Below are 56,303 nucleotides of genomic sequence, written 5' to 3'. Positions count from 1 at the left end.
CCCGGCTACGGATTCCTCTCGGAGGATCCGGATTTCGCCGAGGTGTGCCAGGCGGAGGGCTTCGTGTTCGTCGGCGCACCGTCGGCGGTCATGGCCCGGCTCGGTGACAAGTCGACCGCCCGTGCGCTGATGGCCGACGCGGGCCTGCCCCTGCTGCCGGGCAGCCGCGACGCCGTCGACGACCCCGACGCGGCACGGGCCCTGGCCGACGAGATCGGCTACCCGGTGATCATCAAAGCCGTCGCCGGCGGTGGTGGCCGCGGGATGCGGGTGGTGCGCGACGGCGACGAGTTCGCCACGGCCTGGCAGCACACCAGGGCCGCGGCCGCCGCCGTTTTCGGTGACGGCAGGCTCTATGTCGAGCGCTACCTGGAATCGGCCAGGCACGTGGAAGTGCAGATCCTCGCCGACACCCATGGCACCGTCCGGCACCTGGGTCTGCGTGACTGTTCGCTGCAGCGCAGGCATCAGAAGCTGGTCGAGGAATCGCCTGCCCCCGGACTGGCGCCGGACCTCGCCGACCGCATCGGCGCCGCGGCCGTCCGCGGCTGTGCGGCAGCGGGTTACGTCGGGGCGGGCACCGTGGAGTTCCTGCTGGCCCCGGACGGCCGGTTCTACTTCATGGAGGTCAACTGCCGCCTGCAGGTCGAGCATCCGGTAACTGAGATGGTCACCGGGGTCGACCTGGTCGCCGAACAACTGCGCATCGCCGCGGGCGAACCACTGACCCTCGGCGCCGATCGCAGGCCCGAGGGTGTCGCCATCGAATGCCGCCTCAATGCGGAAGACCCCGAACGCGGGTTCGCCCCCGCCCCGGGCTCCCTCACCCGGTGTGAGCTCCCTGCCGGTCCATTCGTTCGTGTGGACACCCATATCGCCCCAGGCTATGCGGTTCCGCCACACTACGATTCGCTGCTGGCCAAGGTCATCGTGTGGGGGCCGGATCGGCCGACAGCGATTGCCCGGATGCGTCGCGCCCTCGCCGAAACCACCATCGCCGGACCGGGCGTGGCTACCACCACCGATTTCCTGCACGACATCCTCGATCACCCGCGCTTCCGGGCCGCCACCCATGACACCGCCCTCATCGGCGACCTGAACACCCCGGCCGCAGTGACGTCGTAGACGGCGAGGAACATCCGGGTGCTCACTTGAGACCCGAGCGGACGAAGGCGTTCACGATGTGGCGCTGTAACACCAGGTAGAGCAACAGGACCGGTAGGCAGGCGAGACTGGCCAGGGCCATCATGGGGCCCCACTGGTCGCCTTCGGTGCCCATGAAGCTGCGCAGGCCCAGCTGGAGGACGTCGTTGGACTGTCGCAGCACCACGGCGGGCCAGAAGTATTCGTTCCAGGCGTTGATGAACAGCAGGATGCCGAGGGCGGCCAGCGCGGGGCGCAGGTTGGGGACGACCACGGTCCACAGGATGGCCCAGGAGGAGCGGCCGTCCATTTTCGCGGCCGCGATGAGCTCCTTCGGGAATGCCGACATGTGCTGGCGCAACAGCAGCACGCCCAGCGCCGAGCACAGGGTCGGCAGCACGCAGCCGATGAGCGTGTTGATCAGGCCCAGCTCGTTGAGCAGGATGTAGTTGGGCAGCATGGTCACCTGGAACGGCACCAGCCAGACGCCGACGAACGCCAGGTACATCAGCCGCTGGAGCGGAAAGGTGTACATGGCGAACGCGTACGAGGCGAGCAGCGCGATGAGCAGCTGCCCGGCCGCGGACAGGATCGCCACGAAGAACGTGTTGGCGATCAGGCCCGCGACATCCACCTTCTGCGCCGCGTCGAGGTAGTTGTCGATCGACAGCGGCCACGGCAACGGCGCGAGCGAGGTGACGTCCTCGGGCCGGCGCAGTGCTGTGGCGAACAGCCAGTAGATGGGGAATACACACAGCAGCGCCGTGCCGGCGAGCAGCAGGTGGCTGCCCGCCGCGCGCAGACGGTCAATCATCATGGACGGCAACCTTTTCCGATATCCAGACCAGCACCGCGGCCAGCGCGCCGAAGCCGACGAACAACAGCACACCCGCCGCGGCGCTGAGCCCGGCGTCGAAGCTGTGGAACGCGTAGTCCCAGAGCAGGTAGTAGATGTTGGTCGTGGCCTGCGACGGACCGCCCTGGGTCATCGAGTCGATCAGGGGGAAGGACAGGGTGGGACTGAGCAGCACGGTGGTGAGTACCAGGAAAAACAGGGTGGGGGAGAGGAGGGGCAGCGTGATCCAGCGCCGGATCTGCCCCGGTGTCGCCCCGTCGACCCGCGCGGCTTCGCTGTAGTCGCCGCTGATCCCGGCCAGTCCGGCCCAGACCACCAGCGTCGCGAAACCGAGCAGCTGCCAACCGGTGATCGCGATGATCACCGCCTGTGCGGTCGAGGCGTCGTAGACCCAGTTGTGGCCGGTGCCGAGCAGTTGGTCGACGAATCCGGTGCCCGGATGCAGCAGCCACCGCCACACCGCCGCGGCGGCGACCGGCGCGACGAGGAACGGCGCGAACACCAGCGCCTGATAGACGGTCCGGGCCCGGCCGTGCACGCGCCGGCTCGCCAGGGCGATGAGCACCGGCAGCAGCACCGTGAACGGCAGCAACCCGAGGATCAGGGTCGCGGTGCGGCCGAGGGATCCCCAGAATGCCGGAAGGTCCAGCAGCCGTTCGTAATTGGCGGTGCCGACCGGTTTCATCGGGGCCGTAGGCAGCAGGTTCCACGAATACGTGGACAGCTCGACCGCCTGGGCCAGCGGCTGATAGGTCCACACGACCAACAGGACGAGCGCGGGCGCAAGATAGAGGTAGGGCGCGACGAGACGGGTCAGGGCGCGGCGGGTGAACCGGCGCGGACCCGCTGCGGCGGTGCTCGGCACCGCCTGGGCCGGGTCCTGCCGATCGTCGATGACGAACATCACCGCGTCCGCGCGGCGATCGCCGCGAGTTGCTCGAGCACCTCGGCCTCGGGCCGGTCGTAGACCGAGACCGCCGGAGTCGCCTCGACAGCCGTCGCGAGCATCGTCTCGCCGATGAGGTCGATGCGGCTGTAGCCGAATCCGGCCAGCCCACGGTGCCTGCCCACTGGAGCCATCGGATCGATCCGATACGACAGCGCCGGACCGATCCACACCGGGATCCCCGCCACCGCCGCCGCGGCGGTCAGATGATTGTGCCCGCACAGGATCATCCGCACATCGGAGCCCGCGAGCACGTCGGCCAGCCGTTCGGCGTCCTCGAGCTTGAGGAAGTCGGCGGTGGCGACCGGCGAGGGAATCGGCGGATGGTGCAGCACGAGCAGGGTGCCGCGCGGCGCGGGCACGCGCAGCCGCTCGGTCAGCCAGGCCAGCTGCTCGAGTTCGAGCCTGCCCTCGTGCCGCAGTGGTGTCGTGCTGTCGAGCACGATGACTCGCAGGCCCGCGATCTCGACGCACGAATCGTGCGGCAGGGCCGCATCAACCGAACCGGGGGCGAGATCGAGCAGCTCCTCGCCGAAGGCCACCCGCTCGTCGTGATTGCCCATCACGTAGACGATCTCGGCGCCGAGCTCGTCCGCGACCGGCTCCACGGCCGCCCGAAGCCGCCGGTACGCCTCGGGTGACCCGTTGTCGGACAGGTCACCCGAGAGCACCAGGGCATCCACGTGCTGCCCGGCCGCGCGCAGCTGGGTGAGCACCCGCGCGAGGTTGGCGTCGGTGTCGACGACACCGTGGACGAGCTCACCGGCCGGACGCAGGTGGGTGTCGGTGAGCTGGACGATGGTCAGATCACTCATCATGCCGCCGGGATGAGCTTGGCGCCCTCGGCCTGCGCCGCGGTCAGGGTCGCTTGCGGATCCTTGCCCTGGAAGACGATCGCCTCGACCGCGTCCATCATGCCGTCACGCATCTGCAGATAGTTGTTGCCTGGCATGGAAACCCACGGCTCCATGGTGGCGAGCTGGGCGACGTTCGGCTTCAGCAGCGGGTTCTTCGCGGCCCAATCCTGCAGGCCGTCGGGCTGGTCGAGCAGGCCGGTGCGCAGCGGCAGGTAGCCGATGTTCTGCGCGATCTTGATGTAGGACTCCTCGCTGGTGAGGAACTTGATCAGCTCCCACGAGGCCCGCTGCTCGGCCGGATCGTTGGACAGGATGTGCAGGCCCGCACCGGAATTGGTCGGCACGGTCGGCTTGTCACCGAACGCGGGCATCGCCGCCGAACGCAGATCCCACTTGTCCTTGGCACCGGTGACGAAGGTGCCCTGGATCGCGCTGGTCTCGAGGATCATGCCGATCTCACCGCGCGCGAACGCCTCGTAGCCCTGCTTCTGGTTGAGCTTGGGCATGCTGCCCGAGTTCACCAGGTTCTGCGCCATCTGCGTCACCTCGACGACGGGCGCGTCGGCATAGGTGAGGGTGCGCCGGTCCTCGGAGATGACCCGGCCGCCGTTGGAACGCACCAGCGACTGGAAGCACCAGTCCTTGGCGGTCTTGGTCAGGCAGTCGATGTACACACCGCCCTTACCGGTGCGGTCGGCGATCTGCTGTGCGGTGGTGGCGACCTCGGCCCAGGTGGCCGGGGGCTCGGCCGGATCGAGCCCGGCCTCGGTGAACAGCGAGGCGTTGAAGTACAGCACCGGGGTGGAGAACACGAACGGCACGCCGAAGGTGTGGCCGTTCCAGTCGTCGAGGACGCGGGCGCGCGGTGCGTAGGCGTGGCGACCGTCGAAATTGCGGGCCACCTCCTGCGTGCCGACGAGCGTGTCGATCGGCTTGGCCTGCAGCTGGTTGATGGTGAAGTCCAGATCGGAGAAACCGAGCTGCGCGACATCGGGCGGGGTGCCCGCGACCATCTGGTTCTGGATGCTGGAGATGGTGTCGGTGGCCGGGTTCGGGCTGTTGCCCTGCGGCTTCTGCGCCGTCACCTTGATATTGGGGTACTTCTTGCCGAAGTCGGCGATCAGCGCGTTGAACGTATCGGTCCAGGCACCGGCGAGACCGTAATTGTAGGACTCGAAGGTGATCGAGACCTGCTGGTCGGGCTTCAGCTCCGGGATCTGCGCGGTGGAAGTGGTGTCCGAGGACACGGTGCCGCCCAGACCGCAGCCGCTCAGGGCGACGGCGGTGGTGAACACCACGCCCAGGACGGGCAAGGTGCGTTTCATGGTGGTTCTCCTCATCGAGTGGTGCGGGAAATCAGGGGACGGGCACGGCCGCCGCGTCCACGGCCTTCGGCGAATCCGGTTGCGGCGCACGCCAGGCCAGCCGCAAGCCCGTGTCGGGGTCGAACAGGTGGATATCGGCGGGATCCACGCGCAGGGTGATGTCCTCACCCGCGGCGACCCCGGCCGGGCGCGCGGCACGCACGCACAAGCTGGTCGCGCCCGCGTCGAGATGCACCAGTTCCTCGCTGCCCAGGTTCTCGACCATGCGCACCGTGCCGCGGACATCGTTGGCCGCGGGGTCGATGCGCAGGCGTTCGGGGCGGATGCCCGCGATCACCGGAGTAGCGGCGTCGAGCTCGTCGGTGATGGCGAGGGCGGCGTCGACCCCGTCGGCGGTCACCCGCAGCCTGCCGTCGGCCGCGGTGACGACGGCGGGGAACAGATTCATCGGTGGCGCGCCGAGGAATCCGGCGACGAAGGTCGAGCGGGGCTGGTCGTAGAGCTCGGCGGGTGTGCCGCACTGTTCGACCCGGCCCTCGTTGAGCAGCGCGATGCGCGAGGCCATCGTCATCGCTTCGACCTGGTCGTGGGTGACGTAGAGGAACGTCGCCCCCAACCGCTGGTGCAGCGCGATCAGTTCCGCGCGCGTCGCACTGCGCAGTTTGGCGTCGAGGTTGGACAGCGGCTCGTCCATCAGGAACGCGCCCGGATCGCGAACCATGGCCCGCGCCAACGCGACTCGCTGCCGTTGTCCACCCGAGAGTGCCACCGGGCGCCGGTCCAGCAGCGCCGACAACTCCAAGGTCGCCGACACCTCCGCCACCCGCTCGGCGATCTCGGCGCGCGGCCTGCGCCGGGCCCGCAGCGGGAAGCCGATGTTCTTGGCCACCGACAGGTGCGGGTAGAGCGCATAGCTCTGGAACACCATCGCCAGGTCGCGTCGTTGCGGCGCGGCGTCGGTGACGTCGGTGCCGCCCACCAGGATCCGGCCCTCGCTCGGTTCCTCCAGGCCGGCGATCATCCGCAGCAGGGTCGATTTGCCGCAGCCGCTGGGGCCGAGCAGCACCATGAATTCGCCGTCGGCGATGTCGAGGCTCACCTCGCGCACCGCGTAGTCGGTGTCGAACTTCTTCGACACCGCCTGGATCTGCAGTCGTGCCACGTCTCTCCTCAGGCCGGCGCGGAGCCGGTGGTGATCCAGCGCGACACCTGGGTCGCGATCGCGGGCGAATCCTTCAACCAGGCGAAGTGATCGCGGTGCTCGACGGCGGAGTCCGCGTCGATGTGCCACTGGGTGACCTGTGCGGCGGGCATGCGCGACACCAGGAAGTCGACATTGGACTTCGGGCCGAGCACGTCATCGGACAGCGAGATCGCGAGCACCGGCAGCGTCATCTCCGCCAGCAGCGAGTTGTAGCGACGGGTGGTGCCGCGCGGGCGGTAGTAGCTGGTCAGCGAGTGGATCGACCAGTCGACCATCACCCCGCCCGGCATCGGCGCCGGGATCAGCACCCCACCCGGCCAGTGCCCCTTGACGCGGGCGACCAGACCGATCCACTGGATCTGGCTCAGCGCCTCGAACCAGCGGCGCGGACCGAACGCCCACCAGAACACGGTGCCGGTGCCGATCACGGTCACCCCGGCGACCCGCTCGGGTTCGGCGGCAGCGAACAGCAGGGCAAGCTGGCCACCCAGGCTGTGCCCGAACAGGTGCAGCGGTGCCTGCGGGAAGCGCTCCTCGATCGCGGAAACGATGGCGGGCAGGTCGATTTCGAGCATCTCGCGGTACCCGAAGTCGGTGTGCTCGCCCAGCGCGGGCTCCGCCTCGCCGTGCGCGCGCAGATCGACGGTGGCCACCGACAGCCCGGTGGCGTGCAGCGCCTTGGCCAGCGACTGGTAGTTGCGGGCCTTCATCGCCATCGCGGGCAGGATCAGCACCACCGGGGTGCCGGGGTCGGCGGCGGCCAGCCAGCGCACGGTGAACCGCACACCGTCGACGGTCTCGACCGTGCTGGTGTCAGGGGTCGTGGCGGTCATGCGGTGTCCGTTCCGGCGATGCGCACATCGCACACGTAGTCGAAGGTGAATTCGGCGGTGAGCACGTCGTTGTCGTCGAGCAGTTCGGCGCGGCCGGAAAGGCCGTACCGGGCGTTCGCGGTGGCGGCCAGGATCATGGCCAGCTCCGCGGCTTCGACGCCGGCGACCGCACGGATGCGGCCACGCGCCGGCTTCCGGTAGGCGGCGGTGCCGCCGCGCAGGATCAGCCGGTCGATGGTGTGCAGGCGGTGCGCGGCCGCGCCGACGAACGCCGCGGCGCCCGCGATGTCGGCGGCGGTGAACAGCGCGCCCGCGTGGACGGTGCCCATGTGGTTGCACATCACCGGTTCGGCGGGGATCTCGACCACCGAACGCGTGGCCGAGATCTCGGTGATCAGAGTGCCGACGTGCGCGCCGAACGGTACAAGCGCCTGCGAGGCGTCGCGCAGATAGCCGAAGTCGACGGCGTCGGGGTCGAGGGCGGGGTAAGCGGCGCCGAATCCGGCGATGCTGCGGGTCATCTCGTCGTCCTCTCAGCGCGGCCCGCGCAGGACGCGCCGCGCGATCGACCAGCGCAACACCTCCGACGGACCCTCGTAGATGCGGAAAGCCCTGGCCTCCACCAGGAATCGGGCCACCAGGTAGTCCTCGCAGACGCCGAGCCCGCCGTGCAGTTGCACCGCGCGGTCGAGCACCCGCCACACCGCCTCGGAGACGAAGGTCTTGGTGATCGATGCCTCGTGCCTGGCCTGCCCGGAGGTGGCGCCGTGCTCGTCGATCGTGGCGGCGGTGGCCCGGACCAGGCTGCGCGCGGCGGCGATGTCGATCTCGTTGTCGGCGATCAAGCCCTGTGCCATACCGTGGTCGGCGATCGGGACCCCGAACGACTGCCTGCCGGTGATGTGCTCGGCGGCCAGCTGCTGGGCGCGCACCGCCAGTCCGAGCCAGTTCATGCAGAACACCAGCCGCGACGGTGCCAGCCGCGCCTGCGCCAGGTCGAGGCCGCCGCCGACGGTGCCGAGGATCGCGGACTCGTCGACTTCGCAGTCCACGAACTCGACCTCGCAGTGCCCGCCTGGGGCACTGGTGTGATCCAGCGTCGGCATCCGACGCCCCACCCGCAGGCCGGGATTGTCCTGGTCCACCAGGAACATCGTCGGACCGTCCGTGGTCGCGGCGACACAGATGGTGAACGCGGCGCCCTGCGCGCCGGTGGTGAAGTGTTTGCGGCCGTTGATGACCCAGCCGGTGTCGGTCTCCTCGGCCACGGTCGCCAGCATCCGCGGATCCGAGCCCGTACCCGGGGCAGGCTCGGTCATGGCGATGGCCGAGCGCACCTTGCCGGAGGCCAGCGGGGCCAGATACCGCTGCTGCTGTTCGGGGTTCGCCACCGCGGCCAGCAGGTGGATGTTGCCGTCGTCGGGAGCCCAGGCGTTGACCGCCAGTGGGCCGAGCAGGCTGGCGCCCGCCGCCTCGAGCACCTCGGCCTGCGCCCTGGTATCGAGGCCGAGGCCGCCGTAGGCGGGATCGGACAGGGGGCCGAAGACACCGGCTTCCTTGGCCTTCTTCTGCAAATCGAGGCGCAGGGCGTCGTCGGTGACCCGGCCACCGACCACGACCTCGCGTTCCACCGGAATGACGTGATCTCGAACGAACTGCCTGGTCCTGTCGACCAGTTCCGACACGGGAGTCATGCCGCCAGTTTCGGGCGGCGGGCAGGTCGGCGGCCGGGGCGATAGTGAACGTCGATCGGTCCAATCGTCTCGCCATGCCACGGCGGCGAACCGGGCGCCGCTGCACCACGGTGATCTCGACAACGATTCCGCCGAGGGGATGGGCATGACCGAAGTGAGGGTGCGGGTGATCGACCGCACCGAGGAAGCCGACGCGGTGTTCGCCCTGGTGCTCGCCGCGGTCGACGGCGGGCAACTGCCCGCCTGGACGCCGGGCGCGCACATCGACGTGGCGGTGGGTGCCGCCGGGGTGCGCCAGTACTCGCTGTGCGGTGACCCCACCGACCGGGACCACTGGCGGATCGCGGTGCTGCACGAACCCCGTGGCAGGGGCGGTTCGGCCGCACTGTTCCGGACAGCGTTGCCCGGCACCGCACTGTCGGTCTCGGTGCCCCGCAACAACTTCGAGCTGATACCTGCCGCGCGGTACACCTTCGTGGCGGGCGGGATCGGGATCACCCCGATCCTGCCGATGATCGCCGCCGCCGACCGGGCGGGTGCGGACTGGACGCTGCACTACGGCGCCCGGAGCCGCGCGCACATGGTCTTCGCCGACGTCCTCGCCGCGGACGCCCGGGTGCGGCTGGTGCCGCAGGACGAGGCCGGGCTGCTGCCGATCGCGCAGATCCTGGCCGACCGGCCGGACGCGACCGTGTACTGCTGCGGTCCCGAACCGCTGCTGGCGGCGGTCGAGGCAGCGGGCGCGCTGGGCGGTGTCACCGTGCGCACCGAACGCTTCGTGCCACAGTCGGTCGTGCCCGCCGGAGCCGACACGGCCTTCGAGATCCGCTTGGCGCAGACCGGCCGCACGCTGCGGGTGGCGGCCGACCGGTCCATCGTCGACGTCCTCGAATCGGCGGGCATCGCGGTGCTCACCTCGTGCCGCGAAGGCACCTGCGGCAGTTGCGAGACCCCGGTGCTCGACGGCGAGGTGGATCACCGCGACTCGCTGCTCACCGCGGAGGAACGCGACAGCGGCGCCACGATGATGCTCTGCGTCTCGCGGGCCCACTCCGGCGTCCTGGTGCTCGACCTGTGAGCACGCGCGGAATCGGTTGTCCCCCAGAACGTGCGCGTAACGGACGCGCCCGATTCCCGTCCGGGAATGTGAGAGGAAGAAATATACGATGAGGAAATCTGCTGCGGCCGCGGCGCTGCTCGCCGCCGCGATCGGCGTCACGGCCGGTATCACCGGCTCGGCGTCGGCCCAGGCCCCCGCCCCGATCGAGTTCACTGCGCAGGAAGTGGCCGGTAAGTCCGTCATCACCACAGGTGCCGGCTCCATGGTCGTCGAGGACGGCGCGTTCAAGGTGAAGGCGCCCGACGGCACCACCGTCGCCGCCACCCCGCTGACCTTCCGGCTGGACGAGTTCGAGTTGCCCATCGTGGCCGAGATCGCGGGCAACACGGCGACCCTGAGCCCGCAGCTGGATGCCTCGCAGGCCGTCTACAAGCCGGTCGCCCTGCCCTTCGAGGACAAGGCACCGTGGAAGAGCGAATACGAGCGTGAGGTTGCGGCCTGGACCAGGCTGACCACCACCATCTCCACCGGCGCCGCCATCGGCACCCTGGTCGGTGGGATCGGCGGCGCCGCGGTGGGTTGCGTGCTCGGCGGCATCGTCGGCGCCACCGTCGCCGCGGCCACCATCGTCGGCCTGTTCGGCCCGTTCCTGCCCGCCGCCGCGGTCGGCTGCATCGGCGGCATCCTCGCCGTCGGCGCGCTCGGCACCCTGGCCGGGCAGATCTTCATCACCGCGCCCGTGGCCATCGGCGCGGCGATCCAGTACTTCACCACCATCAACCAGCCGTTCAACGCACCGGCGAAGTAACGGTGGTCGAAGACCCGGTATAGAGCGACCGGGGGACACCCGACCCCGCCCGATCCTGCGATCGGGCGGGGTCTTTCGCCGTCCGGCTTCGATGCGATCAGCGCGTCAGCACGGGCAATGCGAGCAGACCGCGGATGAGCGTGCTGGTCTGCCAGCGTGGCGTCAGGGCTGCCGGGGCCAACCGCAGGTCGGGGTAACGGCGCTGGAGGGCGGTGACGGCGATCGTGGCCTCGAGCCGGGCCAGCGGAGCGCCGACACAGAAATGGATGCCGTGGCCGAACGCCAGGTGCCCGGTGGTATGCCCATCGGTGGCGAGAGTGTCCGGATCGGTGAACCGTGCGGGATCGCGATTGGCGGCCGCCACCGACACGTAGACGAGTTCACCCGGCGGGATCTCGGTGCCGCCGAGGGTGACCGGCTCGGCGGTGTAGCGCACCGTGGCCATGTCGACCGGCCCGTCGAACCGCAGGAACTCCTCGATCGCGCGGGGCACCGCCGCCGGGTCGGCGCACAGCGCCTGCCACTGTGCCCGGTCGCGCAGCAGCGCGTTCATACCGTTGCCGATCAGATTGACGGTGGTCTCGTGTCCGGCGACCAGCAGCAGGAACGCCATCGACACCAGCTCTTTGTCCGTGAGCCGGTCGCCGTCGTCGTCGGCCAGCACCAGTTCCGAGAGCAGATCGTCGGCCGGATCGGCCTGCTTGGCCCGCACCAGATCGGCCAGATAGCCGACCATGGCGGCGCCTGCGGCCGGGCGCTCTTCGTCCTCGCCCTCGCCGACGACGGTGACCAGTGCGCGGGTCCAAGCCTGGAAATCGTCACGGTCGGCGAACGGCACCCCGAGCAGCTCACAGATCACGGTCACCGGTAGGGGATTGGCGAACTCTTCCATCAGATCGAACTCGTCGCGGTCGGCGGTCGCGTCCAGCAGGTCCTCGGTGATCTGCTCGATGCGGGGACGCAGCCCGGCGACCTGCTTGGCGGTGAACGCCTTGTTCACCAGCTTGCGCAGGCGCGTGTGCGCCGGCGGGTCGGTGCCGAGCATGTGGCTCAGCAGCGCGCTCACATTCGGGTCCGACCGCGTAACGCGGCGCTTCTCGTGCAGGATCGCCTCGACCTGTCCGACATCCTTGGCCAGGCGCGGATCGGCCAGCGCCGCACGGGCTTCGGCGTAGCCGATGATCACCCAGCGGACCACGTCGTCGGGAAAGCGGACCCGATGGACCGGGCCCGCGGCGCGCCAGCGCCGGTAGTGGGCGTGCGGATCGTCGAAGAAGTCGGCGCCGATGGACTCGACGCGGGGAGCAGCGGTGGTGTCGGCCATCTGACCGACGGTACCGGCGTCCGGCGAACGATTCGCCGGGTGCGCGCGATCCCGATCAGGCAATCGGAGTTCGGCATGGAATGGGCTGCGGCAAACCGCAATTCACCCAAGGCTGCTCGAATGGGAGGCAAATCGTCCGCAGGGAGGAAAATCATGACAAGTACCGACATGGACGTCGACGTGATCGCGCAGCGGCGGGTCGACGAATTGACCGCGGTATTCGAACGCGGACTGCGAGAAAAACTGGGCGTCGGTGATTCACTCGGAATTCGCTTGGAAAGCGCGTCGAAAGGGCGCGCACGCTACTATCTCGACCCGAATCCGGCGACCATCAACGCGATGTTCACGGTGCACGGCGGTGTCCTGGCGACCCTCCTGGACACCGCCATGGGCAGCGCGGTGTTCACCGAGCTCGGCGACGGCATCGCCTACACCACGCTGGAACTGAAGGTGAACTTCATCCGGGCCGTGACACTGGACGGCAGCAGGCTCACCTGCGACGCCACCGCCGTGCACGTCGGGCGGCGCACCGCTACCGCGGAGGGGCGCATCACCGACGCTGCGGGCAAGCTCATCGCCCACGGCACCACGACGATTCTCGTACTGGCACAGGGCAACTGACCGCACGGCACCGGCCCCGCGCCCGAACCGATCAGGGGCGGGGCCGGTGCCGTCGGGTCAGGCCAGCGAACGGCAGCTCTCGACGAACGCGACGAGCTCGTCGATCGGCTCGGTTCGCGTGTCGACCGCGCGGTCGATCACCTTCACGAGGTGTTCGTAAGCGGCGGTGTGGTCGTAGTCGGCGACCTCGGCGATGCGCAGCGCCCACCGCCAGTAGCCGCGCAGTGTGTCCGACAGCGGCATCCGGAAATGGGCGATCACGTCGCGGATCGGCGCAACCACCGCGTCACCGTCGTGGCGCAGGTACCGGGTCACCACCTCGGCCATGAAGCTGAAATGTCTTGCCTCGTCACGGGACAGCCGGGTGAGGACCGCGGCGAGCACCGGATCGGCGACGACGTCGCGCAGCTGCTGGTAGTACATCTGCGTCGCCTTCTCCTGCACCAGCGCGTAGGCGAAGAACTGCACGGGATGGTCGTAGGGCAGGTCGAACGGTTTGTGGCCTTCGATCGCCAATTCCGTACGCAGCGTCGACCGTTCGGCCATGCCCGCTGCCTCCTGGTAGCGGGCCAGTGCCCTGGCGTGGGTGTCCTCCTCGAGCGCCCACCGCACGGTGAAGTGGTAGAGCTCCCGATTGTGTTCGAAGGTCGGCAGATCCACGCTGTCGTCGACCGGGAAATGCCGGTGGTAGACATCGAAATAGCCGGGCAGGTGGTCTTCGATGAGGGTGACGAACTGGACCGCGGATCGTTGTCCCTCGGTGAGCCTGCCCGCGTCGGCGGCCGTCCAGTCGAAGGCGGTCTCCACGTCCCAGGCGCGGGCCGCGGGGGAGGCGGCGAGGAAGCCGTCGACCGCGGCGGTCAGCTCGGTCACGGGCAGCAGCCCCGGTGTGCTGATCATGTCCTACCTGGCATTCCGGCAGACCAGCGCGTAGTGCTTGGTGGTGTAACCCCAGCCCGCGTTGGCGATCTCGAGATAGTGGCGCAGCTTGGCCGCCAGGCCGGCGCCGTGCGCGTCGATGCGGTCGGCGGCGGCGTCGACATTGGCGATCCAGTCCTCGATCGTGCGCCGGTAGTTCGCGGTGAGGTCGTCCACCGAGATCACCGAGAAGCCTGCGTTCTCGGCGGCCGCGACCAGTTCCGAGAGTGGGCGCAGTTCACCGAAACCGAAGATGTCCTCGCGGACGAACCCGGTGCCGACGCGATCGTCGAACGCGGTGCGGGTGGCCGCGTTGCGGAAGCAGCTCTCCGACACGTAGAGGGTGCCGCCGCGGCGCAGCACCGCCTTGGCACGGCGGAACACCTCGTCGGGCTCGGGCATGTGCACGATCGAGCCGAGCAGGGTGACGGAGTCGAAGCCGCGCGCGGGCAGGTCGAGGTGCTCGAAATGCCCGACGCGGGTGCGCACCAGATCGCTCACCCCGCGTGCGGCGGCCTGCGCGGCGATGTAGTCGTGCTGCCGGGGAGCCGGGCTGATTCCCAGTGTGCGGCAACCCAATTCGCTCGCCATGTAGAGGATCAGCGAACCCCAGCCGCAGCCCACGTCGAGCAGCTGTTCCCCGCCGCGCAGCCCGAGCCGCTCGGCGACGAAACGCAGCTTGTTGCGCTGTGCCGTCTCCAGGGTGTCGTCGGCGGATTCGTACAGTGCCGCACTGTATTTGCGCAGCGGATCGAGGAACTCGCCGAAGACGTCGGGATCGAGATCGTAGTGCTGATTGGTATCGGCGACGACCGTCATGCCGACCGCCCCTCGCGGACAGAGCGCTCCACCACGGCGGTGACCTCGGCCAGGGTGGACATGCCGAAGACGTCGGAGTCCTCGAGCTCGATGTCGAAGGTGCGCTCGATGCGGGCGATCATCCGCAGCACCCGCACTGAATCGACGCCGGCCATGGCGCGCAGGTCGGCGTCGGGGGTCAGCTCGGCGGCGGGTAGGCCGGTTTCGGAGATCGCGATCTCGGTGACCGTGCGCAGGATGGTGTCGGCGGAAGTGGTTGTCATGGCCGGGCTCCGTTCGGGGAGAAGGTTTTCGCCGTGGACAGGGCGTGGTCGAGCAGGGCGACTTCGTCGTCGTCGAGGGTGAGCTGGTCGCGGACCGTGTGCAGATCGAAGGGCTGGTAGGTGGCCGTCGACGACGCGCACACCGCGCCGTCGGCGTCGAGGATCTCCGCGTGCGCGGCGATCGGGCCCGGCCCGCGCTCGGGCGGAAGCATTGCCACGCAGCGGTATTCGCGATCGATCAACAGGGGTGTGAGGAAACGGGTGCGCTGGGAGACGGTGAAGGCGGGTACGTTGCGCGCGAGCACGATGAGGTTGCCCATCACCTCGTCGCACACCACGCCGATCAGACCACCGTGTACGACACCGGGATAGGACTCGAAGGCCCGCCCGAGCCGGAACGTGGCCTCCAGCGCGCCGTCGGGGCGCGGGGTGAAACTCAGGCGCAGCCCGGCGGCATTGTGTGGGGAGCAGCCGAAGCAGTGGTAGTCGGGGATCACCGACCACGGCACCACGACGGCGTCGGCGGCAGTCATCAGGCGATGGCGTCGGCCAGCGCGCGACGCACCTTCGCGTTGCTGGACAGGTCGAGCCCGGTGATGGAGGCGAAGGTGCGGCGCACCTTGTCGTGCAGCACCTCCAGCTCGCCTTCGGCGGCGACCTGCTCGAGGAACAACTCGAAGCCGGTGTCGATGGTCTCGTGGTCGCCGAGTTCGGCGATGCCTGCCTTGAAGGTGCTCACCGGGTGCTTGATCTTGGCCTCGGAGCTGTAGACGTACAAGGTTTCGAGCACCGAGGGCAGTTCCTCGGGGCGCTTCTTCAATCGCTCGTTGGTGTAGTGGATGAATTCGCGCGCATGCCCGGCTTCGTCGCGACTGGCGTTGAGCAGCAACTGCTTCAGCACCGGTTCGGCCACCCAGCTCGACACCGCGCGGTACACGTGGTTGACGGTGAGCTCGGAGATGATATTGGTGGCCAGGGTCGCCGACGGCGTGCTGCCCGGTGCGTAGGGCTCGCGCATGGCGTCGACGGCGCGGTCCTCGACGTCCTCGCCGATCGCGCCGAGCCAGGAGCGGAACGCGTAGTGGTGCTGCACTTCCTGATAGCCCCACACCACCGCGAAGGTGGAGAAGTCGTAGTCGTCGACGAATTCGTTGAGGAAGCCGTGCACCGCGGCGATCACGTTCGATTCACCCATGGCCGCGCTCTTGGCGAGGGTGATGTACTCCGGGCGGACCAGCGCCGGGTCGACGGCGGGCAGGTCGAGATCGCTCAGTTTCCAGTGCAGGCGTTCGTAATGGCGGAACACGTCAAAGCTGTGCACGAGGCACTCCGTTCGATCGAGGGGGAGCCGGGCGCGGCGTCATCGCCGGCCGATCAGATCGCGGGCGGCGAGGCGCTGGAGCTTGCCGCTGCTGGTGCGGGGGATGCTGCGCGGTGCGACCAGGTGCACCTGGACCGCGCCGAGCCCGAGCTGGGCGGTGACGGCGGCGCGGATGGCGTCGGCGAGCGCGTCGGCCGCGGCGCCGGTGCGCTCGGTTTCGGCGATGAGAGCGATCACGTCGTCACCGGCGGGATCGACGGCGGCGGTGCAGCGGCCCTTGTGGACGCCGTCGAGGTCACGGACGGCGGCCTCGACGTCCTGGGCGTAGTAGTTCACGCCGCGCACGGTGATCATGTCCTTGCAGCGGCCGGTGACGAACAGTTCGCCGCCGCGCCGGTAGCCGAGGTCGCCGGTGCGCAGCCAGCCGTCGACGAACCGGTCGGCCACGGCCTCCGGGTCGGCGGTGAGATACCCGTCGGTGACCGGGGCGCCCTGGATCAGGATCTCGCCGACCCGGCCGTCGGGTAGGTCGGCGCCGGTGTCGGGGTGCACGATCCGCACGGCGATCCCGTCGACGGGCGCGCCGACCGAGGCGACCGCCCGCGCCCCGTCGGCGTCCCGCGCGACCACGTCGGCGACCGCGGCGTCCGCGAGCAGGGCGCGGTCGACCCATTCGAACACCGGCTCGCGCAGCAGCGGTGGGAACGCGACGGCGAGGGTGGCCTCGGCCATGCCGTACACGCCGAACATCGTCGACGGCGCGAAACCGGCGGGCGCGAACCGCTCGCGGAACGCGCTGACCACCGATTCGGCGATCGGTTCGGCACCGTTGAACGCGATCCGCCAGTGCCCCAGGTCGTAGTCGGTGACCCGCTCCGGCGGGATCGCCGCCAGCAGCGCCTCGTAGCCGAAGTTCGGCATCGCGGTGATCGTGGTCTCGGTCGCGGCGAACTCGGCGAGCCAGCGCGCCGGATCCTTCACGAACGCGAGCGGCGACCACACGTGCGCCGGGATGCCGCGCAGCACCGCCGACAGGGTGCCGAAGAGGCCCATGTCGTGGAACAGCGGTAACCAGAACCCGCCCTGATCGTCGAGTCCGAGGTCGATACCGGTGCGGATGGCGGCCAGTCCGCTCACCACATTCGCGTGGGTGAGCCGCACACCCTTGGGCAGCGCGGTGCTGCCTGAGGTGAATTGCACGATGGCCAGATCGTCGGGGGCCGGCGTCGGCAGGATGTCTTCGTCGGCGGTGACATCCTCGACGAGCGCGCCGGTGTCGACGAATTCGACGCCGATGTCCCCGATCAGCGGAATCATCGAGGCGAATCGGGGTGAGACCAGAACCGTACGCATGCCCGCGGCGGCGGTGATCGCCGCCAGCTTCGTCGGATAGGCGGCCGTCGCCCTCGCGCCTGCGGGCAGCGGCAGGGGAGTGGCGGCAGCGCCCGCGGCGGCGATGCCGAACAAGGAGGTCAGGAACTCCGGCGCGTTGGGGCTGAGCACGCCGACGGGTTCACCACGGCCGATCCCGCGTCGCACCAAGGCGGTCGCCGTCGTCCGGGCGCGTGCCTGTATCTCGGCGTTGTCCAGCTGCTCCGACACCGACCAGAACGTCGCCGTGACGCGCGGTCGTTCGGCGGCGACCCCGGCCAGCAGGGTGGTGAGCGTGTCGCTCGAACGCGAGGAATTCATGCCGGAAACGACAACAGTGCCATATGACATCGCGTTGAACGAATAACGAAATACGCGCGCCGATAATCACCGTCGATCGTCCAATTGCTCTGCCTGATAAAGATATTCGACTATCGCCCGATCGGAGCAGACAATACTGCACGAATTCACGGCCACCGCGCGGCGACGATGAGCGGCGAAATCCCCGCACCGAAATCGCCTCTAGGAGCTGCTGGTGACTTCCGATCATGTCGCGGTCGAGGACCCGACCCCGGTGCAGATCGCGGTGCTGGAGAGCGTCGCGCCGCACTGCCGCCACGACCCCTATCCCAGCTACGAAACCCTGCGCGCCGCAGGGCCGTTCGTGCCGGGCCCGCGCGAGACCCACCTGGTGCCGCGGCACGCGCAGGCCCAGGCGATCCTGAGCGATCCGCGCTGGAGTCACGCCGAGGAGCCGGACCTGCTGCACGGCGACAGTGACGTGGAGTTGCCCGGCTCCTTCCTGTGGATGGAACCGCCGGACCACACCCGCCTGCGCGGCCTGGTCGGCAAGGCGTTCACCGCCCGGACCGTCGCAGGGCTGCACGAGCGCGCCGACCGGCTCGTCGACGGGCTGCTCACAGCGATGCTGGCCGATGCCGAGACCGATGTGCTCGAGGCGCTGGCCTACCCCGTGCCGCTGACCCTGATCTGCGAACTGCTCGGTGTTCCCGCCGAAGCCCACGCCCACGTGCGGGAGATCTCCGCCCACATCGCTCGTGGCCTCGACCCCGACACCCTGCTGAGCCCCGCCGAGCTGGCCGCGCGCACCGAGGCGGTGCACGCGTTCGACGCGTTCTTCGGCGACCTGATCGCCCGGCGCCGCGCCGACCCGCGCGACGATCTGATCACCGCGCTGGTGCACGCCGAAGAGGCCGGGGTCCGGTTGACCAGGACCGAACTGATCGGCACCCTGCTCATCCTGGTGGTGGCCGGGCACGAGACCACGGTCAACCTCATCGGCAACGGCCTGCTCGCCCTGATCCGCCATCCCGACCAGTTCCAGCGACTGCGCGAGGACCCCGCGCTGTGCGCGCCCGCCGTCGACGAAGTGCTGCGCTACGACCCACCCGTGCATCTGACCACCCGCACGGCGCGGCACGAGATCGAGCTCGCCGGAAAGACTTTCGTTCCCGGCGACGCGGTGATCGTGCTGATCGGCTCGGCCGCCCGCGACCCCGAAGCCTTTCCCGAGGCCGACCGCTTCGACATCGGCCGCTACCTGCCGGGCAAACGACCCGAACGGCACCTGTCGTTCGGTCTCGGCCTGCACTACTGCCTGGGCGCACCACTGGCCCGCCTCGAGATGCAGGCCGTGCTGCGCGCCGTCGCCACCCGGGTCGAGCGGATGCATCTGCTCGCCGAACCGCCGTATCGCCCGAATGTGGTCGTGCGCGGCATGTCCGAACTGCGAATCAGCCTGGAGGGCCGATGAGTACCGCTGTCCCCGCCGACCTCACCTTCGACGCCTTCGCCCCCGACCATCGCGCCGACCCGTACCCCGCCTACGCGCGGGTCCGCACCGCCACCCCGCTGTTCCCGTACGAGCTCGGCGAGGTGCCGGTGCGTCTGGTGACCCGCTACGAGGAGTGCGCGGCGGTGCTCACCGGCGCCGACTGGGGTCACGGTTACGCGGCGGGCATCAGTCCCTTCCGCGACACCAGCGCCGCCATCCCCGGCTCGTTCGTCCGCATGGACCCGCCCGAGCACGGCCGCTACCGCAAGCTGGTGGCCAAGGCGTTCACCCCGAAGATGATCGGCGAGATGGTGCCGGTGGCCGGCACAGTGGTCGACGGGTTGGTCGACGCGGCAATCGAGCGCGGCGAACTCGACGTACTCGAGGATCTGGCGGTTCCGCTGGCCGTCGCCATGGTCGCGGTCCGGCTGCTCGGCGCAGACGCCGCCGACGGCCTCAGCTTCCGCGCCTGGCAGTTGGCCATCGCGCGCGGCAGCGACCCCGACTCGCTGCTCGGTCCCGACGACATCAGCGCCCGCACCGACGCGGCCATCGCCTGCATGGGCCACTTCGCCCGGCTGATCGCCGAGAAGAAGCAGCGGCCGGGCACCGACCTGCTCAGCGAACTGGTCGCGGCCAGCGTGGACGGCGACTTCCTCACCGAGCCCGAGGTGATCGGGATGTCGCTGCTGCTGCTCGTGGCGGGCATGGAGACCTCGATCAACCTGATCGGCAACGGGATGCTCGCCTTGCTGCGGCATCCCGATCAGCTCGCGCTGTTGCGCGCGCATCCCGAGCTGATCGGCTCCGCCATCGACGAGATGCTGCGCTACGACGCACCCACCCAGTTCACGATCCGGGTCGCGCTGGCCGACACCCGGGTCGGCGAGCACAGCTTCCGCCGCGGCGACGGCGTCGTCGTGCTCACCGGCTCGGCCAATCGCGACGAACGGGTCTACCACGACCCCGACACCTTCGACATCACCCGCTTCACCGGAAACCGCCCGCCGCGTAAGCATCTCGGCTTCAGCCTCGGCATCCACTACTGCGTCGGCGCGCCGCTGGCCCGCATCGAAGCAGAGGCCGCGATCCGCACCCTGCTCGACCGGGCGCCCGAGCTGGCCCTGGCCGAGCGGTCGATCGAATACCGGCCCAGCCTGATCCACCGCGGCGTCCGCCACCTCCCGGTGACCCTGTGACCGCGCCGCGGCAGCACGCGCTCGTCATCGGCGCCGGGGTCGCCGGGCTGTTGGCGGCGCGGGTGCTCGCCGAGCGTTTCGACCGGGTCACCGTGGTGGAACGCGACGAGCCGGACGCGAAAGCGGCTGTGCGCCGCGGTGTTCCGCAGGCCTGGCATCTGCACGGCCTGCTCGACCGGGGCCGCCGGATCATGGAGGAGCTGTATCCGGGCTTCACCGAGGAGGCCGTCTCCGACGGTGCGACCGTGGCCGAGGTGCTCGTCGGCACCCGCTGGTATGTCGGGGGTTCCCGGCTGGCGGCGGGCGCGACCGGACTCACCTCGCTGATCGCGACCCGGTCCCTGCTCGAAACCGTCCTGCGCAGGCGCACCCTGCGGATGCCGGGTATCGAACTGCTGACCAGGACGACCGTGCAAGGCCTGATCGGCGACGCCCAGCGGGTGCGCGCCGTCCGGGTGACCGGTCCGGCGGGGGAGCAGACCCTGGCGGCCGATCTGATCGTCGACGCCAGTGGCCGCGGCTCACGAATCACCCTGTGGCTCACAGCGATCGGTGCGAACGTGCCCGACGAGGAACGCCTGGAGGTCGACCTCGGCTACGCGTCGCGGTTCTTCCGGCACCGGCCGGGCCAGCTCGACGGCCAGGCCTCGGTGATCGTGTCGACCGGCGCCGACGGGCGCGGTGGCGGCGCGGTGCGGGTGGAGGGTGACCGCTGGCACGTCACCCTCGCCGGGATGCTCGGCGATCATCCACCGACCGACGATCAGGGGTTCCGCGCGTACGCCGCGTCGCTGTCGGCGCCCGATATCCACACCATCGTGGTCGGCTCCGACGCGCTCGGCGAGCCGGTCCCGTACCGCTTCCGCACGGCGGTGCGCAGGCGCTTCGATCGCCAGAGCGCCCGGCCCGCGGGACTCGTTGTGCTCGGCGACGCCCAGTGTGCGTTCAACCCGCTCTACGCCCAGGGCATGACCGTGGCCGCACTGCAAGCGGCGGCTCTGCGCGAGTGCCTCGACGCCGACGACCTGCCCGCCCGCTTCTACGCGTCCGCCGCTGACGCCGTCGCGGTGGCCTGGCAGCTGGCCGCCGGCTCGGATCTGCGCAATCCGGGCGTCGAGGGCAGGCGCACCCTGCGCACCCGGCTCACCGACGTCTTCGTGACCAGAGTGCAGCGCGTGGCCCACCACGATCCGCGCGTGGCCAGGACCTTCTTGCGAGTCGCCCACCTGGTCGACCCACCCGCCGCGCTCACCGCGCCGGGCACGCTGCGCCGCATCCTCCTGCCCTGACCACCCCCACGAGGAGACCCACCCATGACCTCCACGATCGACACCGACGCCGTCCAGACCGCCCTGATCCAGCTGTTCGGCCCCGACGGCCGCGCCGACCCCTACCGCCCAGCCCGCGTACTGCGCGAAGCGGGCCCGATCCACCAGACTCCACTCGGCCATCACGTGCTCACCCGCTACGAGGACTGCGCGGCGGTGCTGTCGACCACCGCGTGGAGCCACGCCGAGGAGGCGGCGATGATGCACCCGACGGTGTTACCGGAGAACGCCCCCGAGGAACTGCCCACGTCGTTCCTGTGGATGGAGCCGCCGGACCACACCCGCCTGCGCAACCTCGTGACCAAGGGATTCACCCCGCGCATGGTGACCCGATTGCGGCCGCGGATCGAGCAGTTGTGCGAACAGCTCGTCGACGACGCCGTGGCCGCGGGCGAATTCGACCTCGTCGAACTGATCGCCTACCCGCTGCCGTTGATCATCGCCTGCGAGCTGATCGGTGTGCCGCAGGAGGCCTACGACCAGGTGCACCGCTGGTCGCAGGACCTGGCCCGCGGCTTCGATCACGACTACACGCTGCCCGAGGAATGCCTGCGGGCGCGCAGCGCGGCCTCCCGCGGATTCATGGGCTACTTCCGTGAGCTGCTCAACGAACGCCGCGTCAGCCCGCGCGACGACCTGCTCAGCGCGCTGTCCCAGGTCGAGGATCGCGGTGACGTGCTCTCCGAACAGGAACTGCTCGCCACCTGCATCACCACCTTCGTCGCGGGGCACGAGACCACCGCCAATCTCATCGGCACCGGCATGCTGCGCCTGCTGCGCAACCCCGACCAGATCCAGGTGCTGCGTGAACGTCCCGAGATGCTCGCCCACGCACCCGACGAACTGCTGCGCCTCGACCCGTCGGTGCAGATCACCACGCGCGCCGCGACCCGGCCGATCACCGTCGCCGGGCACCGGTTCGAGCAAGGCGAAGGTGTTGTGGTGCTGATCAATTCGAGCAACCACGACCCCGCCGCCTTCCCCGACCCGGAGCGGCTGGACGTGACCCGATACTCCGACCCGAAGAACCCGGCCAAGAAGCACCTGGGCTTCAGCCTCGGCATCCACTATTGCCTCGGCGCCCCGCTGGCCCTGCTCGAGATGGAGATCCTGCTCGACGTACTGTTGCGCAAGGTCGGCTCGCTGGAACTGCGCAGCGAGAATCCGCCGTTCAAGCCGAATGTCGTCATCCGGGGCCTGGAATCGCTACCGGTGGCCGTCACCCCGGCCTGAGCGACGAGTTGGTCGGCGGCTACCGGGAGCCGCCACCGTTGCCCAGTGCGCGGCCGAGGAGGGGGAGCAGCCGGTCCCAATGACGTCGCAGCGCGGCGGGATCGAAGTCGTCGGTGTCGGACATGGTGAAGCCGTGCACGGTGCCGGGGTAGATCTCGGAGGTGTATTCGACGCCTGCGGCAGCCAATGCCTGGTTGAGCCGACGGAGATCCTCGGGCGTCAGATCGGTTTCGGCGTGGCCGAAATGGACTTCGGCGGCGAGTTCGGAGAGATTGTCGAGTCCGTCGGCGCCTACGGGGGCGTGGAATGCGGCGAGTGCGGCCACCCGGCCGGGGTGGGCTACAGCGGTGCGCACTGCCAGGAGCCCGCCTATGCAATAACCCGTCACTGCAACGGGTCCGGCGCTGACCTCGGGTCGGTCGGTGAGGAACTCGAGGTAGGTGTCGGCGTCGCGCAGGACGAGTTCGGCGGTGTGTGCCTCGATCAAGGGCATCAGCTGGGCGAACAAAGCAGGGCGGGCGTCTGCTCCGATGTGTTCGGGCAGTTCGATCACCGGTGCCGGGCCGTGCCGGTAGAAGAAGTTGGGGACGAGCACGTAGTACCCGTGCCCGGCCAGTTCCTCGGCCATCTCCCGCAGCACGGGCCGCACACCGAAACCGTCCGGGTACATCAGTACCCCCGGGTACTGCTCGCCGGAGTCGGGGAAGGCGGCGAACGCGTCCGCGTGGCCGTCGAGGGTGGGGATCTGCAGCGTCTCGGTATGCATGGATTCTCCTGTCGTGGTTGATGTTTGGAGCTTGTGATCAACACGAAAGGAGGCGGAGCCCGCGCAGCGGCGCTGGATCTTCGATCGGACGTCGGGCCCTCGGCCCGTACGGTGCTCAGAAGAGCACCGGGTCACCGATCCGTGTGTGGCGCAAGGCCGTCCCGGTAGTCATCGACACCCACCATAGCCCCCACGGGAAACAGTCGCCGCCGCTCACCGACAGGAGCCGCTCGATCAGCGGCGTAGGAGGTCGACGACGCCGGTGGTCGACTCGTTCCCGCCGCCCTCGGCGACCCGACGTTCCATCAGTGTCATGAAGGGCTCGAGAAGTTCCGGGCTGACGCCCTGTTCCCGGGCGGTACGTCGCAGCGTGTCGTTCGTCGCGGCCATCATCGCCAGGTTCGACTCCACGTCCTGCGTGTAGTCCCCGCTCGCCAGCTGCGCGGCGGTGCCGTAGGCGTACCCGGCCATTGCCTGCTGGTAGGCCACCATGAGCGGCGCGAATTCGACCGGTGAGATGTCCTCGCCACCGATGAGTGCGAACGCGTGTGCGGCGCCCGCGAACATGCCCCACATCGCACTGAGCAGCGCGATGTCGTACAGCGCTGCGAAACCGGCGTCGGTGCCGACGTAGGTGACACCTGCAGGCACCGTCAAGGCCTCGGCGTGAGTCTCGTGCAGCCGCGCCGAACCGCTGTAGAAGACGTACGCACCCGAGTCGGCTGCGCCGATCATGGAGGGGACGGCCATGATCCCGCCGTCCAGGAAATTCCCGCCGCGCGCGGTGATCCACTCGGCGAGCGCACGGGCCTCGGCGGGTGTGCTCGTGGTCAGGTTGACGATGTCGCGGCCGGTCAGATCGACGCCGTCGAGGGTCGCGCGCACCGACGCGTCGTCGAGGAGACACACCACCACGAGCGTGTTCGCGCTGACGGCTTCGGCAACGGTGGCGGCGACCGCCGCCCCGACCGGGGCCCGCCGGGGACTGCGGTTCCACACGGTGACGGTGTATCCCGCCGCGAGCCACGAACGGGTGAGGGCCGAGCCCATGTCGCCGAGCCCGAGGACGGTGAGCGCTTTATTTTTGTTGTCGGACATGCGGTTTAGTGTTGGCGTGGCATCCGGGCCGAACAAGTACGCACACTGAAGTGGGTACGCACTTCCGGGATAGCGAACAGGTAGAGGGAAGGAACCATCGTGCCGATCACACGCAGGCCGGGCGCGTACCGATGCGGACTCGACGCCACCATGTCGGTACTCAACGGCAAGTGGAAGATGATGATCCTCTGGCCGCTGAGCGAACGCCCCCACCGCTTCGGTGAGTTGCGCCGTGAGGTGAACGGCGTCACCGAGAAGGTCCTCACCACGCAACTGCGCGAGCTGGAGGCCGACGGGATCGTCCATCGCACGGTGTACAACGAGGTACCACCCCGCGTCGAGTACTCCCTGACCCCACTCGGCGAACTCCTCAACAACGCACTGCTCCCCTTGGAGGCGTGGGGTCGCGAACACCTCATGGGTGAAGAGGTCGTCCGGTCGGGTTCCTGAGGCCGAGGAGCGTTTCGCCGACGTACGACGGTCGTCGGGAGACGATCGCTGCCGCGCTCGGCGAACCTGCCTACCCCGGTGTCCGGGTGTGACTCCACTGCGCCGCTACTGAAAGGGCGGATCACTCGTCGTCGGCGATGCTCTTCATCGCTTTCCATCCGTGGGTGATGCCGCCACCGGCGCGCAGGGCGGCCGCGACCATGACCGCTTCGGCGACATCGGCCTTGGAAGCCCCGGCCTTGACGGCGCGCTTGGCGTGGTCCTCGATGCAGAACGGGCACTGTGTGGTCACAGCGACGCCGACCGCGATCAGCTCCCGGGTGGCCAGGTCGAGGTTGCCGGTGTTCTTGTCGAACACGGCTTTGTCGAATCCGAAGAACGCCGAGACCATTTCCGGTGCGGCTTCCTTGATGTCGGCCATGAACTTCGCTTCGTCGTTGTGTGAGTGCATCGTTGATCCTTTGCTTGTTTCGGTGGTGTGCTCGGGTGGGGGAGACTCAGGATGAGACGGTCCCGGCAGACCGACCCGTGGACATCGGCTCTCGGGTGTTGTCGCGGAGGAACAACACAGCGACCACGGTGGCGGTCAGCAGCATCGCGAACGCCACCAGCAGGGCGCCGCTGTAACCGTTGGTGAGGGCGGTGGGTTCGGCCTCGGTCGAATGGCTGGTGATGGTGGCGGCGACACCGGCCAGGACCGCGATACCGAGCGCGACACCGATCTGCTGGGCGGAGTTGAGCAGCGCGGAGGCGATACCGGCTTTGTCGCTGTCGACGTCGTAGACCGCTGCCTGGGTCAGTGCCATCACGCCGAGTCCGAACCCGAGTGCTGACACCAGCATCGGCGGTGCCAGATGCGACCAGTAGCCGCTGGTCGTGGTGATCGTGGAGAACCACAGCGCCGCAAGGGCACTGAGCAGGGCGCCCCCGCCGGCGACCAGGCGTGGGGCGACGGTCGACAGCAGTTTCGGTGCCAGGCCCGCACCGAGGATGATGCCGACAGCGAACGGCAGCCATGCCAGGCCGGTCATGATCGGCGAATAGTCGCGCACTCGTTGCAGGTAGAGGGTCAGCACGTACAGCGACCCCATGGGTCCGACCGCCAGCAGCAGCATGGTCAGGTAGGCGCCGGTGCGGTTTCGGTCCCGGAACAGGCTCAGCGGGACGAGGGGGTGGCGGCTGCGTGCCTGGGTGAGGACGAAACCCGCCAGGACAGCGACGCTGATACCTGCGGCGGTCAGCGCGACCGGATCGGTGAAGCCGTCTTCACCGAAGCGGGTGATCGCGAAGACGAGGGCGAACGTGCCCGCTGTGCCCAGCACCGCCCCGATGGTGCCGAGCTGTCCGCGGTGCGGCTGCGGCGCGCTCAGGGTGCGGGTGCCCAGCAGGACGAGCAGCCCGATCGGGACATTGATGAAGAAGACCCAGCGCCATCCGAGCGTGCCGGTCAGCACACCGCCGGCCAGCAGACCGATCACGATACCCAGACCCGACATCGCACCGTAGAGCGACAACGCGGTGTCGCGCAGCTTCCGCTCGGCGAAGGTCGTGGTGATCAGGGCGAGCACGTTCGGTGCGATGAGCGCCGCGCCCAGTCCTTGCAGCCCGCGCGCCCCGATCAGCATGCCCGCCGTCTGCCCCAGACCACCGGCCAGCGAGGCGACCACGAAGATCACCAAACCGACCTGCACGGTGCGGCGCCGACCCCACAGGTCCCCGATGCGGCCACCGAGCATCAGCAGCGCACCGAAGGCCAGGATGTAGGCGTTGACCACCCATGACAGATACACCGGGCTCACGTGGAGTTCCCGCTGGATGCTGGGCAACGCGACGTTCACCACCGAGTCGTCGAGCACCAGCATCAACTGGGCTGTCGCGATGGTGAACAACGAAGCCACCACCGCGGGCGAAGTCTTCGCGACCTTATCTGCCGCGCCGCCGACCACCTCGGGCATGGATAACCTCCTCAGCTATTCGGTACCCCCGTAAGGTATCGAGGCCGTGCTAATGTGTCAACACGGTATGTAGCATTAGGATCGTGATCAGTCGTTTTCCCTTGCTCGGCGAGCCGTTGCCGCTGGATCTGATCAACACCGCGCCGTCCCTCGGTGATCTGCTGAGAACTCCCGACGATCTGCGTGCATGGTGCACGGCCCAGGCTCACCGGCTCCCCGAGCTCGGTGCTGATATCGGCGTGGCCGATGTCAGCGCTGTTCGCGCGATCCGCAACCACATCGCGTCTGCCCTCGAACGCGCCCGCCGCGGGCAATGCCCGCACCAGCTCGACCTACACGCGCTCGAACACGCCCAACGTGCCGCCCCCGCGATTACGCACCTGAGGTGGGAAGACGCCGGCTTGACCGCCGCCCGCCTGCGTGAGGGCACGCCCGGACAGCGTCTGGCCGCCGAGCTCGCCGAGGCCACCGCCCACCTGCTTGCCGATCCTGCGGTCACCACGATCCGGCAATGCGACGCTCACGACTGCGTGATCTGGTTCCTGCCCACCAACCCGCGCCGACGCTGGTGCTCGGCCGCGCTGTGCGGCAACCGTATGCGCGTGGCCCGGCACTACCGACGCCACAAAGCCGAGCAATAGCCACCATCCGCCACCTTGACGGCAGTTCACGTCCTCTCGAAGCAGCGCCAGGGCCCGGTACAGGGTTCTCGGGTGCGCCCGGGCGGCCGTGCCTCACCGACGAGCTCACCGGCCAGGGTCGCAAATCGGCCCAGCAGCTCGATTGCCCGGGACGGCCTCTGATCAATCCACCGATGCGCCCGACCACTCGGCTGTCATCAGGCCGCGGCGACGACAACTCTCGTGTCGTCATCGTCGATGATGTGGGGGCCTTTCGCGGTTCGAACGGGCGTGTCCACCTTCACCTCTGCGGATGCAGAACCAGCACGGTGATCTCGCTGGGCGCGAACACTCGCATCGGCGGCCCCCAGTACCCGGTACCGCGGCTGGTGTAGAGCTGGGTGCCGTTCGCGTGGCTGCTCAATCCGGCGACGACCGGCTGGTCGAGTCGGACCAGGTAGTGGAACGGCCAGATCTGACCGCCGTGGGTGTGTCCGGAGATCTGCAGTTCCACTCCCGCCGCCGAACTGTCGGTGACCTGGCTGGGCTGATGTGCGAACAGAACCACCGGCAACCGCGGGTCGGTGCCCGCGAGCGCGCCCGCGAGGTCAGGGCCGTGGCCTGGCACATCGGCGCCCGTGGGGTCGTCGATCCCGGCTACGGTCAACCTGTCCCCGTCGCGTTCGACGGTGCGGTGCGCGTTGTGCAGCGGCTGCCATCCGATCGAGGCCATGTAGTCCAGCCACGACTGGGCATCGTCGAGGTACTCGTGATTGCCGGTGATGTAGAACCGACCCAGCGGCGCCCGCACCCCGGCGAGCGGAGCAACCTGATGACGCCGTTCGTCCACCGAGCCGTCGACGAGGTCACCCGCCAGTCCCACGATGTCGGGTCGCTGCGCGTTGACTTCCTCGACCACGCGTTGCGACCAGCCCTCCCGATCCAGCGCCGCGAAGTGGGTGTCGGTGAGCACCACCACGCGCAATCCGTCGAGGCCCGGCGCCAGCCCCGGTATCGCGACGTCGACGGTGCGCACCTGCGGCACCCGCCGCGCCTCGTAGACGCCGTACCCGGTGAGCACGACCGACATCACCACCACGGCGAGCGCGACAACTCGACTCGTACGAACTCCCCGTGCGCCGACCATCCTCAGCCCACCACGGACGACCAGCCCGATCACCGACCAGCTGAACAGCACCCACACCACCCCGAGCAGGACGTCCCCGACGATCGCTGCCGAGTCGATCCGCGGCGGCCCGTGCCCGAGGATCAGCGCGACCGGCAGGCAGATGTACCCGGCGACGAACGCCGCGGTGCCGACCCGGTAGAGCGGACCACTGCGTTCGGTGGGGGCGGCGATCAGCGCCCACCACGGCACAGCGAGCATCACCGCCGGAATCAACACGATCAGTACCAGCAAGACAGCGGAGCTCACGAAATCCCGTTCTTCACAAGGCGCCCCGGGGGCGGGACGCGGTTTCGTCGTGACGCGGCCATTGTGCGTCAGCGCGAGATGTCGGTGACGACCGGTAGCACACGTCGGTGGCGGGCACCTGCTCTCAGGTTTCGGAGATACCGCCGCTTTCGAACCCGCGAACGAGTCGGTCACGAAGACGCGGGCGGTCACACCGCGCAGTGCGTGCGGCGGGATCGTTGTCGCGGCGCGCGGTTGGTCAGACGGTCAACAGGACTATGGTGGCGCGGCGTTCGTCCATGGCCTTGTAGCCCTCGGCGTCGTCCTCGAGGGGCAGGGTGAGGCTGAAGACCCTGCCGGGGGTGACCTTTCGGTCCCAGATGAGTTGGATTAGGCCGGGTAGGAATCGGCGGACGGGGGCGGGGCCGCCGTGGAGGTGGATCTCGTCGACGAACAGTTCGTCGCCGGGGATTGCACGTCGTGGGCGATGCCGACGAAGCCGACGTGCCCGCCGGGGCGAACGGATTTGCTGGCTTGGGTGAAGGATTCCGGGGTGCCGACGGCTTCGATGACGCTGTGCGCCGTAGCCGTTGGAGTTCCTTGACCTCGGCGACGAACTCCTCGCCGAGTTCGGAAAGGATATCGGTCGCGCCGAACTCGCGGGCGAGACCTGCCGGTCGGCGTGGCGGCTCGAGATGATGATCCGCTCCGCGCCGAGCTGTTTGGCGGCGAGGACCCCATCAGTCCGACGGCCCCGTCGCCGACGATCGCGATGGTCTTGCCGGGCACTACTTCGGCCGCGACGGCGGCGAACCAGCCGGTGCCCAGCACATCGGAAGCGGCCAGCAGCGAAGGCGCGATCTCCGGATCGGGCATGCCGCGGGTCTTACCAGGGTGCCGTCGGCGTGCGGGATGCGGCCATACTCGGCTTGGGCGCCGACGGTGAATGCGACGAACTCGGCGTGCACGCACTTGGACTGTAGCCGGCCTGGCAGATCTCGCAGGTGTTGTTGGAGATCACGAACGACCCGACCGCGTAGTCGCTGACCGCCAGTGTGGTGATGGCGTCGCCGATCTCGGTGACGACGCCGACGTACTCATGGCCCATCACTTCTCGGTCTTCTCTAGTTTGTGCCATACGGCGGACGTGGTATAAGCACGATCACCACACCCTTCGCTGATCGCGTCATCTGGATCCCCTCTGTCGCTTGACGCGGCGCTCGCTGCTCGTCAAGTATGTTGTTGCGCTTGGTAGTTCGATTATGAAAGCCGACGATCGCCGCTACGTTTATATCAGCAGAGGGGGAGATCTGAACGTTGAGGAAGCGTGGAAACGCTGCCGGAATGACCTTCTAGAAGTCGGCATTCAACGTCATTGGGCAGCCGGGTCCGTGTTGATGCACGAAGGCGAGCGGTCAGAGCACGTCGTAATCATCGAGGCGGGCCGGGTCAAGGTGACCTCTGCGGCGGCGGCCAGCGGCAAACAGGCTCTGTTGGCGATTCGCGGGCCAGGTGACTTGATCGGTGAGTTCTCCGCTATCGATGGCCGGGCGCGCTCGGCGACAGTGACCGCCTTGGCGTCGGTCACCGCGACATCGGTGTCGGCCTCAGCATTTCGCGACTTGCTCGTCAGCGATGGCAAGATCGCGTTCACACTCCTGCAGGTAGTGGTCGAAAGGCTCCGCGAAGCAGATGTGCAGCGCCTCGAGTTCGGTGCATACAGCGTCACCGAGAGGGTCGCGCGTTTGCTGGTCGACTACGCCCGGCGCTACGGGGAACGCGGTGATGACCGAGTGATCATCGCGCTGGCGTTGTCGCAAGAGGAACTGGCCCATGCTGCGGGGGCTTCCAGGGAAGCGGTCTCCAAGGCGCTGAAGCGGCTGCGGGACCTGGGCGCGGTGCGGACCGGGAGACGGCGAGTGGAGTTGCTGCGACCAGACCTCCTCGCCGACATCGTAAAAGGACTGCCGAGTGTGCATTTGGACGCAGACGCGGCGGGACACCTCCGCTAGACAGGAGGCAACCCACACCGTATGGAGGTAGACCATGAACAGGCCGGTGCACCGCGCATTTGTCGTCGTTGATGTCGAGAACTCGAGTCGGTTGAGCAACCCGGAAATCACGGCGATGCGTTCGAATCTGTACCGAATCCTCGACGAGGTGACCGACCGCGCCGGATCCGTTGTCGCCAACGATGATCGGGGCGACGGTTGCCTGCTTGTCCTCGACCTTCCTGTACTGGACGTGCTCGACCAGGTTGTGGAGTCGGTCCTATCGGGGGTTCGCACCCACAACAACACCGTTGGCCCGCTCGAGTGGATCCGGGTACGGATCGCCGTGCACGAGGGGTACGTGAACAGGGACGATCGGGGTTGGTCGAGTGACGCGCTGACTGCCACGTTCCGGCTCAACGAAACCTCGGTGGTCAAGGGCACTCTGAAGAGCGCGAGCAGGGCAGTCGGGGTCGTCGTCGTCTCCGATGTCGTATACCAGGGGGTCGTGCGGCACAACTATCTGCCGAAGGTGACTGCCGATGAGTATCGGGCCGCTGACATCGGAACCTCCGAAGGCGAAATAAGGGCATGGCTTCGGGTGCCTGGCTATCCCGAGCCGCCGCTTCCCACCGCCGCCGCCGAACATTCGAGGGCAAAGACGGAGCAAGCCGTCCCGGCGGATGAGTTCGGGTCGATCAACGCCAACAACATGTTCGTCGGGGATGTCCAGGCCCGCACCATTATCGGCCGCGACTACCGAGGAGGAGTCGCGTGAGTGATTTCGAGGAGCCGGCCCCGGATGATACACCCGCACCAGATCCGGAGCAGATCGAGGACGCGGAATCGGAGGCGAACAAGATTCGTGAACGAGCCACTGACGCTGAGCGTCGACGCGAATCCCGTGCTTCAGCGAACGCTCGATTAGAGGCGTTGGGTTCGATCAGCGGGCAGGTTTCACTTACTGCACATAACGTTTTCCTCGGTGATGCACAGGTCGGTACCGTGATCGGCCGCGACAACTACGGGGGTGGGTTCGGGGCGGGCTTCGAGCGAAGCGGTCTGGTGGAACCCCGCAAGCTACACGAACTCGAGCAGATTTTCGTGCCGCCGCCGGGGTTCGAGCAATTGTGCAATCAACTCGCGGCACAATCGGTACTGCTCCTACGCGCTCCGAAGGGCTGGGGAAGAACCGCTACTGCCCTCCGGGCGCTGAGCCGAGGGTGCACGTCAGGTGTACACAAGCTCAGCCCTGATGTGGAGCTGAGATCGCTGGACATCGAGTTCGAACGCTGCACGGGCTACCTGTTCGATACGCCGCACAGCCAGCAACTGCGTACGCTGAGCGAATTCCACCTCGAGCAACTGGGTCGGCGATTGGCCGAGGTCGAAAGCCGATTGGTCGTCGTAGTCGATGATCAAGCCGAGCTCAGCCCCGACGCAGGGTCATTTGTGATGCACGCAGGTGATCCGGCCGACGTCACGGCGATACTGAGGCAGCACCTGCGTCAACAGCTCGCCGATGACGAGCTCGGCGTGCTTTCACGCCTCGAGGTAGTGACGTTGCTGACCATGGTGACGGAGCACCGTCCGTCCGCCCATGAACTCGTCAACCTGGCAGCGCAGCTTGTCGATGTGGCTGCGGGCCGGATCGATATCGCCGAGGTATCGGGCAGGTATGCGGCCGCCGAGGACACTCGGTTCCGGGAGTGGTTCGATGAGCTCGATACCGATACGCGCTCCTTCGCGGTCGCCCTGGCGGTGTTCAACAAGATGCCGCTGCACATCGTGTTCGAAGCCAGCCGAGCTCTTACGAGTTCGATCTTCGATGCGGAGCCTCTCGACGACGACGATGTCAGGTCGGGTCAGACGGTGTTCGGTGTACGGAGTACCGAATTGCTGAGTAAGGCACAGGCGCAGTCGTACCGGTCTCATGAGGACACGCTGTACGGCCAGATCGCCGTCGACGTGGTGCGATTCGTGGACGAGCGCTTTCCGCAGCGGTTGCTCGAGTACATGTGGCGGGAGTATCCGTCCGCGCACCGCGTGGTACGTGACTGGCTGGGCGAACTCGGCAGCGCAGATGACCTCAGAGTGAGCACGCGTGCGGGCGTTGCCGTGGGGCTGTTGTCCACCTTCGAGTTCGAATACGCTAGACGGCTGGTAATCGAGCCGTGGGCTGACAGCAGTCGCCAGCACGACCAGTACGCGGCGATCGGTGCGCTGCAGTTTTCCAGTCTGCAGCCCGAGCTCGCGCCGCTGGTCGCCGAGATGCTCGAGGCGTGGGTGGAGCCGACGCAACCGATGGCTCGGCGGGTAACGGCAACTGCTGCGCTGGGCAGCACGGTGGGGCAGCTCATGCCGGATCGAGCACTCCGGCTGTTACGGCGCTCAGCTCGTAGCTTCGACCCGGATCTGCGAGATGCTGTGTGCTACAGCATCGTCGAACTCTTCACCAGCCCTGGGTTGGATGTTCGTGTGTTGCGTGATCTGCGAAGGTGGACCGTGTCGCGACGGCGGGGCGTGCGCTACACAGGATTCCTATGCATCCTGCAACTGAGTTTCGATCTGACCGTCGAGACACCGGGCGGTGTTCAGCCGTGGCCGCAGCTGGTCTGGCTGGCCGATCAATACGACGAGCACCGTGATCACATCGTTGTGCTCTTCGCCCGCCTCATGCAGGCGCCGTACTTCCCTCCCGCCGTCCACGCCGAAATCAAGCGATGGGTTCTGGTCGCCGAACGCGACCCACAGTTCCGCAGGCCACTGGGTCGATTGCTCGTCGATCTGGAGGCAGCAGACCAGAACAACGGCGTGGTCCCGTTTCATCTTCGTGAATGGGCAGATGAGGACGGCGGCCCGCGGGCGGCCGTCGACGAACTACTGACAATGCTCGATGCGAAACTGGGGGTCTGACATGACAATCGACCGAAACAGACAAATCGTCCAGTATGCGGCAGTACACAGGTCCGCATGGCGGACATTCCGTCCACCGGCCGATGGGCATGCGGCCGTATCGGTAGACCGGGCAGGGAGATTGACGCTATTGACGCGTCAGCCCTCGGCAGGGGAGATATTCTTCCGGCCGCCAACAGGTGTGTACTGGGTCGACATCGCCGTCCACCACAACTCGTGCAGATTCGATCTGCCCACCGCGGAGGGCGTATTCACCTTCACCGCCGAAGTCGATGTGGCCTGGCGAGTTACGGAACCCGAGCAGGCAGTCAAAGACCGGCCAGTCAGCGGTGAACAAGTGTATAGGCCGTACCTCGAACGTCAATTACGCCGATTGAGTCGCGAATACGCTGTCGAGCACTTCGCGATTGCCGAGCGTGAGATCAATGATCACTTCGACAAGCCAATCAACCTCGATTGCGGCATATCGCTAATGAGTTGCTCGGTGAAACTGTCGCCCGAAGCCAGCACGCACGCGTATCTCCAAGAGGCCACATTCGATCACCGAAAGGCGCAGCGTCGTGAAGCCGAACACGGGGCCCGCATGCATGCTGCACAATTGCAGACGAGTGAAAACGAATCCCAGCACGGGCTGCAAATGCAGACGTCCCATCAGCGCTATGAGCTCACCAAGTTCACCCAGCAGCGCAGCCTTGAGCTGGAACAACAGCGGATGAGCTTCTACGCGGACGCGATTGAGCGCGGTGATCTCGGCCCGCTCGCGTACCGGCTGGCATCCAACCGCAGCGACGTCAACGAGGTCATCGAGCTGATGATGCAGCAGAAGCAGGTTGGTTTCGATGCCGCGCATTCCATAGTGAAGGCCTTGCTCAACCAGAATCTGGTCGACAAACGCGATGCCCAGGAAATCCTTGCTCACGTGTCGCCGAAAATCGCGGACCTGGTGAGCCCGGCGTCGGCAGGGGCTGGCCCAGTCTCGGTGTCGAAACCCGATCCGGTCGTGCCGCCGATGGCGGCGCTCGTTCAGGATGCCGAAGCACTGGACCGATCCGACGATGACGATGACTAACCCCGGCATCACAGTGAACCCGTTAACCGAGATTCCTGTGGGTGGGGTACTGATCAGGCAGTTCGACAAACTAATGCTCGACCTGGGATTCACGGTGTGGTGGGCCCAGACAGTCGAATTCCTGATCATCGTTGGGGTGGTTTTTGCCGTGCTGACCCTGGCTGTCGGTAGATTGGTGCCATGGGTGAGTCGCAAACTGGCCGGCCACGAAGAACGCCTCATAGCCCCTGTTCCGGCCTTGCTACTGGCGCCGGAATGGCTGGTGACGAAGGCTCTGGTGCGGTTTGAGCGCGTACCAGGGCCCTTCGTGTATGGCTACGGTGAGAGTGTGCTCGTGCTGGTCGATTGGCTGCAGGCGACGATGGCTGCTCTCCTGCGACTACTCGGATCGGCCGCCAACCATGGTCGGCCGATCGCGGGTGTGCTGCTCGTACTCGGACTGCTGTCGTGGAACAGCAATTCTTGCGTTGCCGATACCCTGCCCTGCGTGTCTCCGGTCCAGCACTGGACAGCACAGCTCGAAGGACCGCCGGTCAGGACGGAGCGCTGAGCACCGTCGCGGTGAACCAGGCCAGGAAGACGACGAGGCTGATCGCCGTCCAGCGAAGTGCCACTCCAAAGCGGCGATACTTGTGCCGGGCGATCTCGGCGAGCGTTCCCGCTTGCAGCCACGCCTGATCCGCCAGCGTCGGAGCTGTCGGCCGACAGGCGACATCGATTGGGAAGCTCGGAAAGCAGAACCAATTCCCAGGACAAGCGCTACCGAGCCGCGGCCGCAGCGTCGCGGCGAGGTAGCCCATGCACACGATCAGGCTCATTGCGAGTCCGATCGCCAACATGACCAGAACGGTGCTCATGGGTCTGCGGGTGACGGTGACCAACCCGGTCAGCGCAAATCCGTTGGCGGTCAGCAATAGTCCCGTTTTGGTGTCAGCAGCGAGTATGACGCGATTGAACTCGGCGACGGTGCGGAGCGCGGTGTTGAGGTCGTCGACCGGGCGGAGGCGGTTGCGGAACATCATGGCATCAGCAAAGCAGTGGGATGAGCCGCCTTCCAGGTAGAAAGGCACACAGTGCAACACCAAATCCAACCGATGCTCCAAGTCCGCGGCGAACCCATGGGAACGGCGCGACCCGCGTCCAGAGTCTGCTGCCACCTCGATCGTCGACGAGCGGCCCCTATTCCGAAGCCTGAACTTGTTGCACCGTGATGTACCACAAGGCTGGGAGTGTTCTGCTCGACTGCGACCACATGAGGAAGCTATGCGCGGGAAGCCACGCCGACAGGCCCTGTCAGGGTTCCCCAGGCGCCGCTTCGTCTGGCAATTGGGCTCCGGCGACGCGGTTCAGGCCCGGACAGCGACCCGAGCCTGGCCTGGGCGGATGGCGAATCCTCACAGCAGGCTGTCGGGGCCATGCCAGATTGAACCGCACCACCTGGGGTAACCGCGTCGCGGCGACACGAGAGATTCCGAGCGCGACCGACTTGGAGGCACGATCATGTCCCTTCCTGCCCAGCAGCAAACCCCTCCCGGTGTCACCGGCGAGATGAACCCGAAACCCGATCACGGGGAAAACAGCTATCGCGGCTCCGGCCGGTTGGACGGAAAGGTCGCGGTCGTCACCGGCGGCGACAGCGGCATCGGGCGGGCGGTGGCCATCGCCTACGCGCGCGAAGGGGCCGACGTTCTGATCGCCTATCTCGACGAACACGAAGACGCGGCCGAGACCGAGCGGTGGGTGGTCGCCGCCGGCCGCAAGTGTGTGCTGGTGTCGGGCGATCTGGCGGATCCGGGGCATTGCCGGGAGGTCGTCGACAAGGCCGTGCGGGAATTCGGCCGGATCGACGTGCTGGTGAGCAATGCCGCCTTCCAGATGACGCGTGATTCGATCACCGACATTCCCGATGCGGAATGGGACCACACCTTGGCGGTGAACCTGAGCGCCTTCTTCCATCTGACGAAGGCGGCGGTGCCGCATATGCGGTCCGGTTCGTCGATCATCGGGTCCTCGTCGGTGAATTCCGATGTGCCGCCGCCGACGCTGTTGCCCTACAACGCCACCAAGGCGGGCATCGCCAATATGGTCGCCTCGCTGGCGCAGATGCTCGGCGAAAAAGGCATCCGCGCCAATAGTGTGGCGCCCGGCCCGATCTGGACGCCGCTGATTCCGGCGACGATGCCGACCGAGCAGGTGGAGAGCTTCGGTTCCCAGGTGCCGCTCGGGCGACCGGGGCAGCCCGCCGAACTGGCGCCGGTCTATGTCCTGCTCGCCTCCGATGAGGGCAGCTATATTTCCGGTGCCCGGGTCGCGGTGACCGGCGGCCAGCCGATCCTATGACCGGCGGCGGGCCCGCGCTGTACCCGCTGCGGCTCAGTGTCACCGCCAAACCATTGGTGTTCGGTGGACACGCGATCAGCCAACGCCTCGGCAAAACCGGCATCCCGGACTGGAGCATCGCCGAGACGTGGGAATGCAGCGACGTCGACGGCGAAGGCGCGCGGGTGACCAATGGGCCCCTGGTCGGCCGGTCGCTGCGCCGCTTGGTCAGCGAGTATCCCGAAGAGCTGATGGGTGCCGGTTGGATAGGCGACTACTTTCCGGTGCTGACCAAGTTCATCGATGCGGCAGGCACCCTGCCGGTCCACCTACATGCCGACGACGAGACCGCCCAACGGGTGGAAGGTCAGCGCAATGGCAAAACGGAGGCCTGGCACATTCTGGCCGCCGCCCCGGGTGCCACGGCACTCTGTGGCGTCAAGGACGGCATCAGCCACGAACAATTGCGCGCCGCCCTGCGCGATCAGGACTTCGACGCGGTCCTACGGCGGCTACCGGTGATCGCCGGGCAGACGATCTACGTGCCCGGCGGCACCCCGCACAGTTTCGGGCCGGGCACCTTGATCTATGAAATCGAGCAGACCTCCGATATCCAGCAGCACGCCATGCACTGGAGCATGGAGGACGGATCACCGGTGAGCGACGAGCAGTTCGACACCAATATCGATCTGCTCATGCAAGAAGTCCGCCTCGATCACCGGCCTGATTTCGAACCCGGCTTGAAGATCGCCGTCGACGACGGGGTCCAGCGGGTATTCCTCTGTGCTGGACCGTATTTCGCGCTCGAACGGTGGCAGGTCGGCACTGCGCGACCGGCGCGGCACACCTTCGCCACCGCGCAGATCCTGACCAATGTCGGCGCACCGGTGAGGGTGCGCGCTGGAGATTTCGACGAGGAACTCGCGAGTGCGCAATCACTGTTGCTGCCCGCGATATGCGAACAGGTCGAGATCGTCGGGCCCGCCGAGGTCCTGTTCGGCTACCTTCCCGATCTCGAACGCGACGTCGACACCCCGTTGCGTGAGGCGGGCTATTCACAGGCCCTCATCGCCTCCCTCGGTGCGGGCCGCCCCGAACCCCATGAGTGGAGGCAGGTATGAGTTCGATGCCGTTCGACTATTCGGTGAACCAATTCACCACCACCCCATGGTCTTTCGAACAAGACGTCGCGCACTACACCGAGGCCGGGATCGGAGTGATAGAGGTTTGCCAGGACAAATTGGACGCCGACCGTAGCAAGGAACAATTGGTGGCGGCCGTGGCTGCGGGGCTGGCGATCCAGTCGGTGCAGCCCTCGGTGCGCACCATGATTCCCAGTGCGGGACAACCGGAACCGAAACAGCTGCCGCAACGGCTAGCGGTGCTTCGGAGCTGCGTGGAACTGGTGGCTCCCTTCGCCCCAGGCGCGGTGTTCGTCACCAATACCGGGCCCGCGCCGGGCGGTGACATGGTCGAAGCCATTGCCCAGACCGTGTCCGGGCATCGCGAACTGGCCGCCGTCGCCGCCGATCGCGGGGTGCGAATCGCGCTGGAGCCACTCAATCCGATCTCGCTGAACCAGGAGAGCGCGATCTGGACACTGCGACAGGGCCTCGACATCGTCGACGAGATCGACCGCGACAACGTCGGAATCTGTTTCGACACCTGGAATCTCTGGCAGGACGGCAACGTACTCGACAGCCTGCGTGCCGCGGGCGACCGGATCTTTTTGTTGCAGGTCAGTGATTGGCGCACGCCCCGCTCGGGCGCCGACCGCCGCAGTGTCGGTACCGGCGCCATCCCGACCGGGCAACTGCTGCACGCGGTCTACGACATCGGCTACCGGGGACCCTGTGTGCTCGAGATCCTGTCCCAGGGTGTGCCCGACTCCGTCTACGACACCGACCTCGACGAACTCCTCCACACCAACCGCGCCGCTCTGGACAAGAGCTGGCAAACGATTGAGAGCCGCGATGGGATACGTGCGAGCCAGTGACGGAACCCGGTTGCACTACGAGGAATCCGGTTCGGGCCCACCGCTGGTCATGATCCACGGGTGGACCTTCAGCGGCCGGTTCTTCGACCGCAACATCCCCACACTGTCCGAACACGCGCGGGTGATCACCCTGGATCTGCGCGGTCATGGCGACTCGGACAAACCCGGACACGGGTACCGCATCGCCCGCCTGGCCAAGGACCTGCACGACCTGCTGACCGCTCTGCAGCTGGAGCGGCCGACGGTGCTCGGCTGGTCGCTGGGCTGCCCGGTGATCTGGAGCTACCTGGAATTGTTCGGTACCGACCGGCTGGCGGGTGCGGTGTTCGTCGAACAGACCCCACGTCAGTACTACGCGGTCGACTGGAAATACGCCCACAACGCTTGCTTCGACGACGCCGCCCTGGCCACGTTGCAAGCACAGGTCAGCGCCGACCCGGCCGGCCAAGATCGTCAGCAGCTGGCCACCATCATGCTCACCGAACCCACCGCCGAAGAACGCGTGACGTTCCTGGGGGAGATGGCCAAGTGCCCACCCCCGGTCCGTAACGCCGTCATGGCCGACCACACCCGCGCCGACTGGCGCGACCTGCTGCCCACCCTCGACCTGCCCACCCTTGTCCTGGTCGCCCGCCAGGACAAAGTGTTCGACTGGCGGGGCCCGGCCTGGGTCGGCGAGCACGTCCCCCACGCGCGAACGGTGTTCTTCGACAACAGCAGCCACGCACTCTTCTTGGACGAACCGGAAAGGTTCGACCAGGTCGTCGCCGACTTCGTTGCCCACCCGCGCGGGTAGCCCGGCATCAGGGCGCCCCTCTCTCGGCGCAGCCGTTCAGTCTGCAGGGTGGGCGCCGTGGTGGTCGAGTCGGCGTTGGAGGTCGGTGTTGATGCGTTGGGCTTCGGCGAGCTGATCTTCGAGGATCACGATCCGGCACGACGCCTCGAGCGCATTACCCGCGTCGACGAGTTCGCGCACCCGCGCGGCGATGCGCAGCTGGTAGCGCGAGTAGCGGCGGTGTCCGCCTTCGGAGCGTTGCGGGGTGAGCAGCCGGGCCGCGTCGAGGCCGCGCAGGAACGCCGGCGTGACGCCGAGGATCTCCGCGGCGCGGCCCATGCTGTAGGCGGGGTAGGTGTCGTCGTCGAGTTTGTCCGCGGCGCTGGTGTTGTCGGCGGATTGGGTGTTCGGGTGTTGCACGAGGCCTCTCGGTTCAATGCCGGAAGGCCCCGGCGCGCTGGGCGCCGGGGCCTTGATTTTGGACTGAGGGATTGATTTCAACTGCATTCACCGGCCGTGGAGGCCCGGTCTGAGACACCGCATCCGACACTTCCCGGGACGCGGAACTGGTAAGGGACTACTCAGTGGCCACCACCTCCTGGATCGTCGGTTCTTCCTGCGGTACTGCACTTGTCCTGCTCTTCATCGTTCCCTCCGGCGGTCCGGCCGATTGCACCGGATTCTCTTCTCCGCCAGAGGGAACGGTCGAACTTCTTCCGGGCAGTTCACCTGCCCGGCCATCTGATCTCTCAACCGGAACGACAGCGACTGTATACCCCAGCGCAAACAATGTCTACACCCGCCACAGTAGTTATTGTGGATCGGATGGGCGCACATCAGCCGGGCCTCGGTAGAGTTCGGCGTCGGGAGCGGGAAGCGTCCACAGCGGTGCCGCGAACCGGGCTCCGACTCGTTCGGTGCGGTCACGATGAGCCTGTTCAGGCCTACCATCGCGAGTAGTCGAGGTTGCCGACACGTCGATGATCGGAGGGAGCTATGCCCAGCCACGCAACCCTCTCGGGGGAGCAGCTTCAGCGGGTCGCCCGCGAGACCGCGGCGGCGCTCGCTGACGTCGACCACGGGCGGCCTTTCACCCCGCATCTCGGGCCGGGCCGGGGCGTGACGAAACGGCTCGTCGAGGATCTGGTGCACCACTCCTGCGACCTGGTCGCCGAGCACGGGAAGAAATCGTGAGCGAAGAGCCGCCGTCGCTGTTCGAGGCCGACGACGCTTCCCGCCCGCTGGCGGACCGGTTGCGGCCCCGGACCCTGACCGATGTCGTCGGTCAGGACCATCTACTGGCCGAGGACGCCCCGATCGGCCGGATGGTCGCCGCGCACCGGTTGGCGTCGATGATCCTGTGGGGCCCGCCCGGCTGTGGGAAGACCACCATCGCCCGGCTCCTCGCCGAACGGACCGACCTCACCTTCGAACCGTTGTCGGCGACCTTCTCCGGTGTCGCGGACCTGCGGAAGGTGTTCCACGCGGCGCAGCGACGCAAAGAGATCGGACAGGGCACGCTGCTGTTCGTCGACGAGATCCACCGCTTCAACCGTGCGCAGCAGGACTCGTTTCTGCCCTATGTCGAGGACGGGACGATCGTCCTCGTCGGCGCGACCACGGAGAACCCCAGCTTCGAACTCAACGGCGCATTGCTGTCGCGCTGTCAGGTGTTCGTCCTGAGACGCCTCGACGCCACCGCCCTGCGCGCGCTCATCGGTCGGGCCGAAACTCTTCTCGGCCCGCTGCCACTCGACGAGGACGCCCGGCAGGCGCTCGTCGCGATGGCAGACGGGGACGGCCGGTACTTGCTGAACATGATCGAGCAGGTGCAGGCGTTGCCCGCACCCGTCGACCCGCTCGCCCTCGCCGCGGCGGTGCAGAAACGGGCACCGCTCTACGACAAGGCGCAGGAAGGCCACTACAACCTCATCTCCGCACTCCACAAATCGATGCGCGGCTCCGACCCCGATGCGGCTCTGTACTGGTTGGCGCGGATGCTCGACGGTGGCGAGGACCCGTTGTTCATCGCCCGCCGCATCACCCGATTCGCCACCGAAGACGTCGGCCTTGCCGATCCCGCCGCGGTGCAGCAGGCCCTCGCCGCATGGGATGTGTACGAACGGCTCGGTTCACCCGAAGGCGAACTCGCGATCGCGCAGGCGGTGCTCTATCTGGCGACGGCGCCGAAGTCGATCGGGGTGTACCGCGGCTTCGGCAAAGCCCGCGCCGCGGCGAAACGCACCGGCTCCCTGATGCCACCGGCGCACATTCTCAACGCCCCGACCCGGCTCATGAAGGAGCTGGGTTACGGGGCGAACTACCAGTACGACCCCGATACCGAGACCGGCTTCTCCGGGGCGAACTACTTCCCCGACGGCATGCCACGGCAGACCTTCTACGAGCCGACCACCGGCGGATACGAGGCCGAGCTCACCGAACGACTCCGCCACTGGGCGCGACTCCGCAAGGGGAGCGCCCCCAGCTCCGACACCGACTGATGACGCGAATCGTGGGTTTCAGTGGTGGAGTGGGAAGTTGGCTCGGATGGTGTTGTGGGGATCGCGGGTGGTTTTGATCTGTCGCAGGCGCGCAAGGGTTTCCGGGTCGAAGGCGGCTGAAGCCGTCTCGCCGGGGGCGAGGAAGGTGTAGGGCTTGGAGCCGGTGATGTGGGGGCCGAGGGCGTCGAGGATATCGGTGAACCTGGTCTGGATCTCGTCGAGCAAGTGCGGAAGACCGAGGCCGAGCAGGTAGAGCGCATACGGCTCGGTGACGGGCCCGCGGGCGCCACCTTCGGGCCGGGTTTCGGCGAGGACACCACCGAGGCCTCGGAGCTGGATGTTGAGCAGCGGCGCGACCGGCGCCTCGATAAGGGTTTTGACCACCGCGTCGTCCAGGTCGGTGAGCAGTTCGCCGCGCGACAGCGAGGGGCTGGGGTCGGTCGGTTCGGCGGTGATCCGGCCGATCTGGGCGGGGGTCAACGCGCCTCGGGTGTCGGTGAGGATTCCTTCGATGCTGTCGAGCCGAGCGGTCAGCGCGCGGCCTTCGTCCGGCTCGCCGAGGTAGGCGAAGTCGATGGCGACGGTCGGTGCGGCGCCGGGGATCTGGTAGCGCTGCAACCAGACCGACAGTTCGGGTGGTGCGTCGGTGGTGAGTTCGGTGAAGAGGTCGAACACCGCGCGGGTGCGGTCGGCGGGCCACATCACGCGGCCGCCGTAGAGGCGCGGCAGCGGGAACAGGTCGAACTCGATCTCGGTGACGATCGCGAAATCGCCACCGCCGCCGCGCAGCGCCCAGAACAGCTGCGGGTCGGAGTCGGCGGTGATCCGAGCGCATCGGCCGTCGGCGTCGACGATCTCGAAGGCGCGCACCGCGTCCGCGGCCCAGCCGTATTTGCGTGCGAACCAGCCGAATCCGCCGCCGAGGGTGTAGCCGGTGACGCCGACGACCGGATTGCTACCGGCTAGCCCGGTCAGCCCGTGCGTAGCCGCGGCGGCTTGGACGGCACCCCATTGCACGCCGGTACCGACCCGGGCCGTGCGGCGCTCGGCGTCGATCTCTAGACGGTCAAGGGCGGCGGTGCGGAGAAGGATCGCGTCCTCGATGCCGCCGGTCGCGCCGTGGCCGGTTGTCTGCGTGACCACTTGCCGGTTCGTGCTGCGCGCGAATTTCACCACGTCGGCGGCGTCCTGGGCGTCGGTGACCGCCACGACACCCGAAACCGGCTGCGCCACGGCAAGATTCCACGGCTGCACCGCCTGGTCGAATCCCGCGTCACCGGGCAGCAGCACACGTCCACGGACCGCACTACGCAATTCCTCGATACCCATTGCCATGTCCTCGCTCGCTGTTGTTGCTGTGTTTCGGGTTGCTGCCTGGTTGACGATGTAAGGCAGGAAAGTGTGACATGGGGTGGGTGAACCGGACTTTCGTCGTGAACAAGAACGCCGGTCACTGCCTGACGGCCCCGATATCCGGGTGCGCTGTGACCAGCGGCCGCTCGCCACGACCCGGTCGGCGGGCCCAGCCGTTCTTCCATCGCGCTCAGTGCGCAAGCCGTAAGGGGCGCCGAACAGCCACTACCCCGGCTACTTCGACCGATCCCTCAATCCGGCAGGGTCGGATGACCCGATGCCCGACACCGTGAACCCTGTGCCGTTCAGTGGTTGTTCATCGAGCAGGTTGCGGGTGTCCACGATGACGGGGTGTTCGACGGCGCCGGCGATCCTCTTCCAGTCGAGGGTTCGGAACTCGGGCCACTCGGTGAGGATGAGGATCGCGTTGGCGTCCTTCGCGGCGAGGTAGGGGTCGTCGACGACCTGGATTCCATCGGGGCCCGCCGCGAGGTCGTGTGCGCCGGATTGCGGCACGCAGGGATCGTATGCCGTCACGACGGCGTCGTGGTGGGAGAGCTGACGAGCGATGGCGACGGCGGGGGAGTCGCGTAGGTCGCCCGTCCCGGCTTTGAACGCGAGTCCGAATACCCCGATCCGCATACCCGCGAGGGAGCCGTCGACCCTGCCGGTGACCGCGCGACGGACCTTGCGCAAGACCAGCGCGCGCTGGTGATCGTTGGCACGCACAGCGTCGCGGACGATGGCGAAGTCCACACCGGAGGCCTCTGCTACCGACAAGAGGGCGCGGGTGTCCTTGGGCAGGCACGAACCGCCCCAACCGGGCCCCGGTGCAAGGAACGACGGCCCGATACGCGCGTCCTTGCCCATCGCGTCGGTGACCTTCGAAATGTCGGCATCCACGTGTTCGCACAGTTCGGCCACCGTGTTGACGAAGGAGAGTTTGACCGCGAGAAACGCGTTGCTGGCGTACTTGGCGAGTTCGGCGCTTGCCGTGTCGGATCGCAGGACCGGCGCATCCGTTCCCTCGTAGAGGCCGGCGACGTGCTCGGCTGCCTCGTGATCCGGCTCATCCGCACCGACGACCACCCGGTCGGGGTGCAGGAAGTCGTGCACCGCGTAACCCTCGCGCAGGAATTCGGGATTGCTGACGACCGGATGCCGGTGACCGGTCAGCGCGGAGATACGCGTCGCGGTGCCGACGGGCACGGTGGACTTGGTGACGAGCACGCAACCCGGAGACAGGATCGGACCCAGGGTCGCCAGCGCGTCCTCGAGGATGCTGAGATCCGCTGTGCCGTCCGGGCCCATGGGGGTGGGAAGGCACAGCAGTACTACTTCGGACTCGGCCAGTGACTGCGGGTCGGAAGTGAAGGTCAAGCGGTCCTCGGCGAGTCCTTCGCGGACCAGCTCCGGTAGGCCCGGCTCGACTATCGTGACGGTGCCCGCGCGTAGGGCTTCGACCTTGGATTCGTCATTGTCCAGACAGGTCACGTGATGGCCCAGATGTGCCAGGCACGCGGCACTGGTGAGGCCGACATAGCCCGCACCGACCACACCCACGCGGTTACCCATGGCGCGCCTCCTGTCCGATCAGTGTCGCCGCGGTCGAAAGCACTCGTTGCGGTGTGATGGAGAGCAGTCCGGGATCAGGTCGGTCGGCATGTGGATCGCCGACTACACCAGCCCAGAGCGTGACGTGGCTGCGCGCGTTGGGGGGTGGCCCCCACACACGCGGTGGCGTCGGCCCGAACAGCAGGACCGACGGTGTGCCGAAGGCGGTGGCGAGATGACCGACACCGGTGTCGCCGCAGACCACCAGAGCCGCGTCGGCGACGATCGCGGCGAGTTCGGCCAAGTCGGTACGGCCGGCATACACCGCGGAGGGCGGTAGTCCCGCGTCGCGTGCGACCGCGGTCGCCAACGGGATCTCAGCCGCCGAACCGGTGACCACCACCCGATGGCCATCGGCGCTGAGCTCCCGGGCCACCGTCGCGAAATGTTCAGCAGGCCACCGTCGCGCGTTCGACGCCGCGCCGGGATGGATCACGATCACGTTCGACTCCGCGGCGGCGATATCCGGCGTGGGCAGCGCGAGCGCGCGCGGATCGGTGTCGATACGCGCGTACGCCAGCAGCCGGCACCACCGCTGCACCTCGTGCAGTTCCGCAGACCACTGGGGCCCGGGGATCTCGGGAAAATCCGGGTGCCGATGAGTCAGCATCGTGGCGGGGCGCACCGCCGCCAGGTCCTGAATGCTCTGCGGCCCGCTGCCGTGCAGGTTCACCGCCATCCTGGGTGATGCGCCGCTCCACCGCAGGGCGCCCAAGCCTGGAGTCGGCAGCAACTCGTCGACCGCGTCGATCAGGTTCACCAAGGGGCGCAGCGGCTCCGGCGCGGCGAGCACCACGCGATCATCGGGGTACGCGGTCCGCAGCCCTCGCAGGGCGGGCACGATCGTCAGCAGGTCGCCGAGGCCGAGCGCGCGGAGCACGAGAATCGTGCTGGTCAAGGCCACGACCCCGCTTCGGTCGTGCGCCGTGGGTAACACTGCGAGCTCGCGCTGACCACGGTCCTCATGTCGGGATTCCCAGCGCCTCGTCGAGCGACTCGCACAACGCGTGCACCATGACCAGATGAACCTCCTGCACGGTGGCCGTGCTGGGCGCGTCGACCGGCAGCGCGTCATCGCAGAGCGCGGCGAGGGGATTGGGCGCGGGCCCGGTCATCGCCCAGGTGGTGACACCTATCTCCTGCGCGGCCTTGGCCGCCGCGACCACGTTCTGGCTGGTTCCGCTGGTGGACAGCAGCACGAGCACGTCTCCGATCCTGCCGTGTGCCCGGACCTGACGCGCGAACAGTTCGGACTCGCCGTAATCGTTCACGATCGCGGTGCCCGCGGAGGTGTCGGCGTGCAGCGCGATCGCCGAGAGCGGCCGTCGTTCGTTGCGGAAGCGCCCGACCAGTTCCGCGGTCAGATGCTGGGCTTCGGCGGCGCTGCCACCGTTGCCGCAGGCCAGCAATCTGCCACCGTTGTCGAATACCGTGGCCAGTTCACGACCCCACCTGCGAAGTCCCGGTGCCAAGGAACGGTTCCGCTCCAGCGCACTGGACAAGACGGCGAAATGATCCTCGTTCAAGACCTACCTCCTGTTCGCGGACTCGCTTCCGGTGGTGAATTCTTCTGCCGCCGAGACCATCGACGGATCGGCGAGGTCGGGAACGTCCCTGATGACGGTGTCGTCCCGGTCGAACAGCAGGGTCGGCGGTGAGCTGAGCGTCGCGTGGCGATGTCGTATCTCGCCGCGGAACCGATACCAGCATGCGGCAGGCGGGATCAGCACACTGGTCACCACCATTCGCCCGATCTCACCTGCGGTTCGAGGGCCCTGCACGATCCGGCGCGCGGCGAATTCGGTCGTCAGCGCCGCCCATGCCGCCGCGAAACCGAGCGCCGAGCGCCGACGACCCGCCATGCCTGAACTCACGGCGGCAGCGCCCAGTGCGGTGGTGAACGCGTGGCGGCCGAGCATGCCGGGTCTTTCGCCGATCCGCTGCCGCCACCGAGGGCCGAACTTTCGCCGCATCAGCGCGTTGTCGTAGTTGCCCCGTTGGGCTCGAACACTGGCCATCGGCCCCGACCTACGCGTCGGATGGGTGGTGACCCGCTCACCCTTGGCGATCCGGTAGCCGGCCAGGCATACCCGCATCGCCAGATCGGCGTCTTCGCGAAAGGCACGGGGAAAGCGTTCGTCGAAACCGTCGACCGCGAGGAGCGCCGCTCTGCGGTAGGCCATGTCGGCGGTGATCCAGCGCGCGACGGCCAAGCCCGCCGTTCCCCGTTCCTCATCGGTCGGTTTGCGATCGGTCGGCAGCGGCACCTCGATGTGCGCGGTGGAAGCGGCTGTCGTCTCATCGAGACCCGCGAGGTCCTCGGCCAAACGGTTGGGCCAATCCGGTGTGGTGACGACATCGTCGTCGAGGAAGGCCACCCAGGTTCCCGACGCGTGCCGCCAGCCGACATTTCTCGCGGCGGCCGGTCCGCGACCACCGGAGTGCAGCACCTGCACCTGCGGCGAGGTGTCCACCAGCGGAAGTTCGCCGCCGTCGGGACGATCGTCGACGACGATGATCTCCCTGGGCCGCGGGCCGGTGGCGGCAGCGAGCGCGCGCAGCAATACCCGCAGGCTCTCGCGGCCTGTCGTCGGTATGACGATGCTGTAGTCGATGGGCGGATTCATCGGCGCCACACCAGGAACGGGCCCATGGCGAGCAGGTCGATCGGCGCGGAACCGAAGCACTCGAGTGCGTCGCGGGGGGAATCGACCATCGGTCTGCCCGCGGTATTGAGGCTCGTATTGACCACGACAGGCACACCGGTGCGCTTGTCGAATTCCGAGAGCATCCGAGCCAGTAGCGCATTGTCGGCGGGGTCGACCGTCTGCACCCGCGCGGTGCCGTCGACGTGGGTGACCGCCGGAATCCGGTCACGCCAGTCGGCGGCGACATCGTGGACGAACAACATGTAGGGACTGGGCAGCGGCCCGCGCGAGAAGATCTCCGGCGCCCGGTCCGCGAGCACCATCGGGGCCACCGGCCGGAACTGCTCGCGGCCCTTCACATCGTTGAGACGCTCGAGGTTCGCGGCCCGACCGGGGTGGGCCAGCAGCGATCGATGTCCGAGTGCACGAGGGCCGAATTCGGCACGGCCCTGGAACCAGGCGACGATGCCGTCGTCGGCCAGGGCTTGCGCCACATCGGCCGCCACATCGGCCGAGCGGGTGTATCGGACCTTCGCCGCACGGAGAATGGATTCGAGTTCGGAGTCGCTCCATTCACGGCCGAGGTCGGCACCCCGCATCGGGGCGACGGGTTCACCGAACTCCGCGGCCAATTGCAATGCCGCGCCGAGTGCGGTGCCTGCGTCGCCCGCGGCCGGCTGGACCCAGACGTTGTCGAACGGGCCTTCGTCGTGCAGACGCGTATTGGCCACGCAATTCAAGGCGATACCGCCTGCCAGCGTGAGGTTGCGTTGACCCGTTTGCTGATGCAGCCACGTGATCAGCTCGAGCAGCACGTCCTCCAACCGGCGCTGAACGGTCGCGGTCAGGTCGGCGTGTTCGCTGCCGAATTCACCGCCGTGCCCGGCCGGCGCGAAGCTCTCCCACGGCACCGGCTCGGTGCGAAATCCACCGTCTCCGGTGGTGTACAGCAGTTCCCGGAACTGGTCGAGAAATCGCGGCTCGCCATAGGAGGCCAGTGCCATGACCTTGTACTCGTCGCTGGAACGCTCGAATCCGAGGTGCTGGGTGAGATCCTCGTACATCAACCCCAGCGAATGCGGCAGCCGCTGGGACGCCAGTTCCACGAATTTGCCGTCCCGGTATTCCCCGGCCAGATAGGACGTGCTCTCGCCGCGTCCGTCGGCGACCAACACCGCCGAATCACCAAGCGGCGCCGCCAGCGCCGTCGACGCCGCGTGCGCGACGTGATGGCGGACGAAACGGACGATCGCTGGATCCAGACCGGGCAATGCGGCGCGCAGAAAGGCGGGCGCGCGGCGGGCGTAATCCGTTCGAGTCTGCTCGCTCTGCTGGTCGAGACCGCCGAGCGAATGATCGACCAGGCCCGGATCGTAGGAGTAGCCCACCGCGTCGAGCTGATCGGGGCGTATGCCTGCCTGCGCCAAGCACCACGCGGCCGACTGCTCGGGCAGCTCCCACGTCGAGAACGGCACCGGTCTCTTACCGTGCTTGCGGCGGCTGAATCGTTCCTCTTCCGCCGCCGAGACGATTTCGCCGTCCACGATCAGCGCCGCGGCGGGATCGTGGAACACTGCGTTGATTCCGAGAATGCGCAACGGCTCGCCTTTCTCATCGAGGCGACGGGAGGTTGCGCCTCCCGCCGCTACCTGCGTACGCGCTACCCGGCTGAGTCGGGGCTAAACCGTCCGTGCCACGCCGCATCGCTGCCGGGCGAACCACTCGATCGTGCGGCGCAGCCCCTCGGTCCGGGTGATCATCGGCTGCCAGCCCAATTCGCTTTGTGCCAGCGAGATGTCGGGGCAACGCCGCTTCGGATCATCGACCGCCTCCTCGATGTATTCCAACGTCGACGTACTGTCGGTGGCGATGCGGATCTCTTCGGCGAGCGCCCGCACCGACAACTCGTGCGGATTACCGATGTTGATCGGTCCGGGATGACCTGACCTGGCCAATGCGCGCAATCCGAGCACGGTGTCCTCGACGTAACACAGCGAACGGGTCTGCTCACCGGTGCCCGCGACGGTCAGCGGTGCGTTCGCCAACGCCCGCGCGATGAACGTCGGCACCACGCGGCCGTCGTCGGCGCGCATGCGTGGCCCGTAGGTGTTGAAGATCCGGGCGATGCCGGTGTCGACTCCGCGTTCGCGTCGGTACGCCATCGTCAACGCTTCGGCGTACCGCTTGGCTTCGTCGTACACGCTGCGCGGGCCGATGGAATTGACGTTGCCCCAATAACTCTCGGGCTGAGGATGCACCGCGGGATCGCCGTAGACCTCGCTCGTGGACGCGAGTACGAAACGCGCTTGATCCCGCTCGGCCAGTTCCAGGGCGTTGGTCGTGCCCAGCGATCCGGCTCGCAGCGTCTCGATCGGTAGCCGCAGATAGTCCGGCGGCGAGGCGGCCGACGCGAGATGGTAGACGACGTCGAAGGATCCGATGTCGGGCAACGGCTCGGTGACGTCGTGCTGGAGCAGTTCGAAGCCCGGCCGATTCAGTAGCCCCGCCACATTCTCGGGAGTGGAGGTGGCGAAGTTGTCGACGGCGACGACATCGGTGCCCGCCGCGAGTAGTTGCTCGCACAGATGGGATCCGACGAAACCACAACCGCCGGTGACCAACGCGCGCTTCACGGCGGTACTCACTGTGCTTGCCTTCGCTCGTCGGCGAAGCCTCCGCCGGCGGTCCGGCGATAGGCACGCAGCGTCTCCACCGCGACCCGATCCCACGAATAGCGCGTATGGACGCGCTCGTGTCCGGCCGCACCGTACCGGCGCCGGAGCGCGGGCGTGTCGATCAATTCGCGGATCGCCGCTGCCGATCCGGAGGGATTACGCGGGGGAACCAGTGTGCCGGTGCCGCCGTCGACGACAGTGTCGACGAGACCGCCGACCGCGGCGGCCACGACAGGAATACCGCACGCCATGGCCTCGAGTGGGGTGATGCCGAACGGCTCGTACCACGGTGTGCACACCGCGACGTCGGCTGAACGCCACAGGGGAGCCATCTGTGTTCGGGGCACCTGGCCCAGCATGTGCAGCCGGTCGCCGACGCCGAGGTCGTCGGCCAATCTCAGCAGCCGCTGCGCTTCCGGGTCGTCGGCCAGTCGACCGTCCGGTCCGCCGACCAGTACCAGTTCGGTCCCGGCCAGCTCCGCGAGGGCGGTGACAGCGATGTCGAAACCCTTTCGCGGCACGAGTCTCCCCACACTGATGAGGCGGTGTTCAGCTGTCCTCGCGGCTTTCGGACCCTCGGGGGAGAACTGGTCGAGGTCGACGCCGCAGGGAACCACCGATGTCCGGTGGCGTGGAACGCCCATTCGAGCGAGTTCGAATACTTCGTCAGTGCAGGTGGCGATGATCCGGTCTGCTTGCTCGGCCACCTGCTGTTCCAGACGCAGCCGCTCGGGCGGGCTGGTGTCGGCGTTGCCCTGATACCGACGTTTCACGACACCCAGTGCGTGAAAAGTCTGTACCACCGGGATATCGGTGGCGCGAACAGCGGCCAGGGCGGCCAGACCCGACATCCAGAAATGGGCGTGCACCACGTCGGGGCGGTCTTCGCGCCACCGGGCGCGCAGGAAATTCCCGAATTCCGGCACATAAGGCAGAAGTTCGTCCTTCGGCACGGGATGCGCGGGTCCCGCCGGAACGTGCACCACGCGATAGCCCGGTGCGGTGGTGACAGTCTCGGGCACCCGCGCGCTCTCGCGCCGTGTATACACCGTGACGTCGTGACCCTGCCGGCACAGGGCTGCGGACAACTCCGCGACGTGCACGTTCTGTCCGCCGGCATCGACGCCACCCAAGGTGGCGAGCGGGCCGGCGTGTTCGGACACCATCGCGATCTTCATGTTCCGCCTTTCTGACCTGGATGCCGCCTTATTCGGTGATCTCGGCCAGTAGGCGATCCCAGCGATGCAGGAAGCTCTCGAGGCCGTAGTGCTCCAGCGCGAACTGTCGTCCCGATTTCCCCGCGAGCACCGCCAGATCGGGTTCGTGGAGCAATTCGCGAAACTTCGCCGTGAGGGTGGTGACGTCCGTGGAGAGAGCGCCCGCCTCGGGCGGTACCGCGCTGACGGCCTCGGTGGTCGCCAGCGCCACCACCGGCATCCCGAGGTGCATGGCTTCCAGCAGCGACAGCCCGAGCGAAGTCCACCGCGCGGTGTGCAGGTACACACGCCTCTTGGCCATCTCGGGATGCAATGCCGACTGCCGCAGATCCGCTATCCCGTTGATCGGATGCTTGGTCGGCTCGTGCGGCCGGAAGTCCTGCGCGCCGATCCCGTAGAGATCGACCGGACCTTCGCGCGCGAAACGTGTCAGCAGATCGCTGCCGGTGATCCGCCCTCGCCGCATCGGCTCGTTGATCAGCGCGACACCGTGGGGCAGTTCGCCGGTGTAGAGCTCGCCGGGATCCACGATGCCGTGGGGGATGACACGGGTGGGCGCTGTGCCGTTGTCCCACATCAGCTCGTTGAAATGGGTGACGTGCACGACCGGTATATCGGTTCGATCCGCCATCGGATGCGCGGTGAGCGCGGCGCTGGGACGCGGAGTGTTGTGCTCTACATAGACGGCGGGGATGTCGACGCCGGGTCGGCGACCGAGCCATCGATGCGCGAGGTCGATCTCCTCGGGACGCTGCAGCACGATCACATCCACCTCGATGTCGCGCAACGCGCCGACGGTGACCTCTTCGGCATTCGGCCAATCGCGTCCGCAACGGCCAAGGCCCCAGGGCCCGCGCTCGTCGGTCACCGGTAACAGATAGCGATGCGGCCCTTGGACGAAGGCGGTAGTCCACGAGCCGTGCACATGCCACAGAAGAATTCTGCGCGGGCTGATCATGTCGTGGTTCTTGCCGTTCGCCGCGTGATCAAACCGCGCGGTGCCTCGCTGATTGGCGCGGCGGACACCGGGTATGTGTCGAGGCATGTGCGTATTCGTCATCGGATCGGCAAATTTCTGCACGATGGACGCATCGATTTCGGAGTCGCTCGAGGAGCTGCTGCCGGGGCGGGCGTCATGAGTACGAGCAAGACCACGGTCGTCATCGCCACCCGAAATCGCGCGACGGAACTGGCGAGAACGCTCACCGAGTTGTGCACGCTGCGTCCACGCCCGGCGATCGTCGTACTCGACAACGCATCCGACGACAACACCGCCGACACGGCCGAAACATTCCCGGGCGTACACGTTGTCCGGTTGGCCGACAATCGTGGAGCGGCCGCCCGCAATCTCGGCGTGGCGATCGCCCGAACACCGTACGTCGCCTTCAGCGACGACGACTCCTGGTGGGCAAGCGACGCGCTCGCCGAAGCCGAACGGATATTGGACTCCTATCCACAGGTTGGCCTGATCGCCGGCCGCACCCTCGTCGGCTCGGAACATCGAGACGATCCCGTCAACGAACTGATGGCCGACAGCCCGCTCGGACACGATCCGGACCTTCCCGGTCCGTCGGTCCTCGGCTTCCTGGCGTGTGCGGCGATCGTGCGGAAAGAGGCGTATGCGCAGGCCGCCGGATTCAGCCCGCTGCTGCATTTCGGTGCCGAAGAACGATTGCTCTCGCTCGACCTGGCCGCCCGCGGTTGGCATCTGTGTTACGTGCCGACGGTGCGGGCCCACCATCACCCCTCCACCCACCGACCCCCGCAGGCGTGGCGGCGGCGGGCCGAACAGCGCAACAACGCCTTGATCACCTGGATGCGGCGACCACTACGGCACTGCGCCGCGGAGTCGCTCGACCTGGTTCGCCGGATCGTGCGCGAACCGCAGACGCTGTTGACCGTCGCCGAGATCGTCCAACGGCTGCCGAAAGCGTTGGCACAGCGGCGTCGTCTGCCCCCGGAGGTCGAAACCCGAGCCAGGACACTCGAACTCGCCCACACAAGGAGCTGACCGATGTCGACACACCGGATGACGGTTGTCATCATCACCCGTGACCGGCGTGACCAACTGCTGCAGACCCTCGCGCATATGACCGCGCTGCCCGACGCGGCACCGATCATCCTCGTCGACAACGGTTCCGCCGACGGCACGGCCGACGCGGTCGCGGCGAACTACCCGCAGGTGCACTTGATCCGCTCCGCCGAAAACCTGGGCGCTCTCGGCCGAAACCTCGCCGTCGAACGGGTGCGAACGCCCTACGTGGCCTTCTGCGATGACGACACCCGCTGGCAGCCCGGTGCGCTGACTCGCGCGGCCGATCTGCTCGACGAGTATCCCGGCCTGGGATCGGTGACGGGACGCTGTCTCGTCGCACCCGACCTGCAAGAAGACCCGATCACTCCCGAATTCCGCGATTCGCCGATCTCCGGCCCCGACTGGCTGCCCGGGCCCGCGCTCCTGGGAGTTATGGCCGGCCTGTCCGCCTTCCGCGTGCGCGCGTTCGAGGAGGTGGGTGGCTTTTCCCGGCGCCTGTGGTTCGCGGGCGAGGAAGAGCTGCTCGCGTTGGATCTCGCGGCCCGCGGATGGTGGATGTGCTGGGTGGAAGACATGATCATCCACCACGAGCCCTCCCGCACCCGCGACGCCACCCACCGTCGCGGGCTCGGAATCCGCAACACTCTGTGGACCCTATGGCTGCGCCGACCGGCCCGCAGCGCAGCCCGCCGTACCGCCGACATCCTCAGATCGGCCCCCGCCGACCGAACGACGGCCGCCGCCGTATTCGCGGCCCTACGCGGGCTGCCATGGGTATTGCGCGAACGACAGGTACTGCCCGCCCATGTCGAGGCGGGCCTCGTCCTGTTGGAAGCCTCGCAACGCAACTCGACCGCCCGACGCTACGTCGGCTAGTCGGCGTGCCTCACGAACCATCGACCTCTTCGCACCTGCTTAGAAACCGAGCGCGGTGGTAAGCCCCCCACGTTGTTCGCTATCCAACCGAAGGGAGCACAGCATGAGCCAGATCAATCCGATCCAGGTCCAGAAGTACCTGTCCGGCATCGACTACCCGTGCGATCGCGACGGCATCGTGAACACCGCCCGCAGCAACGGTGCGGATTCCGACACCCTCGACGCTTTGCAGGACCTGCCCGACCGCACGTTCGACGGGCCCAATGCCGTAAGCCAAGCGATTTCCTGACCACGTGCTCACACCCGCGAACCGGCCGCACCAACCCGGTCGGTTCGCCAACAAACGACAATGGATGCCCTCGGCCGCCTTATCACGGCGATCACGCAGTCACCGAGCGCTACGCCTCGGCGCCGTCTCGCGCCTTCGGCAGGCGACGGAGTTCAAAAACGTGGCATTCTTTGGATTTTGACCGACGTCGAATCTCCTAAAAGCGAAACCTCTTCAACCGAGGTCAGAGGGATTTATCACTGTCGGGCTGACAGGAATTTAACCCTGCGACCACCTGGCGACGGTTCACGTAGACTCGAAGCTACCGAAAAGTACCCAAAACTACTGGTAGACCCGAACTTTGGCGCGCCGCATCCTGGTTGCTTCCCATCGTTTCCCGATGTTTCCGGCTATTTCTGTGTGATTAATGTGTGTTGGGTCGAGTACCGCGGACGCGGCTTTGCTGCGCTTTCGAGAAGTCGTCAACTGCACCGGTGCTCGGTCGGTGTCGTGACGATGGACCTGCAGGCCGCTCGATGGACGGCTAGGGTGCGGTGACGCTGCGGTATGACGGTGGCTGCTGAGGGCGCGTGATGAGGTGGTGTGTATGTGGAACCGGATGCTGGTCTGCGGTGTTGGCGATTTCGGCCTCGGAGCGGTCGAAAGTGAATGAAATTTGGCTGGTTGGTTGGTCTGCAAACGCGCAGGTCAATTAGTGTGCTCCCCGCGCGAGCGGGTATGGGCCTTGAGGGCCTTGTGCGGCCCGTAGTTCTTGACTTGTTCCCCGCGAGCGGACCCCTTCGACGCCCGACAAGCCAAGGGGGGGGGG

General features: G+C 67.5%; 55 protein-coding genes and 1 pseudogene (1 of these 56 running past the window's edge). 24 read left to right on the top strand and 32 right to left on the bottom strand.

From position 1 onward, the window contains the following. Positions 1 to 1,125: the 3' portion of an acetyl/propionyl/methylcrotonyl-CoA carboxylase subunit alpha gene (locus HYG95_RS20320; RefSeq protein ID WP_181700055.1), read on the top strand. 246 nt of this gene lie to the left of the window's left edge; only the last 1,125 of its 1,371 coding nucleotides appear in the window; its start codon lies beyond the left edge, outside the window; it ends in the stop codon at positions 1,123 to 1,125. A 22-nt stretch (positions 1,126 to 1,147) separates the two neighbouring features. Here the strand turns inward: HYG95_RS20320 and HYG95_RS20315 are convergent, their stop codons facing one another. The 8 genes from HYG95_RS20315 to HYG95_RS20280 are packed head-to-tail and all read right to left on the bottom strand — an operon-like array spanning position 1,148 to position 8,858. Next, positions 1,148 to 1,960 carry a carbohydrate ABC transporter permease gene (locus tag HYG95_RS20315; RefSeq protein ID WP_181700054.1) on the bottom strand — a complete coding sequence of 271 codons (813 nt, stop codon included), beginning with the start codon at positions 1,958 to 1,960 and terminating at the stop codon, positions 1,148 to 1,150. Then, complete coding sequence (locus HYG95_RS20310; protein WP_181700052.1) at positions 1,950 to 2,903, bottom strand: carbohydrate ABC transporter permease; 954 nt, start codon at positions 2,901 to 2,903, stop codon at positions 1,950 to 1,952. The genes HYG95_RS20315 and HYG95_RS20310 overlap by 11 nt, the downstream gene beginning before the upstream one ends. Then, positions 2,903 to 3,760 (bottom strand): metallophosphoesterase, encoded by an 858-nt coding sequence (locus HYG95_RS20305; protein WP_181700066.1) that lies wholly within the window; start codon positions 3,758 to 3,760, stop codon positions 2,903 to 2,905. Before HYG95_RS20305 ends, HYG95_RS20310 begins: the two co-directional genes overlap by 1 nt. After that, a complete protein-coding gene (locus HYG95_RS20300; RefSeq protein WP_181700051.1) occupies positions 3,760 to 5,127 on the bottom strand; it encodes an ABC transporter substrate-binding protein in 1,368 nt (455 codons plus the stop codon). The genes HYG95_RS20305 and HYG95_RS20300 overlap by 1 nt, the downstream gene beginning before the upstream one ends. A gap of 31 nt (positions 5,128 to 5,158) precedes the next feature. After that, the gene (locus HYG95_RS20295) at positions 5,159 to 6,289 is read right to left on the bottom strand and encodes an ABC transporter ATP-binding protein (protein WP_181700049.1); all 1,131 of its coding nucleotides are present in this window, start codon (positions 6,287 to 6,289) and stop codon (positions 5,159 to 5,161) included. Positions 6,290 to 6,297: 8 nt separating this feature from the next. Further along, on the bottom strand, positions 6,298 to 7,164 hold the full coding sequence (locus tag HYG95_RS20290; protein ID WP_181700048.1) for an alpha/beta fold hydrolase: 867 nt from the start codon (positions 7,162 to 7,164) through the stop codon (positions 6,298 to 6,300). After that, positions 7,161 to 7,685 carry a YiiD C-terminal domain-containing protein gene (locus tag HYG95_RS20285; protein ID WP_181700046.1) on the bottom strand — a complete coding sequence of 175 codons (525 nt, stop codon included), beginning with the start codon at positions 7,683 to 7,685 and terminating at the stop codon, positions 7,161 to 7,163. Before HYG95_RS20285 ends, HYG95_RS20290 begins: the two co-directional genes overlap by 4 nt. A gap of 12 nt (positions 7,686 to 7,697) precedes the next feature. Beyond that, on the bottom strand, positions 7,698 to 8,858 hold the full coding sequence (locus HYG95_RS20280; RefSeq protein WP_181700044.1) for an acyl-CoA dehydrogenase family protein: 1,161 nt from the start codon (positions 8,856 to 8,858) through the stop codon (positions 7,698 to 7,700). Between the two features lie 139 nt (positions 8,859 to 8,997). On the opposite strand from HYG95_RS20280, the gene HYG95_RS20275 reads away from it, so the two are divergent. Both HYG95_RS20275 and HYG95_RS20270 read left to right on the top strand, forming a co-directional pair. Continuing rightward, positions 8,998 to 9,936: a PDR/VanB family oxidoreductase gene (locus tag HYG95_RS20275; RefSeq protein ID WP_181700064.1), complete on the top strand. Its 939-nt coding sequence runs from the start codon at positions 8,998 to 9,000 to the stop codon at positions 9,934 to 9,936. Between the two features lie 88 nt (positions 9,937 to 10,024). Continuing rightward, positions 10,025 to 10,726 carry a hypothetical protein gene (locus tag HYG95_RS20270; RefSeq protein WP_067639477.1) on the top strand — a complete coding sequence of 234 codons (702 nt, stop codon included), beginning with the start codon at positions 10,025 to 10,027 and terminating at the stop codon, positions 10,724 to 10,726. 97 nt (positions 10,727 to 10,823) lie between these two features. Here the strand turns inward: HYG95_RS20270 and HYG95_RS20265 are convergent, their stop codons facing one another. Beyond that, positions 10,824 to 12,050: a cytochrome P450 gene (locus HYG95_RS20265; protein WP_181700042.1), complete on the bottom strand. Its 1,227-nt coding sequence runs from the start codon at positions 12,048 to 12,050 to the stop codon at positions 10,824 to 10,826. Positions 12,051 to 12,203: 153 nt separating this feature from the next. Here HYG95_RS20265 and HYG95_RS20260 point away from each other — a divergent pair, with 153 nt between their 5' ends. Beyond that, positions 12,204 to 12,671: a PaaI family thioesterase gene (locus HYG95_RS20260; RefSeq protein WP_181700039.1), complete on the top strand. Its 468-nt coding sequence runs from the start codon at positions 12,204 to 12,206 to the stop codon at positions 12,669 to 12,671. Positions 12,672 to 12,728: 57 nt separating this feature from the next. Here the strand turns inward: HYG95_RS20260 and HYG95_RS20255 are convergent, their stop codons facing one another. Genes HYG95_RS20255 through HYG95_RS20230 form a run of 6 tightly spaced genes read right to left on the bottom strand, consistent with a single transcriptional unit; the run spans position 12,729 to position 17,684 of the window. After that, the gene (locus tag HYG95_RS20255; protein ID WP_181700037.1) at positions 12,729 to 13,571 is read right to left on the bottom strand and encodes an acyl-ACP desaturase; all 843 of its coding nucleotides are present in this window, start codon (positions 13,569 to 13,571) and stop codon (positions 12,729 to 12,731) included. A gap of 3 nt (positions 13,572 to 13,574) precedes the next feature. After that, positions 13,575 to 14,408, bottom strand: coding sequence for a cyclopropane-fatty-acyl-phospholipid synthase family protein (locus HYG95_RS20250; RefSeq protein WP_181700035.1), 834 nt, complete (start codon positions 14,406 to 14,408; stop codon positions 13,575 to 13,577). Beyond that, positions 14,405 to 14,671: an acyl carrier protein gene (locus tag HYG95_RS20245; protein WP_181700033.1), complete on the bottom strand. Its 267-nt coding sequence runs from the start codon at positions 14,669 to 14,671 to the stop codon at positions 14,405 to 14,407. The genes HYG95_RS20250 and HYG95_RS20245 overlap by 4 nt, the downstream gene beginning before the upstream one ends. Further along, positions 14,668 to 15,204 carry a PaaI family thioesterase gene (locus HYG95_RS20240; protein ID WP_181700031.1) on the bottom strand — a complete coding sequence of 179 codons (537 nt, stop codon included), beginning with the start codon at positions 15,202 to 15,204 and terminating at the stop codon, positions 14,668 to 14,670. Before HYG95_RS20240 ends, HYG95_RS20245 begins: the two co-directional genes overlap by 4 nt. Next, entirely contained in the window at positions 15,204 to 15,992 is a 789-nt protein-coding gene (locus tag HYG95_RS20235; protein ID WP_181700029.1) for a ferritin-like domain-containing protein, read from the bottom strand. Before HYG95_RS20235 ends, HYG95_RS20240 begins: the two co-directional genes overlap by 1 nt. 39 nt (positions 15,993 to 16,031) lie before the next feature. After that, positions 16,032 to 17,684 carry an AMP-binding protein gene (locus HYG95_RS20230; RefSeq protein ID WP_181700027.1) on the bottom strand — a complete coding sequence of 551 codons (1,653 nt, stop codon included), beginning with the start codon at positions 17,682 to 17,684 and terminating at the stop codon, positions 16,032 to 16,034. A gap of 214 nt (positions 17,685 to 17,898) precedes the next feature. Between HYG95_RS20230 and HYG95_RS20225 the strand changes: the two genes are divergently transcribed. The 4 genes from HYG95_RS20225 to HYG95_RS20210 are packed head-to-tail and all read left to right on the top strand — an operon-like array spanning position 17,899 to position 22,918. Next, entirely contained in the window at positions 17,899 to 19,137 is a 1,239-nt protein-coding gene (locus tag HYG95_RS20225; protein ID WP_181700025.1) for a cytochrome P450, read from the top strand. Further along, on the top strand, positions 19,134 to 20,357 hold the full coding sequence (locus HYG95_RS20220) for a cytochrome P450 (RefSeq protein ID WP_181700023.1): 1,224 nt from the start codon (positions 19,134 to 19,136) through the stop codon (positions 20,355 to 20,357). The genes HYG95_RS20225 and HYG95_RS20220 overlap by 4 nt, the downstream gene beginning before the upstream one ends. Continuing rightward, positions 20,354 to 21,646: an FAD-dependent monooxygenase gene (locus HYG95_RS20215; protein WP_181700020.1), complete on the top strand. Its 1,293-nt coding sequence runs from the start codon at positions 20,354 to 20,356 to the stop codon at positions 21,644 to 21,646. The genes HYG95_RS20220 and HYG95_RS20215 overlap by 4 nt, the downstream gene beginning before the upstream one ends. Positions 21,647 to 21,670: 24 nt before the next feature. Next, positions 21,671 to 22,918 carry a cytochrome P450 gene (locus HYG95_RS20210; RefSeq protein WP_181700017.1) on the top strand — a complete coding sequence of 416 codons (1,248 nt, stop codon included), beginning with the start codon at positions 21,671 to 21,673 and terminating at the stop codon, positions 22,916 to 22,918. Between the two features lie 19 nt (positions 22,919 to 22,937). On the opposite strand, the gene HYG95_RS20205 is transcribed toward HYG95_RS20210, so the two are convergent. Then, positions 22,938 to 23,684, bottom strand: coding sequence for a dienelactone hydrolase family protein (locus HYG95_RS20205; protein ID WP_181700015.1), 747 nt, complete (start codon positions 23,682 to 23,684; stop codon positions 22,938 to 22,940). Between the two features lie 234 nt (positions 23,685 to 23,918). Then, positions 23,919 to 24,782, bottom strand: a complete 864-nt coding sequence (locus HYG95_RS20200; RefSeq protein WP_181700013.1) for an NAD(P)-dependent oxidoreductase — start codon at positions 24,780 to 24,782, stop codon at positions 23,919 to 23,921. A 150-nt stretch (positions 24,783 to 24,932) separates the two neighbouring features. Here HYG95_RS20200 and HYG95_RS20195 point away from each other — a divergent pair, with 150 nt between their 5' ends. Further along, positions 24,933 to 25,232, top strand: coding sequence for a helix-turn-helix domain-containing protein (locus tag HYG95_RS20195; protein ID WP_220139646.1), 300 nt, complete (start codon positions 24,933 to 24,935; stop codon positions 25,230 to 25,232). Positions 25,233 to 25,353: 121 nt separating this feature from the next. On the opposite strand, the gene HYG95_RS20190 is transcribed toward HYG95_RS20195, so the two are convergent. Further along, a complete protein-coding gene (locus tag HYG95_RS20190) occupies positions 25,354 to 25,683 on the bottom strand; it encodes a carboxymuconolactone decarboxylase family protein (protein ID WP_181700009.1) in 330 nt (109 codons plus the stop codon). Positions 25,684 to 25,729: 46 nt separating this feature from the next. After that, positions 25,730 to 27,187, bottom strand: a complete 1,458-nt coding sequence (locus tag HYG95_RS20185; RefSeq protein ID WP_181700007.1) for an MFS transporter — start codon at positions 27,185 to 27,187, stop codon at positions 25,730 to 25,732. Positions 27,188 to 27,270: 83 nt separating this feature from the next. Here HYG95_RS20185 and HYG95_RS20180 point away from each other — a divergent pair, with 83 nt between their 5' ends. Further along, complete coding sequence (locus HYG95_RS20180; protein ID WP_370465853.1) at positions 27,271 to 27,828, top strand: ABATE domain-containing protein; 558 nt, start codon at positions 27,271 to 27,273, stop codon at positions 27,826 to 27,828. 280 nt (positions 27,829 to 28,108) lie between these two features. On the opposite strand, the gene HYG95_RS20175 is transcribed toward HYG95_RS20180, so the two are convergent. After that, entirely contained in the window at positions 28,109 to 29,242 is a 1,134-nt protein-coding gene (locus HYG95_RS20175; RefSeq protein WP_370465852.1) for a metallophosphoesterase, read from the bottom strand. Between the two features lie 238 nt (positions 29,243 to 29,480). Continuing rightward, a pseudogene (locus HYG95_RS20170) lies at positions 29,481 to 30,332 on the bottom strand (zinc-binding dehydrogenase); the annotation flags it as partial. A 151-nt stretch (positions 30,333 to 30,483) separates the two neighbouring features. On the opposite strand from HYG95_RS20170, the gene HYG95_RS20165 reads away from it, so the two are divergent. The 5 genes from HYG95_RS20165 to HYG95_RS20145 are packed head-to-tail and all read left to right on the top strand — an operon-like array spanning position 30,484 to position 35,747. After that, positions 30,484 to 31,233 carry a Crp/Fnr family transcriptional regulator gene (locus HYG95_RS20165; protein WP_181700005.1) on the top strand — a complete coding sequence of 250 codons (750 nt, stop codon included), beginning with the start codon at positions 30,484 to 30,486 and terminating at the stop codon, positions 31,231 to 31,233. A gap of 34 nt (positions 31,234 to 31,267) precedes the next feature. Further along, positions 31,268 to 31,990 carry a hypothetical protein gene (locus HYG95_RS20160; RefSeq protein WP_181700003.1) on the top strand — a complete coding sequence of 241 codons (723 nt, stop codon included), beginning with the start codon at positions 31,268 to 31,270 and terminating at the stop codon, positions 31,988 to 31,990. After that, positions 31,987 to 34,128, top strand: a complete 2,142-nt coding sequence (locus HYG95_RS20155) for a hypothetical protein (protein WP_181700001.1) — start codon at positions 31,987 to 31,989, stop codon at positions 34,126 to 34,128. The genes HYG95_RS20160 and HYG95_RS20155 overlap by 4 nt, the downstream gene beginning before the upstream one ends. Position 34,129: 1 nt before the next feature. Further along, positions 34,130 to 35,197, top strand: a complete 1,068-nt coding sequence (locus HYG95_RS20150) for a hypothetical protein (RefSeq protein ID WP_181699999.1) — start codon at positions 34,130 to 34,132, stop codon at positions 35,195 to 35,197. Continuing rightward, complete coding sequence (locus HYG95_RS20145) at positions 35,184 to 35,747, top strand: hypothetical protein (RefSeq protein WP_181699996.1); 564 nt, start codon at positions 35,184 to 35,186, stop codon at positions 35,745 to 35,747. Before HYG95_RS20150 ends, HYG95_RS20145 begins: the two co-directional genes overlap by 14 nt. Here HYG95_RS20145 and HYG95_RS20140 read toward each other — a convergent pair. Further along, a complete protein-coding gene (locus HYG95_RS20140; RefSeq protein WP_181699994.1) occupies positions 35,731 to 36,288 on the bottom strand; it encodes a hypothetical protein in 558 nt (185 codons plus the stop codon). The two genes, HYG95_RS20145 and HYG95_RS20140, sit on opposite strands and share 17 nt — an antisense overlap. A 409-nt stretch (positions 36,289 to 36,697) precedes the next feature. Here HYG95_RS20140 and HYG95_RS20135 point away from each other — a divergent pair, with 409 nt between their 5' ends. From HYG95_RS20135 to HYG95_RS20120, 4 genes are read left to right on the top strand one after another with little or no spacing between them, the layout of a single operon-like run. Then, positions 36,698 to 37,537, top strand: coding sequence for an SDR family oxidoreductase (locus tag HYG95_RS20135; protein ID WP_181699992.1), 840 nt, complete (start codon positions 36,698 to 36,700; stop codon positions 37,535 to 37,537). Then, positions 37,534 to 38,637 (top strand): class I mannose-6-phosphate isomerase, encoded by a 1,104-nt coding sequence (locus HYG95_RS20130; protein WP_181699990.1) that lies wholly within the window; start codon positions 37,534 to 37,536, stop codon positions 38,635 to 38,637. The genes HYG95_RS20135 and HYG95_RS20130 overlap by 4 nt, the downstream gene beginning before the upstream one ends. Beyond that, positions 38,634 to 39,512 carry a sugar phosphate isomerase/epimerase gene (locus HYG95_RS20125; protein WP_181699988.1) on the top strand — a complete coding sequence of 293 codons (879 nt, stop codon included), beginning with the start codon at positions 38,634 to 38,636 and terminating at the stop codon, positions 39,510 to 39,512. Before HYG95_RS20130 ends, HYG95_RS20125 begins: the two co-directional genes overlap by 4 nt. Then, on the top strand, positions 39,490 to 40,308 hold the full coding sequence (locus HYG95_RS20120; protein WP_181699986.1) for an alpha/beta fold hydrolase: 819 nt from the start codon (positions 39,490 to 39,492) through the stop codon (positions 40,306 to 40,308). The genes HYG95_RS20125 and HYG95_RS20120 overlap by 23 nt, the downstream gene beginning before the upstream one ends. Positions 40,309 to 40,344: 36 nt before the next feature. Here the strand turns inward: HYG95_RS20120 and HYG95_RS24550 are convergent, their stop codons facing one another. After that, on the bottom strand, positions 40,345 to 40,707 hold the full coding sequence (locus HYG95_RS24550) for a MerR family transcriptional regulator (RefSeq protein WP_370465851.1): 363 nt from the start codon (positions 40,705 to 40,707) through the stop codon (positions 40,345 to 40,347). A gap of 576 nt (positions 40,708 to 41,283) precedes the next feature. Here HYG95_RS24550 and HYG95_RS20110 point away from each other — a divergent pair. Together HYG95_RS20110 and HYG95_RS20105 are read left to right on the top strand one after the other, a co-directional pair. Continuing rightward, positions 41,284 to 41,481: a hypothetical protein gene (locus tag HYG95_RS20110; protein WP_181699982.1), complete on the top strand. Its 198-nt coding sequence runs from the start codon at positions 41,284 to 41,286 to the stop codon at positions 41,479 to 41,481. Next, entirely contained in the window at positions 41,478 to 42,788 is a 1,311-nt protein-coding gene (locus HYG95_RS20105; RefSeq protein WP_181699980.1) for a replication-associated recombination protein A, read from the top strand. Before HYG95_RS20110 ends, HYG95_RS20105 begins: the two co-directional genes overlap by 4 nt. A gap of 18 nt (positions 42,789 to 42,806) precedes the next feature. On the opposite strand, the gene HYG95_RS20100 is transcribed toward HYG95_RS20105, so the two are convergent. From HYG95_RS20100 to HYG95_RS20060, 9 genes are all read right to left on the bottom strand, one after another. After that, entirely contained in the window at positions 42,807 to 44,117 is a 1,311-nt protein-coding gene (locus tag HYG95_RS20100) for an FAD-binding oxidoreductase (RefSeq protein WP_181699977.1), read from the bottom strand. Positions 44,118 to 44,375: 258 nt separating this feature from the next. Beyond that, positions 44,376 to 45,716 (bottom strand): UDP-glucose/GDP-mannose dehydrogenase family protein, encoded by a 1,341-nt coding sequence (locus tag HYG95_RS20095; protein ID WP_181699975.1) that lies wholly within the window; start codon positions 45,714 to 45,716, stop codon positions 44,376 to 44,378. Beyond that, entirely contained in the window at positions 45,709 to 46,659 is a 951-nt protein-coding gene (locus HYG95_RS20090) for a glycosyltransferase family 9 protein (RefSeq protein ID WP_181699973.1), read from the bottom strand. Before HYG95_RS20090 ends, HYG95_RS20095 begins: the two co-directional genes overlap by 8 nt. Before the next feature lie 58 nt (positions 46,660 to 46,717). Further along, positions 46,718 to 47,281, bottom strand: coding sequence for an SIS domain-containing protein (locus HYG95_RS20085; RefSeq protein WP_181699971.1), 564 nt, complete (start codon positions 47,279 to 47,281; stop codon positions 46,718 to 46,720). Between the two features lie 3 nt (positions 47,282 to 47,284). Further along, positions 47,285 to 48,382, bottom strand: coding sequence for a glycosyltransferase family 2 protein (locus HYG95_RS20080; protein WP_181699969.1), 1,098 nt, complete (start codon positions 48,380 to 48,382; stop codon positions 47,285 to 47,287). Beyond that, on the bottom strand, positions 48,379 to 50,001 hold the full coding sequence (locus tag HYG95_RS20075) for a carbamoyltransferase C-terminal domain-containing protein (protein ID WP_181699967.1): 1,623 nt from the start codon (positions 49,999 to 50,001) through the stop codon (positions 48,379 to 48,381). The genes HYG95_RS20080 and HYG95_RS20075 overlap by 4 nt, the downstream gene beginning before the upstream one ends. Positions 50,002 to 50,082: 81 nt before the next feature. Beyond that, on the bottom strand, positions 50,083 to 51,048 hold the full coding sequence (locus HYG95_RS20070) for a UDP-glucuronic acid decarboxylase family protein (protein ID WP_181699965.1): 966 nt from the start codon (positions 51,046 to 51,048) through the stop codon (positions 50,083 to 50,085). Next, on the bottom strand, positions 51,045 to 52,256 hold the full coding sequence (locus HYG95_RS20065) for a glycosyltransferase (RefSeq protein WP_181699963.1): 1,212 nt from the start codon (positions 52,254 to 52,256) through the stop codon (positions 51,045 to 51,047). The genes HYG95_RS20070 and HYG95_RS20065 overlap by 4 nt, the downstream gene beginning before the upstream one ends. Before the next feature lie 28 nt (positions 52,257 to 52,284). After that, a complete protein-coding gene (locus HYG95_RS20060) occupies positions 52,285 to 53,229 on the bottom strand; it encodes a glycosyltransferase (protein WP_370465855.1) in 945 nt (314 codons plus the stop codon). Positions 53,230 to 53,430: 201 nt separating this feature from the next. Here HYG95_RS20060 and HYG95_RS20055 point away from each other — a divergent pair, with 201 nt between their 5' ends. The 3 genes from HYG95_RS20055 (at position 53,431) to HYG95_RS20045 (ending at position 55,495) form a co-directional block, all read left to right on the top strand. Next, entirely contained in the window at positions 53,431 to 54,306 is an 876-nt protein-coding gene (locus tag HYG95_RS20055; RefSeq protein ID WP_181699961.1) for a glycosyltransferase family 2 protein, read from the top strand. 3 nt (positions 54,307 to 54,309) lie between these two features. After that, on the top strand, positions 54,310 to 55,206 hold the full coding sequence (locus HYG95_RS20050) for a glycosyltransferase family 2 protein (protein WP_181699959.1): 897 nt from the start codon (positions 54,310 to 54,312) through the stop codon (positions 55,204 to 55,206). A gap of 103 nt (positions 55,207 to 55,309) precedes the next feature. After that, complete coding sequence (locus tag HYG95_RS20045; protein WP_181699957.1) at positions 55,310 to 55,495, top strand: DUF2795 domain-containing protein; 186 nt, start codon at positions 55,310 to 55,312, stop codon at positions 55,493 to 55,495. The last annotated feature ends 808 nt before the right edge of the window (positions 55,496 to 56,303 follow it).

The sequence above is a fragment of the Nocardia sp. GTS18 genome (assembly GCF_013839555.1).
In the GTDB taxonomy this organism is placed as follows: domain Bacteria; phylum Actinomycetota; class Actinomycetes; order Mycobacteriales; family Mycobacteriaceae; genus Nocardia; species Nocardia rosealba.
This window is presented reverse-complemented; position numbering and strand designations above follow the sequence as displayed.

Excerpts from the sequence above, each read along its gene's own strand:
- HYG95_RS20205 (WP_181700015.1), bottom strand. The coding sequence starts at position 23,684 with ATGCATACCGAGACGCTGCAGATCCCCACCCTCGACGGCCACGCGGAC.
- HYG95_RS20190 (WP_181700009.1), bottom strand. The coding sequence starts at position 25,683 with ATGCACTCACACAACGACGAAGCGAAGTTCATGGCCGACATCAAGGAA.
- HYG95_RS20125 (WP_181699988.1), top strand. The coding sequence starts at position 38,634 with ATGAGTTCGATGCCGTTCGACTATTCGGTGAACCAATTCACCACCACC.
- HYG95_RS20055 (WP_181699961.1), top strand. The coding sequence starts at position 53,431 with ATGAGTACGAGCAAGACCACGGTCGTCATCGCCACCCGAAATCGCGCG.
- HYG95_RS20135 (WP_181699992.1), top strand. The coding sequence starts at position 36,698 with ATGTCCCTTCCTGCCCAGCAGCAAACCCCTCCCGGTGTCACCGGCGAG.
- HYG95_RS20045 (WP_181699957.1), top strand. The coding sequence starts at position 55,310 with ATGAGCCAGATCAATCCGATCCAGGTCCAGAAGTACCTGTCCGGCATC.
- HYG95_RS20270 (WP_067639477.1), top strand. The coding sequence starts at position 10,025 with ATGAGGAAATCTGCTGCGGCCGCGGCGCTGCTCGCCGCCGCGATCGGC.
- HYG95_RS20305 (WP_181700066.1), bottom strand. The coding sequence starts at position 3,760 with ATGAGTGATCTGACCATCGTCCAGCTCACCGACACCCACCTGCGTCCG.
- HYG95_RS20275 (WP_181700064.1), top strand. The coding sequence starts at position 8,998 with ATGGGCATGACCGAAGTGAGGGTGCGGGTGATCGACCGCACCGAGGAA.
- HYG95_RS20050 (WP_181699959.1), top strand. The coding sequence starts at position 54,310 with ATGTCGACACACCGGATGACGGTTGTCATCATCACCCGTGACCGGCGT.
- HYG95_RS20130 (WP_181699990.1), top strand. The coding sequence starts at position 37,534 with ATGACCGGCGGCGGGCCCGCGCTGTACCCGCTGCGGCTCAGTGTCACC.
- HYG95_RS20095 (WP_181699975.1), bottom strand. The coding sequence starts at position 45,716 with ATGGGTAACCGCGTGGGTGTGGTCGGTGCGGGCTATGTCGGCCTCACC.
- HYG95_RS20165 (WP_181700005.1), top strand. The coding sequence starts at position 30,484 with ATGAAAGCCGACGATCGCCGCTACGTTTATATCAGCAGAGGGGGAGAT.
- HYG95_RS20285 (WP_181700046.1), bottom strand. The coding sequence starts at position 7,685 with ATGACCCGCAGCATCGCCGGATTCGGCGCCGCTTACCCCGCCCTCGAC.
- HYG95_RS20240 (WP_181700031.1), bottom strand. The coding sequence starts at position 15,204 with ATGACTGCCGCCGACGCCGTCGTGGTGCCGTGGTCGGTGATCCCCGAC.
- HYG95_RS20230 (WP_181700027.1), bottom strand. The coding sequence starts at position 17,684 with ATGAATTCCTCGCGTTCGAGCGACACGCTCACCACCCTGCTGGCCGGG.
- HYG95_RS20210 (WP_181700017.1), top strand. The coding sequence starts at position 21,671 with ATGACCTCCACGATCGACACCGACGCCGTCCAGACCGCCCTGATCCAG.
- HYG95_RS20080 (WP_181699969.1), bottom strand. The coding sequence starts at position 48,382 with ATGAATCCGCCCATCGACTACAGCATCGTCATACCGACGACAGGCCGC.
- HYG95_RS20120 (WP_181699986.1), top strand. The coding sequence starts at position 39,490 with ATGGGATACGTGCGAGCCAGTGACGGAACCCGGTTGCACTACGAGGAA.
- HYG95_RS20220 (WP_181700023.1), top strand. The coding sequence starts at position 19,134 with ATGAGTACCGCTGTCCCCGCCGACCTCACCTTCGACGCCTTCGCCCCC.
- HYG95_RS20195 (WP_220139646.1), top strand. The coding sequence starts at position 24,933 with ATGTCGGTACTCAACGGCAAGTGGAAGATGATGATCCTCTGGCCGCTG.
- HYG95_RS20100 (WP_181699977.1), bottom strand. The coding sequence starts at position 44,117 with ATGGGTATCGAGGAATTGCGTAGTGCGGTCCGTGGACGTGTGCTGCTG.
- HYG95_RS20280 (WP_181700044.1), bottom strand. The coding sequence starts at position 8,858 with ATGACTCCCGTGTCGGAACTGGTCGACAGGACCAGGCAGTTCGTTCGA.
- HYG95_RS20185 (WP_181700007.1), bottom strand. The coding sequence starts at position 27,187 with ATGCCCGAGGTGGTCGGCGGCGCGGCAGATAAGGTCGCGAAGACTTCG.
- HYG95_RS20310 (WP_181700052.1), bottom strand. The coding sequence starts at position 2,903 with ATGTTCGTCATCGACGATCGGCAGGACCCGGCCCAGGCGGTGCCGAGC.
- HYG95_RS20260 (WP_181700039.1), top strand. The coding sequence starts at position 12,204 with ATGACAAGTACCGACATGGACGTCGACGTGATCGCGCAGCGGCGGGTC.
- HYG95_RS20290 (WP_181700048.1), bottom strand. The coding sequence starts at position 7,164 with ATGACCGCCACGACCCCTGACACCAGCACGGTCGAGACCGTCGACGGT.
- HYG95_RS20160 (WP_181700003.1), top strand. The coding sequence starts at position 31,268 with ATGAACAGGCCGGTGCACCGCGCATTTGTCGTCGTTGATGTCGAGAAC.
- HYG95_RS20200 (WP_181700013.1), bottom strand. The coding sequence starts at position 24,782 with ATGTCCGACAACAAAAATAAAGCGCTCACCGTCCTCGGGCTCGGCGAC.
- HYG95_RS20315 (WP_181700054.1), bottom strand. The coding sequence starts at position 1,960 with ATGATGATTGACCGTCTGCGCGCGGCGGGCAGCCACCTGCTGCTCGCC.
- HYG95_RS20255 (WP_181700037.1), bottom strand. The coding sequence starts at position 13,571 with ATGATCAGCACACCGGGGCTGCTGCCCGTGACCGAGCTGACCGCCGCG.
- HYG95_RS20110 (WP_181699982.1), top strand. The coding sequence starts at position 41,284 with ATGCCCAGCCACGCAACCCTCTCGGGGGAGCAGCTTCAGCGGGTCGCC.
- HYG95_RS20065 (WP_181699963.1), bottom strand. The coding sequence starts at position 52,256 with ATGAAGATCGCGATGGTGTCCGAACACGCCGGCCCGCTCGCCACCTTG.
- HYG95_RS20150 (WP_181699999.1), top strand. The coding sequence starts at position 34,130 with ATGACAATCGACCGAAACAGACAAATCGTCCAGTATGCGGCAGTACAC.
- HYG95_RS20300 (WP_181700051.1), bottom strand. The coding sequence starts at position 5,127 with ATGAAACGCACCTTGCCCGTCCTGGGCGTGGTGTTCACCACCGCCGTC.
- HYG95_RS20265 (WP_181700042.1), bottom strand. The coding sequence starts at position 12,050 with ATGGCCGACACCACCGCTGCTCCCCGCGTCGAGTCCATCGGCGCCGAC.
- HYG95_RS20245 (WP_181700033.1), bottom strand. The coding sequence starts at position 14,671 with ATGACAACCACTTCCGCCGACACCATCCTGCGCACGGTCACCGAGATC.
- HYG95_RS20145 (WP_181699996.1), top strand. The coding sequence starts at position 35,184 with ATGACGATGACTAACCCCGGCATCACAGTGAACCCGTTAACCGAGATT.
- HYG95_RS20250 (WP_181700035.1), bottom strand. The coding sequence starts at position 14,408 with ATGACGGTCGTCGCCGATACCAATCAGCACTACGATCTCGATCCCGAC.